A 51,841-nucleotide genomic window follows, 5' to 3' on the forward strand; every position below is an offset into this window, starting at 1 on the left:
GATGAATTAAACAATAAAATTAACTAAGTATAGAAATTTAGTAAAAATTTAGGTTTTTATAGTATGTACTTTTTGATCAATGTTTTTTAAATCAGTTTTTGTTATTTTCAAGAAATTCTTTTCTTAAAATATAAGAATATTCTGGTTCAATTAAGTCCATTATTTTTTCAAAAATAGAAACTGGTTTTTCAGCAACAATTTTATTTTGATTATTTGGATCTAAATTTATTTCTAAACTTTGTTCTAGTTTTAATTTATTATGCATTAAAATAATTAATTCCATAAATTTTCTTTTCTCTACGAAAGTAATGATTCTATGTAATTTTGCCATGTTTTTTTTCTCCTTTTTTGGGTAATTTTTTAATATTCTACCCATTATAATTTTTAAATATTTTTAAAAAAATCATAAAAAAAGGAAAAAATTAGGAAAAATAGGGCAATTTTCCTAATATTTTTGACACTTTTTGGTTTTTTGAACTAAATATTGAAATTAAATTTTTATATTTCTTATTGATAGTTGTCATATTAAAATGTTTTAATTTAAAACTATAAAAATTATGTTTATTTTTTATCCTGTTAGTTGTTTTAAAATTTGTTTTTTAATTTCAATTCCTTGAATAATTTCAATTATTTTTAGTGAAAATTCCAATGAATAAAAAGCACTTTTAGCGGTTATAATTTTATCAAAATGCACTATGTTTTTGTCTTGGAATTTTTCCCCTTTTTTAGATTCATTTGGAAAACCTACATATTCAGTTTTATCATCAAAAATTTTTGTTTCAAAAAGAGCATTTGGTGCATCACAAATAGCAAAAATTCATTTTTTATTTTCTAAAAAATGATTGACTATATTTAAATTTTTAAAATCTTTTCTTAAATAAGTTGCTCCCTTACCGCCTGGAATAAAAATAGCTGAAAATTCACTTAAATCAATTTCTTTTTTAGTTTGTATTTTTACAATTTTGTGTTTTCCTATATATTCTCTTGATTCGTTATTATTATAAAAAATTATTTCAGAAAAAGTTTTCGCTCTTTCTAAAGTTGTAGTTACAGCAGTTAATTCAAAATCTTGAAAATCATCTTGAACTAAAACAAGTAATTTATTATTCATTTTTCCTTTCTAATCATATGTAACATTTGTAAGTTTTCGTAAATATATTATAAATCATTGCATAGTTTTTTCTAAGTCTGGTTGATTATTTTTAGTTAGAAAAAGTTTAATTTTTCCTAGCTTGTATAAATTATTATAAATTTCTGTTTCATCGGTTGAAGGAGTTAAACCTAAGTCAATAATTTTATTTGGATAATATTCAGAAAGAAGTTTATAACCGAAATTAAAAAAATCTTTTTTTGGTATTATTTCAGGTTTAATTGAACCGATTATAGCTAACTTGATCCCTATTAATTCATCTTGAAATTTAGGTCATAAAATACCAGGAGTATCTAATAATTGTATATCACCTGCATTTATCCACTGTTGTCCTTTTGTTACTCCTGGCATATCTCCAACTTTAGTTTTTGCATTTGAAATTAAATTAATTAATGTAGATTTTCCACTATTAGGAACACCCATAATAAAAACTCTTAATCGTGGTTTTAGTAAACCTTTTGCAGAATCTTTTTTTCTCTTATCTTCCAATCGGTCATTAATAGCTTTTAAAATTATTTTTTTACTGCTATTTTCTTTTAAATTAACAAAAATTACTTTTGAATTTTCACTATTAAATCTTGATAAAATTTTATTTATTTTACTTCTATCTGACATATCACTTTTTGTAATTACAAACAACCTAGGCTTAGAAGGGGATATTTTATCAAATTCTTCATTGTAACTACTTATTGGAGCTCTACCATCTAAAACAATTAAAAACAAGTCTGCTAAAACTTGTTTTTCTTGTATTTGTTTCATCGCTTTTGCCATATGGCCTGGGAATCATTGAATCATATCAATTATTATAATGTATTTTTAAAAAAATAAGAAAGAAAAATTTCCTAATTTATAGGAAATTTCTGTATATTATTAATCAAACTTGATTTTAATTGAAGGTCCCATTGAAGCAGAAACTGTTAAGTTTAAAATATATGCACCTTTAACAACACTTGGTTTTAATTTTTTAATTAATGAAATTAATGTTTGTGCATTTTCTGCTAATGCTTGTGCACTCATTGAAGTTTTTCCAATTAATGAGTGAACAATACCAGATTTATCTGCTCTATAGTTTGCTTTACCCTTTTTAAGTTCTTCTACAGCTTTTGAAGGTGTAGGAGTAACTGTTCCAGTTTTTGGGTTAGGCATTAATCCTTTTGGTCCAAGTTTTTTACCATATTTACCTAAAACAGGCATCATTTTTGGATCAACTACCATTACATCAAAGTCAAATAAATCATTTTTTAAAGCTTCTTCTAATTCACCTGTTGTATAAACTAAATCGGCTCCTGCTTCTTTTGAAGATTTTTGCATATCGGGATTATCTGTTGCTACTAAAACTCTAATATTTTTTCCTGTTCCGTTAGGTAATACAACAGCCCCTCTTAATTGTTGATCTGTTTTTCTTGTATCTAAATTTAATCTAATTGCTAAATCTACTGATGCATCAAATTTTGCATATGAAGTTTTCTTTACTAACTCCATTGCATCTTCTAAAGAATAAACTTTATCTTTTTCTACAAGTTCTCTTGCAGATTGAAGTTTTTTACCAATTTTTCTCATATTAGTTTTCTTCACTTTCTTGTTTTTCTTTTATAACTTCTGCATCTACAAAACCTTTATTTTCTGCAGCAGCTTTTGCATCTTCTTCTAGTTTAGCAGCTGAAGCAGCAGCTTTTGCATTTGCTTTAGCTTGTTTTTCAGCTTCTTTTTTAGCAGCTACAACATCGTCTCAACCTTCAACTAAAACACCCATATTTTTAGCTGTTCCTGCGATTGTTTGCATAGCTTTATCTAATGAGTCTGTGTTTAAATCAACTAATTTGTATTGTGCTATTTCTTTTAATTGTTCTAAAGTAATTGTAGCAACAATTTTAGTTTTAGAATTTGAAGAACCTGATTGAATTTTTGCTGCTTGTTTAATTTTATATGAAGCAGGTGAAGTGAATAATTTAAAATCAAATGATTTATCTTTATATATTGTGATAGCTACAGGAACTGGTTCGCTCCCTCTATCTCTTGTTTGATCGTTAAATTGCTTTGTAAATTCAGGCATAACAATACCTAAACCAGCTAATGCAGGACCAGGTTTAGCTTGTCCAGCATTAAATTGCAATTTAGCAACACGAACTATTTCTTTTGCCATTGCGAGCTTCCTTTCTTTCTCTTGGTGGTAATAACGATTTCTCTTCCACTAAGGCAATATAAATATTGCAATTGAAATTTTACCATATTTTGCTTTTTTAAATTAAAATTTAGTCTAATTTATCTAACTCATCAATTCTTGCTTGATGTCTTCCGCCTTCGTATTTAGTTTCAAAATACTCATCGACCATTTTTTTTGCTTCTTCAAAAGTTGTAAATCTACCACTTAAAGCGATTGCATTTGCGTTATTGTGTAATTTTGCTAAATAAGCATCATTAACATTTGTAATTCTTGCTGCTCTAACTCCTTTGAATCTATTTAAAGCATATGAAATTCCTAGTCCTGTTCCACAAAAACCCATTCCAATATCTGCTTTTTTGCTTTGTAAATATTTTCCAAGTTTTTTACCATATGTAGCATAGGATACTGATTCTACTCCGTTAAAAGGACCTAAATCTTCCACTTCATATCCTTTGGATTTTACATATTCTAAAACTTTTACTTTTAAATCATAACCAGCATGATCGCTTGCGAATGCTACTCTAATTTTTTCCATACTATCTTAATCTTTCCAATGTTTCTACTTTTATAATTTGTGAAGGTTCGTTGCTTCCTTCTCCAAAATTATAAACTTGTTTTATTTTATTAAAAACTTTTTGTGCTTCTTTTAGGGTTAAATTTTTTTGACCAGAAATATTTGCACTTGTTACTCAGCAAGGACCAGTTTTTTCCAAAAACGCCTGTAATCCTTTTTGATTTGGCATTCTAAAACCTTGATTATTAACAATTAAAGTTATATTTCCAGGTCAAAATTTCTTAGCCAGTTCCTCTGCTTGTGAATTTCATTCTTGAAATTCTCTTGCTTGGTCTATAGAAGCAACTAAAATTATTATTTTTTTATTTATATCTCTTTGTTTAAGTTCATATAAAAGATCTATTTTTTTTGTTTTTACAGGAATTCCTATACCAACAACTGTATCGGTTGTAGTAATAAATACATCTTTATATTTGTCAATTTCATTCATTAATCAAAATCTTTCAATCATTTATTTTTTCGATCATCTTTTACACCTGAAAAAATTGATTCCATTGCTTTTTTCTCTGAATTTGATAATTTTGGAACATATAATTGTAAGTGAATTTTTAAGTTTCCATAAGAATTATTTTTTGGATTTTTAGAACCTTTATTTTTTACAGTTAATACATCACCTGATTTATAAGAATTATTCATTCTAATCTCTTCATTTCCATATGGTGTTGGAATTGTGATAAGATTTTCAGAAATAATATCAATTACAGAAACTGGCACAGTTAAATGAATATCATCACCAACTCTTGTGTAATGCGTATGATCTCTAACAGTTATTTCTATATATAAATCTCCATTTTGCCCACCATTTAATCCAGGACCACCATATCCATTTAAAACTACAGATTGCCCTTCTTTAATACCTGCAGGGATAGAAACTGTCAACTCTTTACTTTCTTTTATAATTCCTTTACCAGAACATAATTTACATAATTTTTGAATTCTTTTTCCTTTACCAGAACAATCAGAACAAGTTGCACTATTTTGAATTGCTCCAAAAGGTGTTTTAATAACTTTTGTAACGCTTCCTGTTCCACCACAAGTACTACATTGCTTAATATCTGCTGTAGAATTTGCTCCACTACCGTGACAATTATTACATGTGCTATATTTATCAAATTTTCTCTTTATGCTTGTTCCTAAAATTGATTCAAGAAAACTTATTGAATATTCAATTTTATAATCTGAACCGTCTTCTGGATAATTTTCTCTTGATTTTCTTCTGCCAAATCCACCAAAAATATCTCCAAAAAAGTCACTGAATCCACTGAATCCACCAAAATTTCCAAATCCACCAAAGCCTGCTTGTGCATTTGGATCAAAAGCATCATGGCCATATTGATCATATTGTGCTCTTTTTTCTGGATTTGATAAAACTTCATATGCTTCATTTACTTCTTTAAATTTCTCTTCTGCATCTGCTTCTTTATTTTTATCTGGGTGATATTTCATAGCTAATTTTCTATAAGCTATTTTTATTTCTTTATCTGTTGCGTTTTTATTTATTTCTAATACTTCATAATAATCTCTTTTTTTCATAAATAAAATTTTAGCACATTTTATATTAGAGTGCTAAAATTTTGTATATTATTATTCGTCTATGTCATCTTTTGATACATCTAAATCTGTATAAACTAAGGTGTGATCGCTAATTTTTAAAATTCAATTTTGTAAGCTATCCTTTGAAGGTTTTTTATCAACTTTTTTCTTTCATTCTTTTTCTTCAATAATATTTTTTTTAAAGACAGAAAATATATCAAATCTTTGAGCATTAGAAGTTTTTAAATCACCTTTATAAAGGATTTTATCATATGGTTCCGATCATTGTCGAGATCTGCCAAGACTTGTTTCTAAATTTCAATCAAGTAATGTTTTATAGCCTGCTTTAATTGTTAAATCAAATGCTTTTGCTCCGTTATTTTCCTTTATATTTGTATCTCCCATAAAGAAAATATCGTTATTTTTGCCATCTTGTAAATCAAATCAATTTAAAACATTTTTTAACTCTTTAGCTTCATTTATTTCAAATTGACCTTGACCGGAATAACCGCTCGCTGCTGGTTCAACACCTCTTTTTTGTCCTGGAGAATCAAAGTGAGAGAATACTACGGTAAAATCATTATGTTTTTCATTTTTAACTCTAAAATGTGCTCCATATGGTGGTCTTGCATAAACGGTTTTTTCTTTTTTATTAAAGTAAGAAGTAAATTCTGGGTTTGGATAAGGAATTCCTAAATAAGGGTTTTTATTGTTTTGATATCCAGCAAATGGAATTGGTTCTAAAAATTTATTTTTATAAACTATACCTATATATTCTTGCTGTGATTCTTTACCTTTACCAAATAATTTAGGACTTAATAAATATTTTCAATCTCCATCAGGATCATATTCTTTTAATTTTTCAATTATTTTAGAAACAGCAAGTTCATTATTTTCATTATCAATTGTAACTTCAGTTAAACCAACTAAGGAAAGATTTTCATGATTAATAATTTTTGCTATTGCTTCATTTTTTCAATCTTGTTTTCCAGTGTGATTTAAAATATTTCAATGACCAATTCTTATTTTATCAAATGATAATTCTTGATTATTATCTGTTTTTTTGTTTAAATCATTATTTTTTTTGTATTCTTTTTGTCCTTTTTCATTGTTACTTGGAACAAAAGAGTTAACATTCTCTTTTGACGGTTGTTCCTGTTGTGTCTGCTTTGTAATGGGTTCTTGATGTGCTGGTTTTGAACCACATGAAGTAAAAACTAAAGGTAAAGAAAGAAAAGAAAATCATTTAATTCATTTTTTCATTTTATCTATTTATAAATAATTCTATTTGAAAACTTGAAATGTATTCTTCTTTAGCAGAAAATAAATCGTAATAAAAGGAAATAAAATTTTCTTCTCTTTCTAATTTTGTCATTTTATAAATGAAATCTAACTCACCATATTCAGTTTTAAAAGGACATACTTTTTCTTTATTTAACTCTAAATTAACAGTTGCATGACTTTGAAAAATATTAACTTTGTTTTTTGAAACTTCAATTCTTATAGCAATATTTGTATTTGGATCTTTAAAAATAAATGCATCAAATTCTTCTCATTTATCTAATTCTAAAGGAGAAATAAATTCAATTACTTTTTTATCATCATCCTTGATAATTGTTGAAACAAATTTTATAGTCATTTTTTCAATCTCTCTTTAACAATGTTTTCTCCAAATAAATAAATACTTTTTGCTAATTCTGGTCCGTGTTGTTCAAGAGTGGAAGCAATTCTAATTGGTAAAAATAAATTCTTTCCAGATAATTTTGTTTGTTCTTTTGTTAAGTCTATTGCTTTTTGAATATTATCAATTGAAAAATCTAAATTATTTAAATGACTGTAAAAAACAGAAATAACTTCTAAATTTACAGGGTTTTCCTTTATAAATGTTTCTGTTAAATCTTTTGGAGATTTGTAAATCCTTAAATTATTTTTAATTTCATTTAAAGTAGCAGCACTTTGTTTATATGTTTCTACAAATAATTCATTTCAAGCAGAATCACTATTTAGTTGTAATTGTTCTTTTAAAATAGTGTTGCTTTGATTTTTCATATATTGTTTAGAAAATCATTCCATTTTCTTAATATCAAATTTTGAAGGAGATTTAGACAATCTATTTTCATCGAATTTTTCAATTAATTCTTTGTGGTTTAAGATTTCCTGTGCATCTTCACTTGTTCATCCAAGTAATGCTAAGAAGTTAAAAATAGCTTCAGAAATATAACCTTCATTTTTATAATCTTCAATAAACTGTTTTAAACTTAAATCTCTTTTAGAAAGTTTTTTTCCTTCCATATTAGTAATTATTGTTAAGTGTCCAAATTTTGGTGTTTCTCAACCAAAAGCATCATATACTGCAAGTTGTTTAGGTGTATTTGTAATATGTTCTTCACCTCTTAAAACATGGGTGATTTCCATATCATGATCATCAACTACAACTGCAAAATTATAAGTTGGAAATCCATCAGATTTTTTTATTACTCAATCACCAATATCGTTTGAATTTACAGAAATTTGTCCTCTTACAATATCATTTCAAGCGTAATCTTTATTAGGTTTAAGAGCTAATCTTACTGAATATTCTTTATTTTTTTCTCTTGTTTCTTTTTCTTCTTCAGAAATTTTTAGCCAATTTCTATCATATCTAAAGCTGAAAATTCCTTGTTTTTCTTGTTCTTGTCTTTGTTGATCTAACTCTTCTGAAGTATCATATGCTTTATAAGCAAGGTTTTTAGAAATTAATCAATCTACTAATTCATTGTATCTATCAAGTTTTTCACTTTGTCTGTATTTTCCGTATTTTGAATTAGGATTTATTGGTGATTCATCTGGAATAATACCTAATCATTTCAGATTATTTAATTGTGATTCTTCTCCTCCTTCAACATTTCTCGAAACATCAGTATCTTCAATTCTTAAAACAAATTCTCCACTATAATGCTTAGCAAATAAGTATGAAAATAAAGCTGTTCTTGCTCCACCAATATGGAGATATCCTGTTGGACTTGGTGCATATCTAGTTCTTATTTTTTTCATTGTTTCTCCTTAGTTATTAATTTATAAATAATTATATTTTATTTTTTTAAAAAAATTGAATAAATGCAATAAAACTCCTTTATTTATTTTCAAGATAAAAGCAAACTTCATTTTTGAAAGTTTGCTAATTTTGTTTAATTATTTCAATTCTTATTTAAATAAAAATTTATTGAATATCAAAGAATAAAAGGATAAAAATCTTTATCATTTTTATAAATTTTTGTATCATTAACTTTTATGTAAGATTTTCCAAAGTATAGTCTATTATAAAATCAAAAAGTACAAGTTATTATATTAATAAATTTTTCTTTTTCATGTTTTATTTTTTCATTAAAATCTATTTTGTTTTGATCTATATAATTTAAAAGTTTAAAAGAAATATTTTCCTCTTTTTTGTAAAATTCAACGACTTCATTTTCTTCAAAATAAAAATCTTTACTTAAATATTTTTCAAAATAAACTAAGTCATTTTGATTTACTTCAATTTGATCTCAGCTTGCTTTTTTCTTTTCTTTTTTTAATTTTATTTTATAAACTATAAATGAAATAAAAGTTAAAAACAAAATATAAGCAATAGAAACAATAAATAATATAACATTGATATTAAAAGTTTTAGAATTAAAAAAATCAATAATCAAAAAACCTATTCCAAATATTAAACAAATAATTTCAAAAAATAAGTAGATAATATCAAAATGAGAAATTTTTTTATTTGTAATAAGAAATTTTTTTCATAATTTTAAATCTACATTTTTTAAATTAATTATGTTCTTGTATCTAATAAAAGTGATTGAAATTGTTAAAATTGTTGCTACGAGAATTGCTAAGAAAGTTATTATATAAGCTATCATTTTTCTCCTTTTTTAATTATAACTATTCTGTTTTTTTGATTAATATCTTTTTTTATTTCTATATTTAAATTTTCAAGAGACTTAAAATAATCTAAATTTCAATCTGAAATTTCAAATATAAGAATTCCTTCCTTTTTTAAAAAAGATTTACCATCATTAATAATTTTTTTATAAAAGTAATTTCCATCTTCTTTAGCAAATAATGCATTGTGATTTTCTCATTCTAAAACAGAGTGATCCAGTTTTATATTTTCAGGTATATACGGGGGATTAGAAATAATTAAATCATATTTTTGATTGGAATCTAATTTTTTAAATAGATTAGATTTAATTACTTTAATTTTTGACGAAAATAAGTGATTTTCCTTTATATTAGTCAAAATTTTACTTATTGCTTTTTCATCATTATCAACTAAAGTTACTTCACAACCTATCTTATCAAAAATAGTTAATCCTATAAAACCAGAACCTGCACACATATCTAAAACTTTAGAATTTTTATTCAAAAATTTTAAAGATTCATTAATAACTTCTTCTGTTTCATATCTTGGGATTAAAACCTTATCTTCTGTAATTAAAAATTTTAGTCTGTCCATTTGAACAAAACCAATAATTTGTTGAATAGGCATTGAAGTTTTTAATTTATTTTCTTCTTCATTAGTAATTATTAATGGTAAATTATTTCTTATTTTTTCTCGTAATAAAGCTTCTCTTCTTTTATTCAAGTCCTGCATTTTGAATCTTTTCTGCTTGTTCTTCCGCTAATAAAGCTTCGATAATTGGATTTAATTGACCTGCTACAACATTTTTTAAAGATGTAGAAAAACCAATTCTATGATCTGTTATTCTATCTTGTGGATAATTATAAGTTCTTATTTTTTCACTTCTTGCACCAGAACCGGCTAATTTTCTAAAAGCACCTTCTACTTCTTGTTTTTTTCTAATTTCTAAGTCATAAAGTCTTGATTTTAAAATTTTCATTGCTAATTCTCTGTTGGCTATTTGGCTTCTTCCATCTTGAGAAGTAGCAATAACACCTGTAGGAATGTGTATTATTCTTACAGCAGAATCTGTTGTATTAACAGATTGACCACCTGCACCAGAAGATCTAAAAGTATCTACTCTAATATCACTTGGATTAATTTCAATTTCAACATCTTCATCTGCTTCAGGCATTACAGTAACTGTTGCAGTTGAAGTGTGAACTCTACCTTGAGTTTCAGTTTCTGGAATTCTTTGAACCCTATGAACTCCTGACTCAAACTTAAGTTTTGAATATGCTTTTTCACCACTAATTGAAAAAACTATTTGAGTAAAACCTCCAGCTACAGCAAATGTAGAATCAAGAACCTTTACTGTCATATCATTTGAATCAGCTCATTTATTGTACATTTTAAAAAGGTCACCAGCAAAAATGTTTGCTTCATCGCCGCCAGCTGCCCCTCTTATTTCCATAATAACGTTTCTTTCATCATTTTCATCTTTTGGCAATAATAAAATAATAAGTTCTTTTTCTAAAATAGGCATTTGCTCTTCAGAGTTTGTTATTTCAGATTTAGCAAAAGCAATAATTTCTGCATCTTTTTCTGCAAGAAGAAATTTAGCTTCTTTTATAGTGTTTTCAAATGCTAAATATTTGTCAAATGTTTCTACTATGTCTTTGATTGAAGAAATTTCTTTAACAATTTGAGTGTATTTTTTTATATCACTCATTGTTTTTTCATCTAATAAAATTTTATTTAATTCATTATATTTTTCTTTAATTGAAATTAGTGATTTATACATTGAAGTTTCCATATTAATTTTAATTATATAAGAAAACTGCTTTTTTAAAAACTTAAAAGGCGAAAATTTAATTATATTTGTAAAGTTAAAGATTTATTAAAAGTTTTAAAATTTTATTTTACTTTGTAAAAACATTTCCAGTTTTAAACATAAAAACCTTTCTATATAAACAAGGACTTAACTTTGGTTTCTTACCAAATTTATGTCCTTGTTTAAGCAAGAGTGAGTTGAAAATAGAGAACATTGAACTGAAATATTATGATCTTTATAAAACTTATTTAGAGAATAATAATAAGCAAAATGCAAAAAATCTGATAGTTACAATATATAGCAAGGTGAGTACTAAATTACAGTTATTACTATGAAAGTAGTGATAGCTTTTTTTATTTGAGTTTTATTTATTTTTTAGTTTATTTCTTTTATTAAAAATACAAAAAAATAAAAAAATTTTTATAAAAAATAATTTGAATTATAATAATAATTATATATAGGGAGAAGTATGAAAGAAAAAATTAAAGCAGAACTAATGGAAAAAATAAACAATATTGAAATTCAAGAAAAATCTGGTTTAAACTCTTTTTTAGATGAGTATATTGAAAACAAAATTGAAAAAAATAAAAATAAAATTACAAAAGCATTTAATTATGCTAACGATGATGAGTGATACACAACAAAAGAAGATATTCAATTTTTTATTGATAATGCAAAAATTCCTAAAGATAAAATAATTTGATGCCCTTTCGACTTACCAGATTCAAATTTTGTTACTATTTTTAAAAAAAATGGTTACAAAGTGATTTCATCTCATATCTTAGAAAACAAAGATTTTTACAGTTATCAACCAGAACATTTTGACATTGTTATCAGCAATCCACCTTTTAGAGGTAAATTTAAATTATTGCAAAGATTGTTAGAATTTAACAAACCTTGAGCACTAATTTTTGGAATTCAAGCATTAAATAGTGAAAAATTTTGTAATGAATTACAAAAATTTGAAAGAGTTCAATATGTCCATTTAAAAAGGAGAATGTGCTTTACAAAAGATTATTTAAATTATGATGTTTTTAATCTAGATAGACCTTCTTTTGCAAGTATGTGAATAGCAAATAAAATGTTTGAAAAAGATATTCAAGTATGAAAAGGAGTAGATTATAAAAAAGATGGAAAAGAATTTATGTAATAAAAGAAAATTCACTATACTTGTCTCAAAGTCTTTATTTTCAAATTTAACCAAAGAAGCGAATAAAGAAGAATCTGACAAACTATATAGTGATATAAAACTTATTTTAAGTCTAGATAAAAAAATTGATATAAATGATGAAGTAGAATGAAAAAATACAGAAGTAAAGTTTCAGGGTTTAGTTATTGAAGAATTAAATGAATTAATTTATTTTACTCAAAAATTAGGAGAAAATGGTAAACCAAAATCTAGAAACACTTATATTATGCAGAATTTTTTGCCAGTTTTGTTGTTTAGTTATGAAAATAATATAAAAAATATTTCTGTATCATTACATCCTTTAGATTTGTTTTTATATATTGAAGAATTTCCAAAAACAATTTTAAAAGATTTTAAAATTTTTAGTACTTTGGGCGTAAAAATTAATTATAGTTTAACATCAAGACAAAAGAATAATTTGAATACTAAATTTGAAAATATAAAACATTTTCAATTAGAAAAAGAAAATTTAAAAAGACAAAATAAAAGAAATTTATCAAGTTATATTGAGTATGATGAGTTAAAAAAAGAGATTAAACTATATGCTAAATTTGATGGAGCTAATGCATCAGATTCTTTAATCAGTGCAATAGTAATCAATAAAATATTTGAAAAAGATAAAGATATTAAGAGAAAACTTTTAATTTTAAAAACAAACGAAAAATTATTTGAAATTAAGCAAAATTTATTAAAAATTTTAAAACAAAATAATTTTGAAGTAAATAAACAACCAATCTTTTCTCAACCTATTTTTGATATAACCCACTCTGAAGAAGACTTAAAAAGAAATCAACCTCTTTTTAAAGAAAATATAAAAATTTGATATTGTGAAAATAATTTAAATCCAGATAAATGTTTAGTTTGTGGTTATCAATTTTCAGAACATTTAATTTCAGCACACATACATAGAGTTTCGGATGTAAAAAATGAATTTAAAAATAATAAAATTTCTTTCGATGATGCTAATAAATTGATTGTTGAAGGATGTAACGGTTTTTTGCTTTGCCCTACATGTGACAAAGAATTTGAATGAGGAAAAATTTTCTTTGATTTAAATTTATATAAGTTTTTTTCTAATCCAGAAAATAAATATATTACAGAAACTATCAATATAACAACAAACAAAGAAAAATTTGAAGAAAACATTAAAAAACATCTAGTGAGAATTAAAAATTTATCAAAATAAAAGTTGAGTTCCAACTTAATTTTTTTATAAATTTAAAAATTTGGCACTTTTTACTTGTGAGTGCTAAAAAATATGCTATAATGTTTTCATAAATAAAAAAAATCACTTATTAAAAAGGAGAATAAATATGGCAAAAGAAATAGTATTAGGAATAGATTTAGGGACAACTAACTCTGTTGTTTCTATAATTGAAGATAAAAAACCTATAGTTTTAGAAAATCCAAATGGAAAAAGAACAACTCCTTCTGTAGTTTCCTTTAAAAATGGAGATATTATTGTTGGAGAAATTGCAAAAAGACAATTAGAAACAAATCCAGATGCAATTGCTTCTATCAAAAGATTAATGGGGACAAGCAAAACTGTAAAAGCAAATGGAAAAGAATACAAACCAGAAGAAATTTCAGCAATGATTCTTTCTTATTTAAAAGAATATGCAGAGAAAAAAATTGGCAAAAAGGTTTCAAAAGCAGTTATTACTGTTCCTGCTTATTTTGATAACGCAGAACGTGAAGCTACCAAAACAGCTGGAAAAATAGCAGGATTAGATGTTTTAAGAATAATAAATGAACCTACAGCAGCTGCTCTTGCTTTTGGACTTGACAAAACAGATAAAGAATTAAAAGTTCTTGTTTATGACTTAGGAGGAGGAACATTTGACGTTTCTGTTCTTGATTTAGCAGCAGGAACATTCGAAGTACTTTCTACAAGTGGAGACAATAGACTTGGTGGAGATGATTGAGACCATGAAATTGTTAAATGACTTTTAGAAAAAATTAAAAGTGAATATAAATATGATGCCACAAACGACAAAATGGCAATGGCTAGATTAAAAGAAGAAGCAGAAAAAGCAAAAATTTCTCTTTCTGAACAATCAATCACTACAATTTCATTACCATTTTTAGCAGTTTCTGAAAACGGTCCAATAAATGTAGAATTAGAACTAAAAAGATCAGAATTTGAAGCAATGACTGCTTATCTTGTAGATAAAACAAGAAAACCAATTATGGATGCCTTAAAAGAAGCTAAACTGGAAGCTAAAGATTTAGATGAAATTTTATTAGTTGGTGGTTCTACAAGAATCCCTGCTGTTCAAACAATGATTGAACATACATTAGGTAAAAAACCAAATAGAAGCATTAACCCTGATGAAGTTGTAGCAATTGGTGCAGCTATTCAAGGTGGAGTGCTTGCAGGAGAAATTGATGATGTTTTATTATTAGATGTTACTCCTTTAACACTAGGTATTGAAACAATGGGTGGGATTGCAACCCCTTTAATCCCAAGAAACACAACAATTCCAGTAACTAAGTCACAAATTTTCTCAACTGCATCTGATAATCAACCAGAAGTTACAATTTCTGTAGTTCAAGGTGAAAGACAAATGGCTGCAGATAATAAAGTTCTTGGAACATTTAACTTATCAGGAATCGAACCAGCTCCAAGAGGAGTACCACAAATTGAGGTTTCTTTCTCAATCGATGTTAATGGTATTACAAAAGTTACAGCAAAAGACAAAAAAACAAACAAAGAACAAACAATAACAATTCAAAATACATCTACACTATCTGAAGAAGAAATTCAAAAAATGATAAAAGAAGCCGAAGAAAACAGAGAAGCAGATGCAAAGAAAAAAGAAAAAGTAGAAACAACAGTTAGAGCAGAAACTTTAATTTCCCAGTTAGAAAAATCACTAACTGAACAAGGAGATAAAATTGAAGCATCTCAAAAAGAAATGTTAACTAAACAAATTGAAGAATTAAAAACTTTATTAAAAGAAGAAAAAATTGATGAATTAAAAACAAAATTAGACCAAATAGAACAAGCTGCTCAAGCTTTTGCACAACAAAGTGCTAATTCACAAGCAAACGCTTCAAATGAAGATAATGACTCTTTTAAAGCAGATGTTAAGGAGGAATAATTTAAATAGAAAAAGGTAATTTAATACCTTTTTCTATTTTTAATACCTTTAATTAGGGACCGTAACACATTTTGTGTAAAAATTTCTCAATAGCAAATATTTAAACTAAAATATTTATAAGGAGAAATTTTTTTATGACTAAAAAATTAGAAACTGCTAAAAAACTTTATAAAAAAAACAAACCAAAAACATAAAATTAATTATTTTTCAATAATTCATTAATTGTTTTAAAAGATAAACTTTTTACAATGTTAATTTTATATTTTTTTGGAACAATAGAGAAATTGTATTGAATTTTACTGTTGGATAAATTATAGCTTTCATTTAAATTATAGTTAAAATCCGAATCATTAATTAGTGAAAAATCAATAACTTTATTTTCTTCATCAATTTTAGATTTAATTAATACTGATTGTTTTAAATAATTATAATTAGTTTTATATTCTAGTGTTCTATGAATAACAATGCTATTATTTTCAAAAATTTGATCAAATGTTTTATCTTTGAAAAAAATCTTTTCAAGTTCTGTTAAAATATCATTTTCACTTTTTTTAGTTTCGCTATTCTCTTCTGTGTAAAATTCCTTAATAGAAGGAATAATTTTATTTTTAAATTCTTCTTTGTTATTGATAATGTGTATGTCATCATTAAATAAAAGATTATTTGAATTAAGTGAATTATTTTTAAAAATTAAAACATCTGATGTAAAAATATTTTGCTCTTTTTGTTTTTGAAATATTAAAGGTCAATAATCTTTAAATAAATCATTTTTAATAAAAAAATTCTCTTTGTATTGAAACTCTTTATATAAATTAAGTAAATTTTTTTTGTTTTCTTCTTCATTTGTTTTAGAAAATACAATTTCTTTATTTTTTTCTGTTTTAATTAATGTAAACCTTTTCTTTTGTGAAACTAATGATGTTTTTCTCGTAGTTTCTCCACTATCAATTCCAGGCAAATTTAAAACTGATATTTCTAAGATATTAAACTTATCAACTGTATTTTCATCAATTATAAAATTTAAAAAATCATTAGTATATCATAAAGATTCATTTTCTAATAAAATTAAATTGTTTTGTGTTAATTCATTTTCTAATTTATTTCCATTAAGAAAATCTTGTTCAAACATTTTTGTAATTTGTTCTTTGGTTAATCTATTATTTATATTGAATTTATCATATAATTCATTAATTTTACTAACAATTTTTTCATCAAAATCATCAATAGTTTTTATTATTAATTTTTTTTCATTTAAAAAGTTAAAATTATTTTCTTTGCTTTCAAATAATTTTTCTCTAAATTGATCAAAAATAAAACTATTATTTGCTTTTATATTTTGTTGGTCTTGTTTAATCTTAATGAGATTTTCAAAATAAATTGATTTTACTTTAATTTGTTCAACATAATCTTTTACTTCTTTCTGAGCACAAGAAAATAATGAAAATGTCATTGGAAAACTTAAACTAATTAATATTTTTCTTTTATTTTTTAACCACATAAGTAAATGATAAATTATCCTCAATTGAATTTTCAAATAAAGAAGATTTGTACTTTTTAATAACTAACCTAAAATTAGAGGATTCTGTAACATTATATTCTATCAATTCATCATTTGAATCACTAGAAATAGAACTACTTACTTGTATTCAATTTCCTGAATTATCCATTTTTTCTAAAATTAAATCATAATCAGAAAACTTACTATTATTTTGTCTTGAAAAAGCAGTTTCTTTTTTAAGTTGTAACTCATTTATGTGTTCTTTTTCTCATTTTTCATTTTCAGAATTTATTCTATTTAGTTCTGCTACATTTGCAATAGCACCCCCCAAAGGGCCTAAAAATCATCATCAATTTACTTGTGGATTATATTCAGCTCTTTTTTCTTTGTTTTGCAATAAACCAGCATTAAATAATCAAGATAATGAAGATTTTATTTTAGAACCTTTTTCTACAAAGAAACTTTTTCCTATTTTAATTATACTATCACTGTTTTCTTTTTTTACAGTTACAGTTTCTAAATTATCAGCTGCTTTAAGCATAAGTTCAAAATCTGGTATACCTGCTCCGTATTTATTACTATAACCACTTCTTTTTTTAATTTGTTCTAAATCGTTAGTAGAGATAGAAGCAGAACTTAAAATACTCTTAACTGATGGAATTCTAAAATTATCATTGTTTAAAAACTCTTTTTCTCTTAATAAAGTCGAAATTACTCCCGCTATAATTGGAGATGAAAAACTTGTTCCTTCATTATTTAAAATTTTCATTTCAATGTGTCCTGGTGCTACTACTAAAGGTTTTGCAATAGAATTATAATCAGAATGAATTTTATAATTTGAATAATTTGCTATTCTATTTTCATAAACATTTGAATTTAGTTTTTTATCCAATGCACCCACTACAACAGAATTAAAAGATAAAGAATATCTATTTATTCATTCCATTTGACCATTATTAGCATTTCCGTTTCCAGAAGAAAAAACATTTACTACTCCATATTTTCTTGAAATGTAATCCACAAAATAACTATCTTCATCATACAATTTAAATTTATCTTCTCTAGAAGAACCATAACTGTGATTAATTATTTTTAATTTTTTTTCTGTAACCATTTTTTCGATTTGTTTTTGTCAATCGGAGTTTGTTCTGTATGCAGAAATTACAATTTTTGATTTGGAATCAAAACCTTCATCACCAGCCGCAACAGAAGATACTATTAATCCGTGAAAATCTCCTTCTGTTATATGTGAATCTAAAAATTCAATACCGTTTTCGTCAAAATTATCTGTTAGGTTTGATTGAAATACATCTTTGTATTCTAAAATTCCTATTTCAGAATTTTTTTTATAAAAATTTGAATTTTTATCTCTTTCAATTTGTTTATTAAAATTTAATGTTCTATACAATTCTTCTTTGTTTGTAATATCAAAATCCTTTTTTTTATGAGAAAAAATTGTATGACCATTTAAAGAATTATTATTTTCTTTTTTAAAATTATCTTTTAAATCATTTTTATATAAAATAAATTTTTGAATATCTTTTTCAGAAATTAAAAAATTTACCAATTTTTCTCTTTGCTCTTCGTTTTCAAAATATAATCAAACAATAGGTGTTTCAAAACTAATTTCACTTTTTTTAAAGTTTGCACCTTTTTTTCTTATAAACTCAATAAAGTTTTTATTTTTTTCTGTTATGAAATTGGAGTTAGTCATTTCAGTAGTATCTAAATAATTATGATTTAATAATAATTTTAACTCAAACTCATTATCATAATTTACTAAATTTTTATTGTTTGAATTTGTAAAAACAGAAAAAAAATCTCTAACTTCTATTTTAGAATTATTAATTTTATCATATCATTTTTTTTCTTCATTTTTTGCAATGCTTGTTTGTGTTAGTGTTATGGGTAGTAATATACCAGGTATTGCAGTTATAAATAAAATACTTTTTTTCATTTTCTTAATACTTTTGATCCTTTTTTAATTTTTGACTTAAATTTATTTAAGTCTATTTTAATTATATCATTTTGCAATGTTTTTTTAGTTATAATATAATAAAAACTAATAAAAATAATTATCATTTTTTGATGAATTTTTAATAATTTCAACCAACAAATCTATTAATTCAATAAAAATTCTAGTATCTGAAAATAATCTACTAGACTTTTTAGTTATTATCTTATGTATTAATTTAAAAAACTTACAAAATAATTTAAATTTCTTTTATAAATCAAAACTATTTTTATTTAATTTAATTATATTTTAATCAATTTACTTCTGAAGTAATAATAAAAAGTTCAAATTTTTTTATGTTTTTTTGAAAAAAATGATTTTTTTTTAACAAATTATTTATTTTAGGTATATAATTATTTATGGTTGTTATCAACCAAATATTTTCATTTATTAAATTTAAAATTATTGTATTTATTTTTTTATTATTGTTATATTCTTGTTATTAGATTATTTTGTGTATACCCCCTATTATATTTTAGTCTCCTTTCTAAGTTTTTAAATCTTTTAAAGTGTTATTATAATAACTAATCTTAATAATTAAAAATATAAAAAAATTGAAAATCCATTTTGAAAATTACATTACGTTTTCAATATCAAAATCAAGAACAAATTTTCACTGTTTATCTGTTCTTTATTTTTTCTTTTTTTTAGATAAATATAAATATTTTTATTTCTTTTTAATGTATAATTTTTATTAAATATAAAAAATTTTATTAAGGAGAAAAATGTCAAAAATTACAAGCATTCACGCTCGTGAAGTGTTAGATTCAAGAGGTAATCCTACTGTTCAAGTAGAAGTTAAAACAGAATTTGGTGGTTTTGGTTCAGCCATTGTTCCATCAGGTGCTTCAACAGGGACAAGAGAAGCTTTAGAATTAAGAGATCAAGATAACGCTTTTGCATCAAATTGATTTGGTGGAAAAGGAGTTATGCAAGCAGTTAAAAACGTTAATGAAAAAATTGCTCCTATTGTTTTGGGGATGGAAGTTACAGATCAAAGAAAAATAGACTTAGCAATGATTAAATTAGATGGTACTCCATTTAAGAAAAATTTAGGTGCTAATGCTATTCTTGGAGTATCTTTAGCTGTTCTTAGAGCCGCAGCAGATGAATTAGAAATTCCTTTATATAAATATATCGGAGGAACAAACGCAAGAAAATTGCCAGTTCCAATGTTAAACGTTATTAATGGTGGGGAACACGCATCAAATACCATCGATTTCCAAGAATTTATGGTTATGCCTTTAGGTGCAAAAACAATAAGAGAAGCTTTACAAATGGCTAATAAAGTTTTCCACAACTTAGCTAAATTATTAAAAAAAGCAGGACACGGAACACAAGTTGGTGATGAAGGTGGATTTGCTCCTAACTTAAAATCACACGAAGAAGCTTTAGACTTTTTAGTTGAAGCTATTAAAGTTGCAGGATTTACACCAGCAACCAAAGGTGAAAATGCTGTTGCTATTGCTTTAGATGCTGCATCATCAGAGTTATATGATTCAAAAACTAAAAAATATACTTTTGGAAAATTAAAAACAGCTATTGAAGCTAAAAAAGAAGGATTTGCAAGTTTAACTGACAAAGTTGAATTTACAACAGATGAATTAGTAGAATACTATGGAAAATTATTTGCAAAATATCCAATTATTTCTGTAGAAGATGGATTTGCAGAATCAGACTGAGAAGGATTTAAAAAATTTAATCAAAAATTTGGTTCAACTCACCAAATAATGGGAGATGATTTAACTGTTACAAATGCTTCTATTTTATCAGAAGCTATTGCACAAGGTTCAATTAACTCAATTTTAATTAAATTAAATCAAATTGGTTCAGTTTCTGAAACACTTGACACAATTGAATTAGCACATAAAGCAGGATTTACAGCTGTTGTATCACATCGTTCAGGTGAATCAGAAGATACAACAATTGCTGATTTAGCAGTTGCAGTAAATGCAGGTCAAATTAAAACTGGTTCTTTATCAAGAACAGATAGAGTTGCAAAATATAACAGATTATTAGCAATTGAAGAAGAATTAGCTGAAGCAGCTGAATATGATGGAGAAAAAACTTTCCACAACTTAAAAAGAAATGTTAAGTAATTAAATTATTTTAATATGCCACAAGATGTAATAAAAATTATTTTTATAGTAATTTGATTATTGATAATATTAAGTTTTATCATTTTAGAACTAGCTACTAATGGAATTTGAACAGCATTAACAAGTATAAGTGCTATTCCTTCATTAATTATCGCTTTAGCAACTAAAGGTGTTTATTGAAGCATAATAGCTCAAATTCTTACTTTTATTGTTGTTTGAATTATTATCTATTTTTCAACATATAAATTACTTAAAAATAGACTTTATTCTACCAAAATAGGTGTAGAAAGAATTCAAGGTTTAACTAAATCTAAGCCTAACATTTTAATTGAAGATAGTTATGAATATGGAGAAGATACTCAAAATTATGGAAAAATTAAAATTGATGGTAAATTTTATAGAACTATTTCAGTTGAAGGTCAAGGAAAAATAGAGAAAGGAAATTGAGTAAAAGTTAAATTTGTAAAAGGAAATATCCTTTACATAGAAAAAACAACTCAAAAGGAAAATTAGTATGATTTGAATTATTATTGTTTCTGTTCTTGCTATTGCGATAATTATATTATTAATAATAGCTTTAATAAGAAGCATTAGAATTATTCCACAATCTGAGTTTGCTGTAGTTGAAAGACTTGGTAAATATAACAAAACACTTAAAAATGGAATAAATTTCCTTTTACCTTTTGTAGACAGAATTGTTAAAAGAGAAAACTTTAAAGAAAAAGTTTTAGATTTCCCAGAACAAGATGTTATTACTAAAGATAATGCAGGAATAAGAGTTGATACAGTTGTCTTTTTAGAAATTACAGATCCTAAACTCTTTGTTTATGGAGCAGAAAACTCTATGAAAGCCATTGAAAACCTTTGTGCTACAACACTAAGAAATCTACTTGGTGAATTAGAATTAGATGAAGCATTAATTTCAAGAGATACTATCAACTCTCAATTAACATTAATTTTAGATGAAGCGTCTGATTCTTGAGGAATTAAAGTACATAGAGTAGAGATTAAGAATATTATCCCTCCTAAAGAAATTCAATCAGCAATGGAAAAACAAATGAAAGCAGAAAGAGAAAAAAGAGCAAATATTCTTGAAGCAGAAGGAAAAAAAGCTTCTCAAATCCTTCTTGCTGAAGGGCAAAAAGCTGCTAAAATTCTTGAAGCTGAAGCTGATAAACAATCAGAAATTCTAAAAGCTGAAGCTAAAAAAACAGCTGAAGTATTAAAAGCTGAAGCCGATCAAAAAGCAATTGAATTATTAAATCAAACAAATATTACAAAAAATATTCTTACTTTAAAATCTATTGAACAACTTGGAGTTCTAGCTAACGGCCAAGCAACTAAAATTATTTTACCACCTAACTTAGGTGACGTTGCTAAAACAATGAGTGTTGCTTCTGAAATATTTAAAGAAGGTGACAAAAAATAAAAACAAAAATATCAAACTAACAAGTTTGATATTTTTAATTTATTTTTTAAAACTAATTTGATTTGTCAAATGCATCAGAAGCAATACTTACTTTTTCTTTATCAATTTCATTAATATTATTTGTTTTTATATCATTTAATTTAAATGCTTCTTTACTTATTATTAATTTTGATAATGGTTCTACAAAGTGAACTGATGTTATTTTATTTCTTTCAAATGCTGCTTTTGAAATTAACTCCAATTTATTTGATTTAAAATCTAAAGAAGTAATTTCATTGTTAAAAAAGGCTGAAATGCCTATTGATTTTAAATTAGAATTTTCTGAAATAACAAATTTTGAAATTTGATTATTTGCAAATGCTTGTTTTCCAATATAAGTTACTGAATCTGGTAAAATAATTTCTTTTATTTTGTTTGTTTCAAATGCATAATTACCTATTGTTTTTAAAATAGTTGCTTTTGAAAAATCTAATTCTTGCAACTCATAATCTATTTTTGATGTTGGTAATGTTCTATTTGTGAAAGCTGAATCTTCAATTATTTCTAAAGTTTGAGGAAAAATAATTTTTTTAAGATGATAAGAAACGATAACTTGGTTATCAACACCATCTTTTTTTATTGTTTCACTTAATAAAATTTCTCTACTTTTTTCACCAGCAAAAGCTCCTGTGTATATAGTTGTAATGGATTCTTTACTCAAGTCTAATGTAAAGGTTTTATGTTCTTTGTCAAATATAACATTAACAAATTCTCCTTTATCATTTTTCTTATTTACAAGATTCTCTCCTTGTTTGGTATTTGCATTATTGTCACCACAAGAAACAGCGACGATAGGTAAAACTAATAATGGACTTATAGATAAAAATATTTTTTTCATAGTTTAAATTTTACACTATTATTTTATTTTCCAATTATAATTTAAATAATATGTATAATTTAATTTCAAAAAATAAGCCTCAAGGCGATCAACCAAAAGCAATTAAAGAACTTTCCGACGGAATAAAAAATAATAAAAAATATCAAGTCTTACTTGGTGTTACAGGTAGTGGAAAGACTTTTACTATGGCTAATGTTATCAAAGAAACAAATAGACCAGCTCTGATTTTATCACATAACAAAACTTTAGCTTCACAACTCTTTTCAGAGATGAAAAGTTTGTTTCCAGAAAACAAAGTAGAATATTTTGTTTCTCACTTTGACTACTATAGACCAGAATCTTACTTACCAGCTAAAGATGTTTATACGGAAAAATCCAGCAAAACAAACTGAGATTTAGAATCTATGAGAATGTCCACTATCAATGCATTAGTAACTAGAAGAGACACAATTGTTGTCTCTTCTGTTGCTGCAATTTACGGGGCACTTGATCCAAAAGAATATCAATCTAATCTATTTTATATTGAAGTAGGGATGAAATTAAATAGGAGTGATTTATTTAGAACTTTAGCAAAAATAGGTTATGAAAGAACTGATATTGATTTAGAACCGGGAAAATTTAGAACTAAAGGGGATGTTGTAGAACTTTTTCCTGTATGAACTGAAGAATTAACTATTAGAATTGATTTTTTTGATGATGAAATTGAAAATATAGTCTATCAAGAAAAATTAAGCAAAAAAACTACAAAAAAAGTTAAAAATTTTGTTATTTATCCAGCAAACTCTTATACAGTAACTAATGATACAATTGAAAGAGCTGTTAAAACTATTGAAACAGAATTAGAAGAAAGATTATCTTATTTTGAAAAAGAAAATAAATTAGTTGAAAAACAAAGATTAAATGACAGAGTTCGCAACGACATTGATTCATTAAAAGAATTTGGTTTTTGTTCTGGAATAGAAAACTATTCAAGACATATGGATGATAGAAGAGAAGGTGAAAAACCTTATACACTTTTTGATTATTTACCTAAAGACGCACTTATCTTTATTGATGAATCACATATGACAGTTCCACAACTACAAGCAATGTATAAAGGTGATTATCAAAGAAAAAGAAATCTTGTAGATTATGGTTTTCGTTTGCCTTCCGCTTTAGATAATAGACCTTTAAAATTTGAAGAATTTGAAGAAATAGATAATCAAATTATTTATATTTCAGCTACTCCTTCAGATTATGAAGTTGACAAAACGCACGGAGAAATTACAACACAAATCATAAGACCTACTGGTCTTGTTGATCCAATAATTGAAATTAAATCAACTAAAAATCAATTAGAAACTATGTATAAAGAAATTGATAATCAAATTAAAAATAATGAAAGAGTTATTATCATAACAGGAACCAAAAGAATGGCAGAAGAGTTATCATCTAATTTTAGAGAAAAACACTATAAATCAGCTTATATCCATTCTGAACACAAAACTTTTGAAAGAAATGACATATTAAGAAAATTACGTAAGGGAATTTACGATGTTGTTGTGGGAGTTAATCTATTAAGAGAAGGTATAGATTTACCGGAGGTTTCTTTAATTATGATTCTTGAAGCCGATACCAACTCATTCTCCAGAACAAAAGCTGCACTAATTCAAATGATTGGTAGAGTAGCTAGAAATGATCATGGTAGAGCAATTTTATTTGCTGATTCTATTACAAGTAATATTGCAGCTACTTTAAAAGATAATGAAGAAAAAAGAAAAATTCAAATGGAATATAATAAAAAGAACAACATCATTCCTAAAACTATCATTAAACCTATTTTTGACCCCATTCAATCAGTTGAAACAATTGATGCTTTAGAAAAATCTTCAAAAGTAAAAGATAAAAAAGAAAAAGAAGAAATAATAAAAGCACTAATAAAACAAAAAAATGAATATATTGCTAAAGATGATTTAGAAAAAGCAATTCAAATCCGAGACCTGATTTTAGAACTAGAATCTGATCTCTAAAATAAAGAAAATTCCTTTATAAAAGAACAAATCTTATATAAAGGAATTTTTATTTATAAAACTTTAGGATTAGCATTTATTATTATTTCTTCTATTTTTCCAGAAGCTAATTTAATAACTTTATTACATAACTCAGCAACTGTTGGATCGTGAGAAACCATTACAATTGTGGTCCCATAAGTTTTATTGATATATTGTAATATTTTTAAAACTGCTTTTGATGTTTTTTCATCTAAAGCGCCTGTAGGTTCATCAGCAAAAATAATTTCTGCATTTTTTGATAATGCTCTTAATATAGAAATTCTTTGTTGTTGCCCTCCAGACATTTGAGATGGATATTTATATTTAATGTCTTCTATTTCAAATTCTTTAAAAAGATTATTAATATTTAAAACTTTCTTTTTATCTTTTTGTAAATAGGCTCCTGTTTCAACATTATCATAACCATTTAAATTTTGCAGTAAATTATAACTTTGAAAAATAAAACTAACATTTTCTCTTCTGAATTTTGTTAATTTTGAATCATTGTAATATGTCAAATTATTATTTGCAACAATAACTTCACCTTCTGATGCTCTATCTAAACCAGAAATAATGTTTAATAATGTAGATTTTCCTGAACCTGATTTTCCAAATAAAACCGCAAAATCTCCTTTTTCTATTTTTAAAGTAACACCTTTTAAAACAGAAGTTATTATCGAACCAGAAAGATAAGATTTTTTAACATCGAAAATTTCAATGATATTATTTTCTGTATTTTGTGTGATCATATCTTTGTGTTTTTTCTTTGGTTTACTATTTGCTTTTTTGATTTTTTTTATTTCGTTTTTAGTAAGTAAAACTGCATTTTCTTCTTTTATTTTACCTTTTAGTTCTTTCTTATTTTGGTTTTCTGTCATTATTTTCCTTTCAATAAATAAATAGCTTTAATTTTATTTAAATTAATTCAAGCAATAAGAGATGTAAGTCCATAAACAAAGAATAAAATTCCTATTGCAGTTAAAGCATGTCATCATTTTAAAGTAAGTATTAGAGCAATAGAACTAGATGAAACTAAAAACGCATTAAATAAAGCAATAAATCCAATAACTAATGGAATAGCAATAATTGTAGCAACAATTATTAAAGGTAAATAAATTCCAAAAAATAGTTTTATTTTCTCTTTGTTATTGTATCCCAAGATTGAAAATATAGCAATGTTTTTTTCGTTCTCCGTAATTATGATATTTGAAATCATAATTAGAATAACAACAGAAACTAAAAAGAAAATAATAACTATAGATAGTGTTAATTTTGAAACTGTATTAGCAATATTATTAACAAAACCTATTTGAATATCTTTAGCATCTACATTTGTAGAAAGCGAATTATAAACATTTTTAGAATATAAGTCGATGAAATTATTTACACCTTGTTTAATTAAGGTTGCGTTTTCACTCTTAAATTTATCACTTGTAATATTCTTATAGCTTAAATCGATATTTTCAACATCAGTAATTGTTCTTTCTTTAAATGTTAATAATTTTTTGATTAATTCATTACTATAACCATTATTTTTTAATACACCAGGTTGATCATCGCTGTTTGAATATATTTGTGCAAAGGCTGTTTCATATTGTTCTTTTGTCTCAATATTAATTAGGTCTCCACCAAATCAATATCCAGAATTTGCATATAAACCAACAGAACCAATAGTTTGCTCTGGAGTAACATCGTTAGATAAAATACCATTGAATCCATCTTGATCTAGTTCACTTAATCCAGTTAAATGATTTGCTATTTTTCTTGTTGTAACTAACTCACTATTAATGAAAGTATTTATAATACCAACTATTTTAAATTTATATTTTCTAAAGGAATTTCCTTCTAAAATTCTTATATATCTATCAATAGGATTTTTAACTTCTAATTCAATTGTATCACCGAGTTTTAAGTTGTTTTTATTTAAAAATACATAATTAACAGAAATAGGATAAACATCATTAATTACCTGTGTTTTTTCCATTAATTCGATTAAATTAACACCTTTTTCATCTTGGATTGATACATATTTAGAATTGTTATTATAACCATAAATTTTTAAACTGTTTTCTTCATTATAAGAAGTATTAATATATGTGTATTTTTCGTTTGTTTGATTGTTAAATAAAATACCGTTAAACGCTATATAAAAATCATTAGAAGGAATTTTTTTATAAGCATCTACTAAGAATTTTCTATATAAATCTCTATGTTGAGAAGTAGTTATTGCTTCTCTATCATATTCTTGAGTTTGAACATTTCATACCATATATCAGAATTTACCACCAGTTGAAACATTTTCATTTTCAATGTATTTAAAATAGTTTTGTGGGTTTGCTTCTGTTCCTACAAATTCAAAGTTGTATTTTTTGCCTGTGATATCAACTTTTTCTACAAAATGAATATCTTGAGTTTTTTCTATTTCTGAAATTGCCATTTTAGAAATTTCTAAAGTTCTTGATCTTTGACTATCAGGCATTGAATTTAAAACTATATCTCAAGGTGAGATGGATAATGATGATTCTACTTGTAATTGAAGTGACGCTCTTGTTAAAATATGGGGATCATTTTCTTTTGGATTACCATTTTTGTCTGAATCACCATTTACAAGAGCTCTACCTGGTTTGAAGTAATTATTTGCTTCAACATTAGATTCAGAAGCAACCCCTAAAGGAACATATAAAAGATTTTCTAATTGATTTTTATCAAAAGTTTGATATTGTCCAGCTTCGATAGTAGGTGTTTCTAAATCTAACTTATACTTATAATTTCTCTTTTGGTATGTTTTATTTACAGTCTCATTAAATACTCCATTTGAAGAAATTGAGAAAATAGAAATAAAGGCTGTTAAGGTTGTTGAAATCATTAATGAAATTAATTTTCAAAAACTATTTACAGATAATGAAGCAACAAATTTAGTTTTTACATTAGCAAATCTAAATATTTTTAGAAATACCATAGCAAATTTTGAAACATTAATTTCAACTATACCAGACATTAAATCAATTGGTTTTTTTCTTAAAATTCATAAAGCAGATAATATAACTAAAGCTGAAAGTAAGAAAAATGGAAGAATAATAGTTAAAACAAAAGGAATTCATTCAAATGATATACTCTGAGTCGGTAAAGTTCAATAAGATGAAAAGGCGTTTTTTAACACTTGTTGTAACGATAACCCAACTATATATCCAACAGTTCCACCTATAAATGTTGTAATGAAAGGGAAAGAAATAAATGAGAAAGCTATCATTCAAGAGTTATAACCCTGAGCTCTTAAAATCCCTATTACCTTATTTCTTGTAGATATATATCTTTTTGTAATAAATACGGTAGAAATAATTATTAATATAGACATTAATGCAACCATATAAAAGTTAGCATTTGATATAAGTTGAATCAATGAAAAAGCTGTTGAAATTCTTAAACTTCTTTCTGGATTAATAATATCTAATTCATCTTTAGAAAAGACTTTTTTAGTTACTATATTTCCAAAATTATTAGCTATTTCTCTATTTGTTTTTTCATTAAATTCTTGAACATTTGTTCCTGGTTTTGTTTTAACAAGTAAATAATCTTTTAAAGCGCTACCTCTAAAGGATTCACGAGCTCTATCAAAACCTCATTTATTAACATAAACAAGTGCTTGGTTTTTAATATTAACTTGTAAATTTTCTTCATTTATTACAGGGAATAAATAATCGATAGTTTGCTCATCACCTACTATTAAAAATTTAGAACCACTTACATTTATTATGTATTTTTCATCTAAACTATTTATTAGTTTTTCTAACTCTATATAACTAGAAGGTAATTTTTCTTTATATATTTCTTTATTGTTTTCATTTAAAAAACTAGAATTTACTTTTGCAACCAAGGAACGAACATCTTTAAATACTAAAAATTTATTTTCTTCTCTTATTATTGTAGAAGCATTAATTAAATCTAAAAAGATTTTATTAATGTTAATATCAAATAAAATGGTGTCTTGATTGTCAATTGAAAATACTTTTTTATTTAAGTAATCTACATAGGAAAGATCTAATGATAAACCTTTAACACTATGATTTTCTAAATGATATTCAAAAAGAGAATCGCTATATAAATTATAAAATCTTCCTTTTATTATATCTCTATAATTATCAGGATTTTCATTAATAATTTTTGAAAAATCAGTTACTCTATTATTTAAAACAAAGGTTAAATTAGAGTTATTTTCTGTATTATCTGTTCCTGCTGGATTCGAGGTAAATCAAGCTGCTACTATTGGGAAAATAACACTAGAATATGTTGATGATACAGTGTCTGATAAACCTAAAGAAGTAAAAACAGCAGATTGAGTTGCAAAATTCTTTCTTAAATTATTTAAAATTTCTCTATTTAAGTCACCTTTAGAAGCAAAATCGTTTAATAAATCAAATGATTTTTGTAAATTAACAAAGTAATTTGTAGCGTCTTTATGATATCTCTCATTTGTTGCAATTTGTGCTAAATTAGAAACTAAAGAAACTTTATTTAAAATAAGTCAATCAGCTAAATCTAAACCTGTAATAGCATTTTTCTTTTTATAAATTTCAGAATCAAATAATTTATTTATTTTATTTTTTCATTCATTAGCATCAGCAGTATTTGGTATGTTTTTAAATAAAGTATCTGCAGAATCAAAAGGTTGTGCTATACCACGTCCTATTGGTTGAATGTCTAGTCCTTTAGAGAAAAATGATCTATTTTCAAAGTTTTTCTTAGAATCATACAATTGTGTTTCAATTAATTCTTTGTATAAATAAGAATTTTGATTTTGTGCTTCTCTAAAAAAGAAATTGAAAACTTCTTTTAATTCCGTTGAACTCAATTGACTATTTTCAGAAACAAATTTAATTCAAAAATCATAAAAAATCAAACTATTTACAGAACTAGAATATTCAGAAGAATAAACAACATTACTTACAATTTCTCTAGCTTTTGGTTTTGCTGTATTAAAGGCTGTGTTACCTTTTGTGTTCTCGATAAAAATCTCATATAAATTGTCTGCTAAAGTAGAGTTAGAATTTGTATTTTTTATAACAAACGAATTATTTGATTTAGTAAACTTACTAAAAGTGAAAAGTTTTAATGTTTCTTTAAAAATAGAGTTTCTTTGACTTATTTCATCAGCATCTTTTATGATGTCTTTTCCAAAAAATAAATATCTTTTTATAAAGGAAATTTCCGTATTATTGAATTCTTTATCGATTAAAATTTTATTATCAACTTTGTCAGAAAGTTTAATTAATTCCTCAAATTTAGCATATGATAATAACTCTAAATTTTGTAAATCGAACAAGTCAAGTTTTTCAGCATCTTTATCTGGTACTGAATAAGTTATACCTAATGCACCTTCTTTTTTGGTTTTACCAGATAAATTTAATGTTTCTTCTATTGCTCTAAAAAGAGTATGGGTAGTTGCAGAATCTTTAAAAAATGTTGAAATAAATGCAGTTATTAAATTAGATGTTTTAAGAGTTTTAGCAACAAATAAAACTTTTTGCGGATCTTTTGATTCATTTACAAATTTATAATCTTCAAAATAAGTGTTTTCTAAAGAATTTTCTACTATATTTAAAAGTCTATCTTTATCTAAAATAGAAATTATTTTAGTTAAACCTGAATTTATGTTTTTAAAATTTTCAGAAGAATTATTTTTATCTTTATTTGTGTTAATTTTGTCAAAAATATTAACTAAAGAAGTGGTGATTTTTTCTTTTAAAACACTTTCTTTATAAGAATTAATAAGTTTATTGAATAAAATTCCTTTATATTTTTGCTCTGATTTATTATAAGCGGTAGAAAGTAAAGAATCAAAATTAATATTTTTAACTAATATAGTTGCACCTTTTTTAAATACATCAAAATCAACGGATTTAATTAATGGAATAACTAAATCTGAAACACTAAAATAATAATAAGCATGAGTGGAATCGTTTCTCTCTTGTTTATTTCATTTGTTTTCGTATCAATTGTGAATATCAGTTAAAAAAGATTTAAAATCAATTGATAAAATTATTGTTTTTAAACCATCAATAAATTCAATTGGGTTATTTATTATAGTTTTTAACTCTTCTTTTGTATTATCTTTTAAAATATCACTTCAAACATTAATTCCTAAATTAGAAAGAATTTGACCTATTTTATCTATGTTATCAATAAAATAAGTTTTTTGTTCATCTAATGTAGTTCCATTATCTCTAATTTTGTTTTGAATGTTTTCAAGAAAATTATTAAATATTTTGTTTAAAAATTGATCATCATTTTGAATAGTTGCTAAATAAAGTGACTCAAAAATCATTCTTTGCATTAAAGATTGATTATTTTTACCTTTTGTAAAAATATCATAATATTCAGTAACGAAAAAAGCATCTTGAGTTGCAGTTAATAGTTTATCTAATTCATCTACTTTTATGAAGTTTTCTCTAACTAATTCACTATTAACTATTGTTTTTTTAAGACTATCAAAAAGTGTTTTTACTGTTTTTGATGTTTCTATTTCTTTTAGTAAGGCGCTGGAAGGTGCTCTATATATGAAAGGAACATTATAAGTATTTGAAAAGTTTTCATCTGTTTTGTATCAACCATTTTCTCCTACAGAAACTTTTAGACCTAAATGTTTAGATTCCATAAAATTATTTAATTCTGTAAGAGTTAAAAACTCTTTATTATCAACTAAAACTTTAATTCAGGAATCTTGTGTTTTTTCATAAAGAGTATAACCATTTTTTGAATTTCCAACAGCAAAATTCACTGTTTTTTCTTTATTTTCTAAAATTACTACTTTTTCTTTTGAAAAATTTGCAGGAAATAAAGCTAACTTTTGACTAGAAGGAATATCAATAAATTCAATGGTTGGATTTAAGTATTTAGAATCAGGAACAAAACCTTGAAAAATGGCATTTATAATTTCTGCACTATATACAGGATTGAATTCATTTTTATCAAAATTAGGATCAGCATTAATAAATAAGTTACTTTTATGAAAATATTCATTAAAAAGTTTTCCTACTTCTTGCTTGTGGTTTGGATCAAAATATTCTTCATTTATTCCTGCATCAATAAATTGAAAAATTTTGTTTTCTCCTTTTTTTTCATCTATTGCTGTTGTAGTAATAAATCTTCTTCTACCAACTGAATCAACTTCTTTTTCGTTTTTCACATAATCAAAGATTTTGTTTTTTATTGTTGTAGAAACTGCATTTCTAAGTTTTAAATAAGTTAAATCTACTATTTCTTCATTGGATAAAGATGCTAATTGCTGTGAAGTTAAATTTTGAATATTATAATTGTTTCCTAAATTTTCAATATCCTTAATTGATGTGGTTTTACCATCTGGTCCTTTTATTAATAAAGTTAAATCATCTTTTAAAAGATTTTGACTAATAACAATAGGTTCTTTATTTGAGATAGTTTTTACTATTTGCTTTTCTCAATAATGTAGCTTTTCAATTTTTTTAAATTCTTCAGGATCATTCTCTTTTAAATTTGCTAAATAATTAGAAAAATTTTTAGAAAAATTTCCTTTTTCTGGTTCAATATCTAACAAAGTAAAATTATGTAAAATAAATTTGGTTTGATAACTAACTCTTGAAACTCATTCATCTTTAAGTTTATAAACATTAGATTTAGAAAATTGGAAAAAATCTGGCAGTGATTTATGAATGTCGTTTTTTAAAAATAACTTTTTAATTACAGGAGCTGTATTTTCACTACCATTCATTAAACCATCAGGTTTTAAAACAATATTATAGTTTCAAACTTGTTGAGGAGCCGATCATTTTGCTATGTTATCTCAACTAAATAATTCACTTGTATAATCTTTTTTATAAAATAACTTTCAATTATTGTTATTATCTTTATGAACTCCGATTAATTTTGCTGTTTCATCTTCTGTTAATAAATATAAAATACCATTTCTTTCTCATGAGTTGATTTTAGAAACATCAAAAGTTGCTTCTTTGGTATTTAAATTAATTCCCATTCTATTTATGGAAGATATTATATGATCTTCACCTTGATTATGTAATAAGTAGCCTTCTGAACCGTTACTTGAAATGTTTATAACTTCAGAAATTTTGTATCTTTTGTCTAAAAAAACTGCAGTATTATCCTTGTTTAAGTAATAGGAAATTTCTTTTTCTTTAAATGTTCCATCAGCATTTTTTAAATAAGTTTTAAAAAATTTGCTATCGTTTTTTAAAACTTGAAATTGTTTATTTTTTAAATCAAAATTAAAATCTTTATTATCGATATTATTTATATTTTTATTAACTTCATACTGAAATAAAAAGTCTTGAGCACTTATATAATAATTTGCTTTTTCACCCTTAACTCCTAAATCAGAAAGCAAAATAAATTGTGATTTTATTTGAAAATCTAAAATTTCTGTTATAGTTTTTTGATCCAAAGTGTATTCAATTGGTGTTTCTTTTTTATATCCGTTATCTTTAGCGTTACCACTAAAGTTAACATCTAAATCTACTGTTGAATCATGTAATTTAGAAACTGCATTATATCTATTTATTTGTCTATTAAAAGATTCTTTTACACTAAAAAGTAAAGTAAAAACTCCTGTAGTTAAAAAAAGTAAAATAGATAAACTTATTGTTGTTATTTTATTTTTAGATAAAGATTTAAAAATTTCTTTTAATAATTTAAACATAGTAAATACCTCATTTTTTAATAAAATATAAAAAATTATACTATTTTTTTGCTAAAAATAAACTTTTTGAAAATTTTACTACTTTTTATAATATAATACCTTAGCAAATTAATTTAATAAAAAAGAAAGAAGGAAAAATGAAAGTTTTAGTTATAAAAGGTTCTATTTTGTCTAGAGAATCTTCAAATTCAAAATTAATGTCAGATAAATTTGTAGAATTTTATAAAGAAAAAAATCCAACACATAAAATTATTGAATTGGATTTAAATAAAGAAAAAGTAGCTTCTATCTCTTTAAATTCAGAAAATATGAAAACTTTTTGACAAGATGTAGAAGCAATGAAATTAGTTGATTTATTAAAAAGTGTGCAAAAAGTTGTTTTTTCAACTTCAATGATTAATTTTAACTATTCAGCAGTTGTCAAAAACTTTATTGATGCTATTTCAATGGCTAATGTAACTTTTAGTTACAAATACAGCAAAAAAGGAGAAGCAAAAGGTCTTTTAGATCATTTAAAAGTTCAAATTTTAACTTCTCAAGGAGCGCCTGCTGATTGATATCCTTTTGGAAATTTTACAGAAAATTTAAAAGGATTCTGACACTTTTTAGGAGCTCAAGTAGTTGAACCAGTTTGATTAACAGGTACAAAAGTTGAACCTTTTGCTTCTTTAAGTAAAGAAGAAAAAGTTAAAAGTATTGAAGATAAAATCAAAAAAGCTGCATTTGAATTTTAATTATTTTTATATAATATATACATATGAATAGAAAAAAAGTTAAAATAATTCAATTACCAAATAATGTTTTAAGAGAAAAATCAATTGATGTTCCTTGACCATTAACCGAAGAAGATGAACTTCTAGCACAACAAATGATTGATCATATTGACTATTCACAAGTTGAAGGTCAAAAAATGTATAGACCAGGTGTAGGTGTTGCTGCTGTTCAATATGGAATCTTAAAAAATATGTTCTATATTAATGTTAATAATGGACCTGATGATATAGTATTTAGAGATATTATTATAAATCCAAAAATACTTGGTTTTTCTGAAGACAAAATTGCTCTTCATCATGGTGAAGGTTGTTTAAGTGTTAATGAAAAATGACCACATCAAGAAGGTTTTGTTAGAAGAAGAAAAAGAATTAAAGTTGAAGGTTATTCATATTTTAGTAAAGAAAAAAAAATATGAACCGTTTCAGGATATGTTGCAATTGTTTTTCAACATGAACTCGATCACTTACAAGGAAAATTGTTTATTGATCATATTGATAAAAAACAACCTTGAAAAAAAGAAAAAGAACTTGAAACATTATAAGAAAGTTAGCATTTATTTGCTGACTTTTTTTATTTCCCAGTTTAGTTTCAAAATTTCCAAATAATACTGTTTTACAGTGGTTTTCGGGTTTGAATTTATTTTTTTACTTGTTAATTTTAATTTAACAAAAATTAAAATTATTTATTTTCTTTTTCAGAACATTTATATTTTACTCAAACTCATTGACAACTAAAAAACAACATATTCTCAAATAAAAATGAAATTGTAATTATCTGATTTTTTCAGTTGTCTCATCACAATTTAGCTAATCAAATATTTATCAAAATTAGCATAAATCAAAGAACTATAAAAATTAATTTTAGTTTTTTTCTATTTAAAAATTTACAAAGATCACTATGAAATCTTTGATCTTTAATAAAATGATTTTTAATTTTTGGATAAATTTGTTTAATAAAAATTAAAAAAATTATTATGATTACAAAAGGTAAAAAGAGTAAAGCAATGTTAACTATCAATCAAAAGTAGTTAATTAAATTGTTATAAATATAAAAAGTTAATTCAATTAATCCAACTATAAAAGATATAAAAAATAAGATTAACACTATTATATTAATCTTTTTTTTCATTGTTTTTTTCTTCTTCTAATAATCTTTGTTGACTTTCCAAAATAGCTGCGTTTTCTTCTATGATAATTCTTTTCAATTGTTCATCATCCATATCTTTAGGAACAGAAAGGATTTTTCCATCAATAAGTGTTATTTGTTTCATTTGTTGTTGGTATTCATTAGCTATTCTTATTTTTTCTTCTTCCATATCTATGATTGCTTGAATTTCTTCTGGAGATTTCCCTACTTCAATTGTTAAAATTTGTCCGTTAGATAGTTCTATATTCATATACTCTATTTTTCTAGCATATGAATTATTAAATAAATTTAATATTGCTTGATCTGAACTTTCATCAATAAATACTTCAAATTTTTTAGTTGCTTCTTCAGTAAAAATTTGGAATGGATTTTTTTGTGAATATTGAACAAGATTTGCAGATGATCTTAACTTATCAATAATATCAATGTGATTTTGTCATTTTTGATCTAGTGCACCTAGTAAAATTTGTCTTTCTAATTTTACATATTCTTCTTTTAAATTTTCGATCAAGTTAATTCTTAACACGTTAAAATAAATGTCTTTCATTTTTTCTTTTAAATATTCAATCAATTCATCGTAATGGTGTTCACTTATTTCTTTATAAGTAAATTCTACTTTAGAAATTCTGGAAAAATTCTCATTTAAAAATTTTGTTAAAATGTCATATTTTACTTCTTTGTTTGTTTTTAAAATGAAATCAAAATTCATAAAATTATCTACTGATCTTTCAATAATTCTAATGATATAATGATCTAATTCTTCACTTTCTAAAATGATATCTCTTTGTGTATAAACTAAGTCTCTTTGTTGTCTAATAACATCATCAAAACTTAAAACATTTTTTCTGTTATCGTAGTTTAAACCTTCAATTTTTTTCTGTGCTCTTTGGAAAAATTTATAAATAGCCTTTCCTGGAATAGGTTCATCACTATCACTTCCAAAATTTTCTTTAATTTGATCAAATTGAGAAAATCTTGTCATTAATTGATCTTCAATAGAAAGGAAAAAACGGGAATAACCTACATCTCCTTGTCTTCCTGATCTTCCTTTTAACTGATTATCTATTCTTCTTGATTCAGATTTATCTGTTCCAAGAACATATAATCCACCTTTTTCTAAAGCTTCTGGTGTAGGTTTAATATCGGTTCCACGACCTGCCATATTTGTTGCAATTGTAACTGATCCTACTCTTCCGGCATTAGCAATAATTTCTGCTTCATATTCGTTTTGTTTAGCGTTTAAAACAGTATGTAGAATACCTTCTCTAACTAAAAGAGAATGTAAATATTCTGATTCATCAACTTGTGAAGTTCCTACAAGAATAGGTTGACCCAATTTATATTTTTCTTTTATTTCTGCAACAATTGCTTTATATTTTGCTCTTGCAGAAGGGAAAATTAAATCAGTATCATCAAATCTTTTTATTGGTCTATTAGTTTCAATAACATTTACTCTTGTGTTATAAATATCAATAAATTCTTGTTCTTCAGTTTTGGCAGTACCTGTCATACCGCAAAGCTTTTTAAACATCCTGAAAAAATTTTGATAAGTTATGGTTGCTAAAGTTTTAGTTTCTGGTTCTATTTTAATCATTTCTTTGGCTTGAATAGCTTGCTGTAGTCCTTCAGAATAGCTTCTTCCTTCCATTATTCTTCCAGTAAATGTATCTACAAGTTCTATTTTTCCATCTCTAACAATATACTCAACATCTTTTTTCATTATTTTATGTGCTCTTAAGGCATTTTGAATGCTATGAACTAATTCTGAATGTTGAATATCATAAAGATTTTCAATATTAAAAAAATGATTTGCTTTATCTATTCCATTATCGTTTAACTTAACTGCTTTACTTTCTCAATCAATATCAAAATCTTCATCTTTAAGAATTCTTACAAATTGATCGGCAATAAAATAATTATTTCCGCCACTTTTTTCACCACCAGAAATGATCAAAGGAGTTTTAGCTTCATCAATTAAAATAGAATCTACCTCATCTATTAAAGCATAGTTGAGTCCTCTTTGTACTTTAGATTCTTTTTGTGTAACCATATTGTCTCTTAAGTAATCAAAACCTAATTCAGAGTGAATGGAATAAGTAATATCACAAGCATAAGCAGCTTTTTTTGTTAAAGAATCCATCTGTGATTTATTAATTCCAACTGTTAAACCCATTCAATTATGCACTTGACCCATTTCGGTAGCATCGCGTTCTGAAAGGTATTCATTAACTGTTGAAACAATTACCCCTTTACCTTCAAGTGCATTTAAATATACAGGAGCAATAGAAGTAATAGTTTTTCCTTCTCCTGTTTTCATTTCTGCAATTGAACCTTGATCCAAAATTAAACCACCCAAAATTTGTACATCATATGGGAATTTGTTTAACACTCTTTTTGTAGCTTCTCTAACTGCTGCAAAAGCTTCAACTCTGATATCTTCAAGAGTTTCACCATTTTTTAAACGTTCTTTAAATAATTGTGTTTGATTCTGTAAATCTTCATTACTCATTGAAGAATAAATGGATCTTTTTTCATTTATTTCTTTTAGCAATTTTCTTGCGATTTTCATCTCTGTGGATGTTGAAAAGAATTTTTTAATTTTATGTAACATATTATTTTAAATTTTACTATTTTTATGAAGAAAAAAAAGAAAAAAAGACCAATAGGTCTTATTTTGAAGAAGTTTTTTTAGTTTCTTTTTTAACTGTTTTAGAAACAGGTTTTTTTACTGATGTTTTTGGTTTAGAAGTTTTTGTTTCTTTATTTTCTTCTTTTTTAACTTTAGAAACTATTGTTTTCATTTTTTGTCCAATTTTTCCTGAATTGTATTCAATCAATCTATCGATAACTTTTCTGTTTATGATAGGAATTTGTAATTGGAATTTTGAAACCATTTGTTCAACAGCTTCTGGTGTTGTTTTGTAAAGTTTTGCAAACTTTTCATATTCTTTTTTATAATCTTCTTCTGTTGCTTCTAATTTTTCAATTCTTGAAATTTCAGCAAAAATTAATGATGTTTTTAAGTTGTGAATTGCTTCTTTTTCAAATGTGTCATTTAATGTTTTTGTGTCTAATTTAAGTAAATCAGCATATTCTTTAAGTGAAAAACCTTGTTCTTTTAATCTTTCTTCTGTTTTTCTTTGAACTGCCATTTTTTCTTTGTTAATTAAAACTGAAGCTAAAGGAATTGTTGTATTTTCAAAAATTTTGTGAAATACTTTGTGTTGAAAATCAATTTTTGATTTTTCTGTTTTTTCTTCAAGTAAAAGTTTTTTTAGATATTCTTTTAATTGAGAAACTGTATAAACATTTTCAATTTTTAAATCAGAAACAAAAGCATCATCTAATTTTACTTTTTCATATTTTTTAACATCTTTTACATGAATTTTAAATATTGCTGGTTTACCTGCAAAGTTTTTTGCATGGTAATCTTTTGGAAAGGTCACTTTAATTTCTTTTTTGTCACCTTTTACAAAACCAATCATTGATTCTTCAAATCCTTTAATAAAATTTCCTGAACCGATTTTTAATTCAAAATCTTCTGCTTCTCCACCTTCAAATGGTTCATTGTCAATAAATCCTTTAAAATCAAAAAGCACAACATCTCCATTTTCAATTGCTTTATCAGAGCTTATTAAAAGTGAATGAGATTTTACAATTTTATCTACTTCAGAATCAATTTCTTCTTTAGAAACAGTTGGTGCTTCATAAGAAATATCTAATCCTTTGTAGTTAGAAATTTTAAATTCTGGATAAACTGGATATTTAAATTCTATTACTAATTCTTCTTTTGAAACTTTAACTGGATTTAAAGCTGCTTCATCCAATACTTTATCACTTTCTATAATTTGTTCTTTTGCTAAAGAAGCTAATTTAGGAGCTATTGAATTTGCTGCTTCTTGAATTACTTGTCCTTCTGAAATTAAACTTTCAGCTTTTGCTAAAGGAACTTTTCCTTTTCTAAAACCAGGAATTTGTACTGATTTTAATAATTTGTTTTTTGCTTTTTTTTGTGCATCTAATCATTCTTGTTTATCTGCTTCAACTGTTATTACTAATTCTGCAGTTTCAGCTAGCATTTTTCTTTTTGCCATATAAAAAACTCCTCTGTTTTTATTAATAATATATTTAATTATAAAGTATTTTTTTGTATTTTATAATTTTTTATTCTTCTTTTCAAATTTCTATTTTAGGTTCTTCTTTTCTTTTGTTTTCAACAACTTTAAAATATAAGTTATTAATATTAAATTTGAATTTTAAAGTTAATTTTTTGTTTGTTGTTTTCTCTAAAAAAGAACCAATATTTTCATTTTCATTTTCGTCTAAATTTATTGAGAAAAAATCATTAATTTTAGAGATAGCTGTAGAATATTTAACCATGATTTTTGAACTTTCTTCCAACTCATAAAAATCTAATTCGTCTCTATAATCATGTTCATCATATATTTCTCCAACAAGTTCTTCCAAAATATCTTCTAAAGTTATTAAACCAATAACTTTTTTATCATCATTACTCTTAGTGATAAAACCTAATTGACTTTTATTTTCTTTCATTTTTTTTCAAGCAACTTTTAATAAAGAATTTGAAGAAATATAAGGAACTTCCACAATGTAATCATCTATATTAAAAGTTTCTTCATCAGATAAACCGAAAATGTCTTTTAAAAGGATTATACCTACAAATTTTTTATTTTTTTGAACAGGAATACGGGAAAATCCCGTATTTTGGAATATTTCTTTAATTTTTGCTAAACTATTTTCATAAGAAACATAAGTTATTTTTTTCAATCTAACATAGTGCTTAGTTACTTTTATGGAATCAAAATCTAGTGCATTTCTTGCAAGAATAGATTCTTCTTTTTCTAAAACACCTTCTTTGTAACCTAAATCTAAAATGTGTTTAAGTTCATTTTCTGTATTAGTAACTTGATCTGATTTAACGAATTTTGAAATTAAAAAAGTTAATGGTCAAAATAAGTAATGAAAAAATAAAATTAATAAATATGTACACTGTAAAAATTTTATTGGATATTTTCTTGCTAAAATTTTGGGCATCATTTCACCAAAAATAACAATAATAGGAGTCATAACTAAAGTAGAAACGATAATTTCAAAAGTTTCCTCTGTTATTCAACTCGAAAACAATGAGGATAAAATTACAGAAGAACCAATATTTACTATATTATTTCCTATTAAAATTGTAGATAATGTAGATGGGAACATCTCATATCTTTTAATTATCACTTTTTTTTGAAAGTGTTTTTTGCTATTTAAATTTTCTTCTAATTTTGCCCTAGAAACAGTTGAATAAGCTGTTTCAGAAGCTGAAAAAAACGCTGAAAGAACTAATAAGAAAATTAAAATTATTATAAATATAATTTTCGACCAACTCATTCTAGTTTGTTTCTCCTTCTTCAAAGAAAAGACCTATTTTTGGATTAAATTGTAATGATAAATCACCAATGGCACCGTTTCTATGCTTTGCAATAATTAATTTTGTTTCTTGAATGTCATAAGGGGAAATTTCCTTTTTATAGTAATTTTCCCTGTATAAAAACGCAACTATATCAGCATCTTGCTCAATTGCTCCAGATTCCCTTAAATCTGAAATTATAGGTCTTTTATCTTCTCTTTTTTCTACGTCCCTGGATAATTGAGATAAAGCAATAACGGGGCAATTAATTTCTCTTGCTAGTTGTTTTAAACTTCTAGAAATTTTAGAAACTTCTAATTGTCTATTATTAGAACCACCAAGATCTATTAATTGTAAATAATCCACCACTATTAAGTCTATTTTTTTCATTTTATTTAATAATTTTTTTGTTTTTCAAATCATTTCATGGAGTTTAACTCCTGCTGAATCATCAATAAATAAGTTATAATGGCTGATTTTTTCATTCAAAGTTGTGGAAATTTTAATTCAATCTACATTAGTTAAAAATTGTGGATTTTTTAAATAATCTCCAGGAACTCCTGACTCAGATGCTAATATTCTAGTTACTAATTGAGTACTTGGCATTTCTAAAGAAAAGAAAACAACAACATTATTGTTTTGCTCAACAATGTTTTTTGTTAAATTTAACGCAAATGCGGTTTTTCCCATCGCTGGTCTTGCTGCTAAAATAATTAAGTCACCTTTTTGAAAACCTGAAGTAATTTTATCTAAATTACTAAATCCTGTACTAATTCCTTTTAAACTAGTACTATCTTTTCTAGAAAGCAAGTCTTTTAAGATGTTTGCAGCAACATCTCTCATATTTTGAAAATCACTATTTTGAACATTTCTAGTGATTTGAACCATCTTGGATTCAAATTCATTTAAAATATCATCTGCAGTTTTATTTGCTTCTGATAATTGTTGAAAACTTTGTTTTAAAACAATAGATGCTTGTCTTAATGTTGCTTTTTCAACAAGATCATTCATTACTTCTTTAACTGTAGAAAAAACGGGAATTTCGCTTGTATATTCTGTTATTTCAGCTGCTCCACCAAATTCTTTCAGTTTTTTCATTTCATCCAGTTCTTTAATAACTGAAACATAATTTATTTTTTTAGAAGCAAAATATAAATTATTTAATGCTTCGAAAAGAATTTGATTTTTGAAATCGTAAAAATCTTCCTTTTGTAAAAAAGGAATAATTTTTGCTTGATCTTCCTCTGATGATAATGCATAAGAAAGGATCGACTTCTCTACTTCCTTAGGTAAAAATAAACTTTTACTCATCTTTTTCAACCTTAACTCTTAAATGAGCTATTACTTTTTTGTGTAGTTTAACATTCAATACAGTTAATCCCATACTTACAATATGAACATGTTCTTCTAAAGAATGTTTAGGTAATTTAATGTCCATATCTTCAAGAGCTTTAATAATTTTTTTAGCTGTTATTGAACCATGAACTACATTATTTGTTTCTTTTAATTTGAAGGTTAAAATTATAGCTTGAATTTGATCTCTTAATAATTCAGCTTCTTGAATTTTTTTCTCTTCTTCTTGTTCTAAAATTTCTATTTTTTTGTTTAAATATAAAGATGTTTTTTTGTTTACTGGAATAGCTAAACCATTTTTGATTAAAAAGTTTTTTGCATATCCATCAGATACATCTATTACTTCATTAACTTTTCCATCTTTACAATCTTTAATTATTATTACTTTCATTTTTCACACTCACTATCGCTTGTCTTATATTGTCTACAAATTCTTCTAATGTTTCTGTTGTGCTTTCTGCAGCAGCAGCAGAGAAGTGACCACCACCACCAACTGTTTCTGCAATAATTTGCACATTAGTATTATTTATACCTCTTGCAGACATTTTAAATCTATCTTTTCCTACTACTTTAGCAACAACAAAAGTTGCTTTTCTTCCTTGGATATTTAACATAAAATCAGCTGCCATAGACACAACATCTAAATCAATTTCTTCTGCTGTGTAAGCAAGTAAAAATCCTGGCTTGACTTCTTCTACATTTCTAGTTATCTTATTAATTATATTAAAAATTTCTTCACTTATCTTTAAAGTTTCAATAGATTTAGCACTTTGAGCCCCTCATCTAGTTAAAATTGAAGCTGCATTAAATGTTTTCATAGTTGTTGATTTTTTAAATTGATTAGTATCCATATAAATACCATTTAAAAGCATTTGGGCACTAAAAGGTGAAATTATTCTGTTTTCACCATCTGAATTAAGTGCTATAACCTCTGTTACTATCTCAGATGAAGAAGAAGCAGTGGTTTCAATATAATCATTTCCTTTAGAAAGAAATTCAGGTTTTCCTGAAACCACTCTATGATGGTCAAAAATAAATATTTTTTTTGGATCAGCAGTATTAAAAGCATTTGGATTTTCAATTCTTGTTGCTTCTGCTGTATCTACAATTATTATCATTGTGTTTTTGTTTGTATATTTAGATGCTGTTGAAGGTTTTATGAATATTTTTTTATCTATATATTGAGAATTGGTTTCTAAAAAATGTGTTGTTGTAGAATCAAAAGTTACATTTTGAATATACATTTTCTTTTCTAAATTAAACTTGGTTTTAGCATAATTAATTAAAAATTGACCAAGTCCAAAAGCAGAACCCACAGCGTCTAAATCTGCGTATTTATGCCCATATAAAATGATATTTTCTACTTCTGGATTTTCTAAAACTGCAAGCATTTTTTTGGATACAAAGTTTAGTTCGCTTCTACTTGAATTGGAGCTTATTTCACTATTTGAACCATAAACAACAGGTCTAGAACCATATTTAATAGTTGTAATTTGATTCCCACCTCTAGTTTTTGAATAAATTATTGCATCTTTTGCAATTTGATTTAATTTAGAAATTTCATTTGTTCCATGAACAAAACCAACCGATAAAGTTACTTCTTGTTTTGCTTCATAACTAGAATTATTTAAATTAACAACCATTTCATTAAACATAGAAAAGTTTTTTGCTTTTAATTTTGCGAATGTTTCATAACTAGTTACAACTCAAAATTTTCCTTCAATATATTGACGATAAGAGAAATTATAATTTTTAGATAACTCATCAAGTAAATTAATAACAGATGTTTTTACCTTGAAAAAATCTTCTTCTCCTAATGTAGAAAGTAATAATTGAAAATTATCTATTTCAATTTCTCCAATTACAACTTTATCTTTCTTGTAACTTTCAGAAAGGTTGTGATATAAAGTTATATCTCTAATAGAAATAGCATTTTTATCTCTATATTTTTTAATCGTATAAGCATAACCATCTTCAGAGAAAGTAGAACCATCTCCTACTAAATTTTCTTCATTTGCTTTAACTTTATTTTTCAGAACATCATCAATATTTTTTCCTATTCATTTTTTAGAAAACCTTTTTTCTATAAATGAAGAAACTCAAATAATTTTTCCATTTGTTGTATGTAAAACTAAACCTAAATTATTTTCTTCAACAACATCATTAATATATTCATATAAAGAAGATTGAATTTTGGAACTTTTATGCAGAAATACTCATAAAAGTCAACATAAACTTATAGTTGCAACAATTAATCAAAATACAAAAAAACCAAATAAAAGAAATTTGGAAATTAAATCTATTTGATATAAAACAATAAAAATAACTGCAAATAATATCAAATAAAAAACGTTGATTGAAAAGTATATTAAAATCTTTGCTTTTTTACTCATATTATTAAATTATAAAACAAACTATTATTTTAAAAAACATAATTTATATTTTCTTTTTGAAAAACTTTTTTATTTTACTTTATAATTAATAAAATATTTTTGAAAGGTTCTTTATTATGAATAAAAAAACTAAATTTTTGCTTTCTTTTTCTTCTGTTTTATTAGTAAGTACATCTCTTGTTTCTTGTTCTTTTCCTTTTGTTAAAAAAGAAGAAAAAGAAACAATTGAAAAGAAAAAGCAAGAAATTAATGTAGAAAATCCAAACTTCTCACTTGAAGTCAATTCTTCTGTTTTAGACAATGCAAAACTAGAAGAAATTAAACAAATATACAAGAAAAATACAGAAAATAGTGATTCTGTGACTGATTTTATTAAAAAAAGAAGTTTTCAAATTGAATATGTAAAAACCTTTGTAGAACTTTATTCTGATGATTCTAGAAGAAAATTTGTAATTTCAAATTTAGAAACAGAATTTGCTACCGGATGAGTTTTAGATAAAGATCCAACAGATGAAAGAGTTTATTATATTGCTACAAATATTCATGCAGCAGCTTTCATAAATAAACCAATAATAAAAACTAATTCTGTAAAGCTTTTAAATAATAAAAATGATAATTACTTTTATCAAAATATTTCAGAAGAAGAATTAGATAATTTCAATTCTCAAGGAATTTTCAAACCAAATTACAATGGAGAAATGCCAGAAAATTATTTTAGTTCACATGATATAAGAACTTTATCACTAATTGGTTTAGAAAATTATCCAGAATACAAAAATGATCCTTATGTTATAAATGACGCAGGTAAAAGAACAAAAGAAATCACTGAAAATAGACAAAATGATTTTTATAATTATAAAGATGCTACTTTCAATGAAAATTTTGACGTTTTTAAAGATAAAACCAATATATTTGAATCATTTGAAGTTATTAAACCGCTTAGTTATCAAAGTACTTTTTATAATTATTTTGATCTAAAAAATGGTAAACCTTCAGAAAAAGAATATCTTTCAGGATCAGATTTTGCAGTTATTAAAATAAAACTAAAAGATAATGTGGAAAAACCCGCTTTTTTAAAAGAATATGATAAGTCTCCAACACTAATAAATACTGTAAATACAACTTTAGAAAAAATTGAAGGTGAAAAAGTTTTTTCCTTTGGTTTTCCTGTAAAAATAGATGATTTAGAAAACAATAAGAGTACAAGAGTTACTGAAAAAGTTGATGGATTTAAATTAACCAAAAGCTTTTATAAAAATGGTATTAGCATAATCAATAATATGCCAGTAATCAACCAAGGATTTCAAGACAATGAAAAACTTACAAATAAACCTTTTGATATAGAGAATTCAATTGATAAGGATTCTCCATCTATTGAAACAATATATTTAGCTAATCAAGATTTAGATAACTATGTTAAAGTACCAAAGTCTAATTTGTTTTTTAAAGGAGCATCCGGAGCTGGTGTTTTTAATCAAAATAAACAAGCAGTGGGAATTTTCTTTTCATCTAATGCAGGTTTAAAACACGATGATGAAAATTTTAATACTTTAAATATTCACAGATTACTAGAAAAAGAACAAGATAAAAGCCCTTTGATTTTTTATTTAAAAAATGTAGATCAAAATCACTCTTGACTAAAACAACATTTCAATGAAATTGTTGCTTTTAATAATTCTTTGATAAAAAAATAAAGTAAGTTTTTTGAAATAAAAAATATTATTTTCCAAAAAATAAAAATAATGTAAAATATTATAGTTAAAAATACAAAAAATTATTGTATAATTAAGAAACAAAACATTAAGGAGATAGAATGGCAAATATTAAATCAAAAATAACAAGAATCAAAACAAATGAAAAATCTAGAATAAGAAATAATGCTATTAAATCAAGAGTTCGTGGAGCTATTAAAAAAGCTAAACTAGCTGCAGTGCAAAATGCTACTAATGTAAATGAATTAGTTGCTAAAGCACATAAAGAAATTAATACTGCTGTTTCTAAAGGTGTTTTACACAAAAACAATGGTTCTAGAAAAACTTCAAGACTTGATGCTTTTGTTTCCAAACATTTAAGTGCAAATGTTGCTTAATTAAGATAATTAAAAACTCCAAAAGGAGTTTTTTTATTTATCTATTTTGCTTTGAATATACTTTAAATATTTTTTATTAAAAATATAGGTTTCCTTATAATACAAATTAATTAAAAATTTTAATTCTTCAAAAACAACATCAATAGTTTTTTGAGAATATTTCATTTTCTTTGCGTTTGATAAAAACTCTATTTTATCTATTATGTTTAAATCTTTATTAGGATAAACCTTAATATCTAAATCAAAATCAATGAATTTTACAGTGTGTTCTTCTACAAAAAAAGGAGATGCTAAATTTATATAGATATAAAATTTTTTGTTAACAATAGTTACTAAAGCATTAAAAAAATGTTTTTTATGAAAAAATCACAGTGTGTCTTCTCTAATAGATCATTTTTGAAAGTTTTTTTCCATAACTTTTGTTTTATTATTCATATAAAGTACAACATGATTTTCAGTTTCTTGTAATATTTTTCCACCACTTCACTGTCTATATAATTTTCCATTATATTTATATGCTTGTATATTAACAAAATTTTTATATTGCATTTTACTCCTTGATAATTTTATTGTTTCTTATTGTTAAAGATTCACTATTAGTTAAAAAACTTCTACTTGAACTTGGACCATAATTAGAATTACTTGAAAAATTATTTAAATTATGTAGTTCTTTTTCTTCTATTTTACCATTATTATTTAAGTCTTTTCACAACATAGGTTTAAAATCCATATTCATCTCTTCCATATTTAAATAACTATTTGTATAGTAACTTAAATATTTTTCTTCTGGAAAAAGACTATAATCTTGATCATTTTTATTTAATTTAGCTTTTAAATTATTACTTTCATTATAAACTAAATTTAATTTTATAAAGGAATTTTCCTTATTTTTGAAAATTAAGCCATCATATTTTTCTTTTGTATAACCACTAAAAAATAATTTATTATTATCTATATTTCCTTCTAATTTATCATTAATATATGTTCTATTATTTAAATTATAAATCCCACTGATATTCAATTTATAATTCATTATTTCTAAAAAATGAATAAATAAATCTTTAATTTTATTGTCCAATTTAATTACTGAATCATTTTTTGTAATATAACCACCAAAAGCAGAATCATTAATAATAAAATTATCTTCTAAATGTGTTAAACCATCTTCTCTAGTTAAAGTTGTTGTTCATAAAGAGTCATTTAAATAAAAATTTTTATCATTATTTAAATTATTTCTTTTTTCTATATAAAAATGTTTATATGCTTCGTTTGCAAAAAACTCTTCAAAGGAAAAATAATAACTTAAAGGAATAAAATTATTTAAGTTTTTAAATTTTTCATTCATAATTTGCAAATTTTTATTTTCAAAATTTATTTCATTTAACTTATTTGTTAATGATTTTTCCAAAATTTCTTTTATTGTAACATCGTTAAAAATATTACTTGAATTTAATAAATTTTTATTTGGGAAATAATTTGAAAATCTGTCATCTGTTATTCTTAAATCACTTAAAAAGTTATCTATAAATTCTTTATTATAAGTTTTAGTTGATTTACTGTTTTTGATTGTATATCCTTGTTTATAATTGGAAAGATAAGTGGAATCGATATAATGAAAATATTCATGATATAAAATTTGAAACAAAACTTCTATTCTGTCATCTTCATTTTTTATGTTTTGTAAAGAATCAGAATTTAAATATATTTCTCTAGTGTTTGAAATAAAAAAACCCTGTCTTTCCTTTGTATTTGAAAATTCTTTTAAATTTTTATCAATTATTATTTTATTTAAAAAATTTATTTCTGATCCATAAAATAAATCTTTTTTAATTCTTTCATAAAACTTTTGAAGTCCATTTTTAGATAAAAAATAATCTTCTTTTTTATATTCAATCAAATCAAAATTAAAATATTTTTGCTCTATTTTTATAAATTCTTGTTCTTTATTTTTTGAATAATCACAAGAAGTAAAAACAATAGCAGGCAAACTAAAAGAAAAAAAATACAAAAATGATTTTATTTTTTTATTAAACATATTAAAGTTAATCTTTCTACTATTTTTATTAAATTATAAAACTTTCTATCTTTTTGTATTAAAAATATTTATATTTCTTTTTATTAAATAAAAATACCGGTGTAAAATCACTGGTAAATTTATACTTACTTGATATTGTTATTACTTTTCAATTAATAAGAATCATTACATAAGAAAACTTTTTAAATTTTATTTTTCTTTATTTAGTTCATGAAATTCAAAAGCAAGTGGAAATTTTTCATTATTTTCTTCTTCATTATATTTTTCTTGATCATTATAATTATTTAAATTAGATAAAATTAAGTCTTTAAGATTATTTGATTTAGGTATTTTTATTTCTACTTCTTTTATATCATCAGTAAATGGACTGCTTACATCTAAAAATAGAGAAAATAATATTATTTTATTTGAGAAATAATTTTTTAATTTTTCTTTAATTGTTTCTTCTGTATCTTTATCTGTTTTTTTGATAATAGTATTTATTAAATACTCTTTTATTAAACTAAAAGGATTATTAGTTAAAATTTTTTCACTTTTAATATTTTCACGAAAAAGTGGAATAACATGTGTATCATTCATATCTTTTTTATTAAAAGTTTTCAATGCAAAAGAAGTTCTTAAATCATTCATAATCAAGTTGAATTGATCTATATTACTAATAGCTATAAATTGTCCTAAATGATTTAAATCAAAGTTAAAAATGTGTTTTTTATCTTCTTCACCAAATGGTGATAAACTAAAATCATATTTTGAATTTTCTTTTTTAAAAGGATTTTCGAAGTAAAAAGTAGTTAAATGATTTTTATCTACTTCTCATTTTCCATCAACGCCTAAAAAATCTTTTTTATATTTTATTTCATTTCATTCTTTAAATAATTCATTAGGGTTATGATATTTATTGTGAGTTGGTTTTTCAAAAATAAATTTTGATTCATTATCTTTTTTCTGTATATTTTCTTTATTTTCATTACAAGAAATAAAAGAAAATAAAGATAAACCACCAGTTACAATAGGAATTAATAATTTAATTTTTTTCATTTTTATTTACCTTTACTATTTTCTTTATCTAATTCATGAAATTCGAAAGTTAATGGGAGATTGTTTTTTGGAATATATTGCCCATTGCTTTTATTCTTTAAGTTTAATTGAACTAAATCTTTTAAATTGTTTGTTTTAGGAAATTTTATATTTACCTGTTTAACATATTCCTTAACTCCATCTCTATCATCTATAAATAAAGAAAAGATAAGGATTTTAGTTTCAAAATATTTTTTTAATTTATTTTTTATGTTTTCTTCTGATTCGCCATCATTTATCTTGATTATTTTATTTAGCAATCTTTCTTTCATTAAATAAAAAGGATTGTTAGTTTTTATATTTTTATCCAAATTTTCATCATAAAAAATAAGAGCTATATTAGCTGGTGCTGTTGTTGTTTTAAGAAAAAAAGAAGTTCTTAAATCATTCATAAAGAAGTTGAATTGATCTATATTACTAATAGCTATAAATTGTCCTAAATGATTTAAATCAAAGTTAAAAATTTCTTTTTTATCTTCTTTAACAAAAGGAGATAAATTAAAATTTTGCTTTTCATTTTGTTGTGTATAAGGATTTGCAAAATAAAAAGTATCAATATGATTGTTATGTACTTCTCAAACATTATCTTTTTCTAAAAAATCTTTTTTGTATTTTACTTGATTTCATTCTTTAAATAATTCATCAGGATTATGATATTTATTGTGAGCAGGTTTTTCAAAAATAAATTTTGATTCATTATCTTTTTTCTGTATATTTTCTTTATTTTCGTGACAAGAAACGAGAAAAGATGATATTGAAATTGTTGTAAGTACTGGTAATAATAATTTAATTTTTTTCATCTTTATTTTTCCTTAACTATTATCTTTTTCTAATTCATAAAAATCAAAAACAAGTGGATCATCTCAATCGCGATCATATTTATCTTGATTTTTATTAGTAGTTAAATTTGCTTCAATTAAATCTTTAAGATTATTTGTTTTAGGAAATTTTATATCAACAGTTTTTAGTTCTTCAGTAAATCTGTTTCTTGTTTCTGTAAAACAAGAAAATAATACTATCTTTTTAGAGAAATAATTTTTTAATTTTTCTTCTATTACTTTTTTATTATTTAAATCAGTTGTTTTAATCATAGATTCAACTAATGATTTTTGTATTACATAAAACGGATTATTAGTTTTAAAATTATTTAAAAAATCATAATCAAAAAATAGAAGAGGAGTATCAACTTTGTTTAAATTTTTAAAATTAAAAGCAGTACGTAAATCATTCATAAAAAATTTAAATTGATTATAGTTACTTATTGCTATAAATTGACCCAAATGGTTTAAATCAAAGTCAAAAATGTGTTTTTTGTCTTCTTGATTAAATGGAGATAAACTAAAATCATATTTGGAATTTTCTTTTTTAAAAGGATTTTGAAAGTAAAAAGTGGTTAAATAATTTTTATTTAAATCTCAAACACGATTATCGTACAAAAAATCTTTTTTGTATTTTATTTCATTTCATTCTTTAAATAATTCATCAGGATTATGATATTTATTGTGAGTTGGTTTT

Annotated in this window: 42 protein-coding genes; 11 read left to right on the forward strand and 31 right to left on the reverse strand. The window is 24.4% G+C overall.

Features of this window, described 5'->3' with window-relative positions:
- Positions 1–37: 37 nt before the first annotated feature.
- From ACXX87_RS01375 to prfA, 14 genes are all read right to left on the reverse strand, one after another.
- Positions 38–331, reverse strand: a complete 294-nt coding sequence (locus ACXX87_RS01375; protein WP_458573124.1) for an MG284/MPN403 family protein — start codon at positions 329–331, stop codon at positions 38–40.
- A gap of 237 nt (positions 332–568) precedes the next feature.
- Positions 569–1,111 (reverse strand): DJ-1/PfpI family protein, encoded by a 543-nt coding sequence (locus tag ACXX87_RS01380; protein WP_458573125.1) that lies wholly within the window; start codon positions 1,109–1,111, stop codon positions 569–571.
- Between the two features lie 9 nt (positions 1,112–1,120).
- A complete protein-coding gene (ylqF, locus tag ACXX87_RS01385; RefSeq protein ID WP_458557341.1) occupies positions 1,121–1,945 on the reverse strand; it encodes a ribosome biogenesis GTPase YlqF in 825 nt (274 codons plus the stop codon).
- A 75-nt stretch (positions 1,946–2,020) separates the two neighbouring features.
- Positions 2,021–2,710 carry a 50S ribosomal protein L1 gene (gene rplA, locus ACXX87_RS01390; RefSeq protein WP_458573126.1) on the reverse strand — a complete coding sequence of 230 codons (690 nt, stop codon included), beginning with the start codon at positions 2,708–2,710 and terminating at the stop codon, positions 2,021–2,023.
- Between the two features lies 1 nt (position 2,711).
- Complete coding sequence (rplK, locus tag ACXX87_RS01395) at positions 2,712–3,293, reverse strand: 50S ribosomal protein L11 (protein ID WP_436358898.1); 582 nt, start codon at positions 3,291–3,293, stop codon at positions 2,712–2,714.
- A 109-nt stretch (positions 3,294–3,402) separates the two neighbouring features.
- A complete protein-coding gene (locus tag ACXX87_RS01400) occupies positions 3,403–3,849 on the reverse strand; it encodes an RpiB/LacA/LacB family sugar-phosphate isomerase (RefSeq protein WP_436358897.1) in 447 nt (148 codons plus the stop codon).
- 1 nt (position 3,850) lies between these two features.
- Positions 3,851–4,339 (reverse strand): Sua5/YciO/YrdC/YwlC family protein, encoded by a 489-nt coding sequence (locus ACXX87_RS01405; protein ID WP_458557343.1) that lies wholly within the window; start codon positions 4,337–4,339, stop codon positions 3,851–3,853.
- On the reverse strand, positions 4,318–5,421 hold the full coding sequence (gene dnaJ / locus ACXX87_RS01410) for a molecular chaperone DnaJ (protein WP_458573127.1): 1,104 nt from the start codon (positions 5,419–5,421) through the stop codon (positions 4,318–4,320). The genes ACXX87_RS01405 and dnaJ overlap by 22 nt, the downstream gene beginning before the upstream one ends.
- A 51-nt stretch (positions 5,422–5,472) precedes the next feature.
- Entirely contained in the window at positions 5,473–6,684 is a 1,212-nt protein-coding gene (locus ACXX87_RS01415; protein ID WP_458573128.1) for an endonuclease/exonuclease/phosphatase family protein, read from the reverse strand.
- A 1-nt stretch (position 6,685) separates the two neighbouring features.
- The gene (locus ACXX87_RS01420; protein WP_458557346.1) at positions 6,686–7,060 is read right to left on the reverse strand and encodes a hypothetical protein; all 375 of its coding nucleotides are present in this window, start codon (positions 7,058–7,060) and stop codon (positions 6,686–6,688) included.
- Positions 7,051–8,454, reverse strand: a complete 1,404-nt coding sequence (gene gltX / locus ACXX87_RS01425; protein ID WP_458573129.1) for a glutamate--tRNA ligase — start codon at positions 8,452–8,454, stop codon at positions 7,051–7,053. The genes ACXX87_RS01420 and gltX overlap by 10 nt, the downstream gene beginning before the upstream one ends.
- A 134-nt stretch (positions 8,455–8,588) precedes the next feature.
- Complete coding sequence (locus ACXX87_RS01430) at positions 8,589–9,305, reverse strand: hypothetical protein (protein WP_458573130.1); 717 nt, start codon at positions 9,303–9,305, stop codon at positions 8,589–8,591.
- Positions 9,299–10,030: a peptide chain release factor N(5)-glutamine methyltransferase gene (locus ACXX87_RS01435; RefSeq protein ID WP_458557349.1), complete on the reverse strand. Its 732-nt coding sequence runs from the start codon at positions 10,028–10,030 to the stop codon at positions 9,299–9,301. Before ACXX87_RS01435 ends, ACXX87_RS01430 begins: the two co-directional genes overlap by 7 nt.
- Entirely contained in the window at positions 10,023–11,102 is a 1,080-nt protein-coding gene (gene prfA / locus ACXX87_RS01440) for a peptide chain release factor 1 (RefSeq protein WP_458573131.1), read from the reverse strand. The genes ACXX87_RS01435 and prfA overlap by 8 nt, the downstream gene beginning before the upstream one ends.
- 487 nt (positions 11,103–11,589) lie before the next feature.
- On the opposite strand from prfA, the gene ACXX87_RS01445 reads away from it, so the two are divergent.
- From ACXX87_RS01445 to dnaK, 3 genes are all read left to right on the forward strand, one after another.
- Entirely contained in the window at positions 11,590–12,270 is a 681-nt protein-coding gene (locus ACXX87_RS01445; protein WP_458573132.1) for a hypothetical protein, read from the forward strand.
- Entirely contained in the window at positions 12,251–13,495 is a 1,245-nt protein-coding gene (locus tag ACXX87_RS01450; RefSeq protein WP_458573133.1) for an HNH endonuclease signature motif containing protein, read from the forward strand. Before ACXX87_RS01445 ends, ACXX87_RS01450 begins: the two co-directional genes overlap by 20 nt.
- Before the next feature lie 127 nt (positions 13,496–13,622).
- Entirely contained in the window at positions 13,623–15,413 is a 1,791-nt protein-coding gene (gene dnaK / locus ACXX87_RS01455) for a molecular chaperone DnaK (RefSeq protein WP_458559258.1), read from the forward strand.
- A gap of 196 nt (positions 15,414–15,609) precedes the next feature.
- Here dnaK and ACXX87_RS01460 read toward each other — a convergent pair whose 3' ends face one another.
- Both ACXX87_RS01460 and ACXX87_RS01465 read right to left on the reverse strand, forming a co-directional pair.
- Entirely contained in the window at positions 15,610–16,863 is a 1,254-nt protein-coding gene (locus tag ACXX87_RS01460; protein ID WP_458573134.1) for a hypothetical protein, read from the reverse strand.
- A gap of 31 nt (positions 16,864–16,894) precedes the next feature.
- Positions 16,895–18,868: a S8 family serine peptidase gene (locus ACXX87_RS01465; RefSeq protein WP_458573135.1), complete on the reverse strand. Its 1,974-nt coding sequence runs from the start codon at positions 18,866–18,868 to the stop codon at positions 16,895–16,897.
- Positions 18,869–19,650: 782 nt separating this feature from the next.
- On the opposite strand from ACXX87_RS01465, the gene eno reads away from it, so the two are divergent.
- From eno to ACXX87_RS01480, 3 genes are read left to right on the forward strand one after another with little or no spacing between them, the layout of a single operon-like run.
- Positions 19,651–21,024, forward strand: a complete 1,374-nt coding sequence (gene eno, locus ACXX87_RS01470) for a phosphopyruvate hydratase (protein WP_458557404.1) — start codon at positions 19,651–19,653, stop codon at positions 21,022–21,024.
- Between the two features lie 15 nt (positions 21,025–21,039).
- Positions 21,040–21,537, forward strand: a complete 498-nt coding sequence (locus tag ACXX87_RS01475; RefSeq protein ID WP_436358878.1) for an NfeD family protein — start codon at positions 21,040–21,042, stop codon at positions 21,535–21,537.
- Position 21,538: 1 nt separating this feature from the next.
- Complete coding sequence (locus ACXX87_RS01480; RefSeq protein WP_458557402.1) at positions 21,539–22,453, forward strand: SPFH domain-containing protein; 915 nt, start codon at positions 21,539–21,541, stop codon at positions 22,451–22,453.
- A gap of 52 nt (positions 22,454–22,505) precedes the next feature.
- On the opposite strand, the gene ACXX87_RS01485 is transcribed toward ACXX87_RS01480, so the two are convergent.
- Positions 22,506–23,330 carry a leucine-rich repeat domain-containing protein gene (locus ACXX87_RS01485; protein ID WP_458573136.1) on the reverse strand — a complete coding sequence of 275 codons (825 nt, stop codon included), beginning with the start codon at positions 23,328–23,330 and terminating at the stop codon, positions 22,506–22,508.
- A 50-nt stretch (positions 23,331–23,380) separates the two neighbouring features.
- Between ACXX87_RS01485 and uvrB the strand changes: the two genes are divergently transcribed.
- A complete protein-coding gene (uvrB, locus tag ACXX87_RS01490) occupies positions 23,381–25,339 on the forward strand; it encodes an excinuclease ABC subunit UvrB (protein ID WP_458573137.1) in 1,959 nt (652 codons plus the stop codon).
- 53 nt (positions 25,340–25,392) lie between these two features.
- Here uvrB and ACXX87_RS01495 read toward each other — a convergent pair whose 3' ends face one another.
- On the reverse strand, positions 25,393–26,238 hold the full coding sequence (locus ACXX87_RS01495; RefSeq protein WP_458573138.1) for an ABC transporter ATP-binding protein: 846 nt from the start codon (positions 26,236–26,238) through the stop codon (positions 25,393–25,395).
- Positions 26,238–34,046 carry an ABC transporter permease gene (locus tag ACXX87_RS01500; RefSeq protein WP_458573139.1) on the reverse strand — a complete coding sequence of 2,603 codons (7,809 nt, stop codon included), beginning with the start codon at positions 34,044–34,046 and terminating at the stop codon, positions 26,238–26,240. The genes ACXX87_RS01495 and ACXX87_RS01500 overlap by 1 nt, the downstream gene beginning before the upstream one ends.
- Before the next feature lie 137 nt (positions 34,047–34,183).
- Here ACXX87_RS01500 and ACXX87_RS01505 point away from each other — a divergent pair, with 137 nt between their 5' ends.
- A complete protein-coding gene (locus ACXX87_RS01505) occupies positions 34,184–34,780 on the forward strand; it encodes an FMN-dependent NADH-azoreductase (protein ID WP_458560547.1) in 597 nt (198 codons plus the stop codon).
- 23 nt (positions 34,781–34,803) lie between these two features.
- The gene (gene def / locus ACXX87_RS01510) at positions 34,804–35,361 is read left to right on the forward strand and encodes a peptide deformylase (RefSeq protein WP_458559249.1); all 558 of its coding nucleotides are present in this window, start codon (positions 34,804–34,806) and stop codon (positions 35,359–35,361) included.
- A gap of 137 nt (positions 35,362–35,498) precedes the next feature.
- On the opposite strand, the gene ACXX87_RS01515 is transcribed toward def, so the two are convergent.
- The 7 genes from ACXX87_RS01515 to ACXX87_RS01545 all read right to left on the reverse strand — a co-directional run bounded on the left by ACXX87_RS01515 (position 35,499) and on the right by ACXX87_RS01545 (position 45,125).
- Positions 35,499–35,948 carry a hypothetical protein gene (locus tag ACXX87_RS01515; RefSeq protein WP_458559248.1) on the reverse strand — a complete coding sequence of 150 codons (450 nt, stop codon included), beginning with the start codon at positions 35,946–35,948 and terminating at the stop codon, positions 35,499–35,501.
- Positions 35,932–38,577, reverse strand: a complete 2,646-nt coding sequence (gene secA / locus ACXX87_RS01520) for a preprotein translocase subunit SecA (RefSeq protein ID WP_458573140.1) — start codon at positions 38,575–38,577, stop codon at positions 35,932–35,934. Before secA ends, ACXX87_RS01515 begins: the two co-directional genes overlap by 17 nt.
- A gap of 58 nt (positions 38,578–38,635) precedes the next feature.
- Positions 38,636–40,060 carry a trigger factor gene (gene tig, locus ACXX87_RS01525; protein ID WP_458560545.1) on the reverse strand — a complete coding sequence of 475 codons (1,425 nt, stop codon included), beginning with the start codon at positions 40,058–40,060 and terminating at the stop codon, positions 38,636–38,638.
- A 70-nt stretch (positions 40,061–40,130) separates the two neighbouring features.
- Positions 40,131–41,360, reverse strand: a complete 1,230-nt coding sequence (locus ACXX87_RS01530) for a CNNM domain-containing protein (RefSeq protein WP_436358865.1) — start codon at positions 41,358–41,360, stop codon at positions 40,131–40,133.
- A 1-nt stretch (position 41,361) separates the two neighbouring features.
- The gene (gene dnaB, locus ACXX87_RS01535; protein WP_458560543.1) at positions 41,362–42,690 is read right to left on the reverse strand and encodes a replicative DNA helicase; all 1,329 of its coding nucleotides are present in this window, start codon (positions 42,688–42,690) and stop codon (positions 41,362–41,364) included.
- Complete coding sequence (gene rplI, locus ACXX87_RS01540; protein WP_436358863.1) at positions 42,683–43,123, reverse strand: 50S ribosomal protein L9; 441 nt, start codon at positions 43,121–43,123, stop codon at positions 42,683–42,685. Before rplI ends, dnaB begins: the two co-directional genes overlap by 8 nt.
- Positions 43,104–45,125, reverse strand: a complete 2,022-nt coding sequence (locus tag ACXX87_RS01545; protein WP_458560945.1) for a GGDEF domain-containing protein — start codon at positions 45,123–45,125, stop codon at positions 43,104–43,106. Before ACXX87_RS01545 ends, rplI begins: the two co-directional genes overlap by 20 nt.
- Before the next feature lie 116 nt (positions 45,126–45,241).
- Here ACXX87_RS01545 and ACXX87_RS01550 point away from each other — a divergent pair, with 116 nt between their 5' ends.
- Both ACXX87_RS01550 and rpsT read left to right on the forward strand, forming a co-directional pair.
- A complete protein-coding gene (locus tag ACXX87_RS01550) occupies positions 45,242–46,819 on the forward strand; it encodes a DUF31 family putative serine protease (protein WP_436358861.1) in 1,578 nt (525 codons plus the stop codon).
- Between the two features lie 119 nt (positions 46,820–46,938).
- On the forward strand, positions 46,939–47,214 hold the full coding sequence (gene rpsT / locus ACXX87_RS01555) for a 30S ribosomal protein S20 (protein WP_436358860.1): 276 nt from the start codon (positions 46,939–46,941) through the stop codon (positions 47,212–47,214).
- Positions 47,215–47,247: 33 nt separating this feature from the next.
- On the opposite strand, the gene ACXX87_RS01560 is transcribed toward rpsT, so the two are convergent.
- The 5 genes from ACXX87_RS01560 to ACXX87_RS01580 form a co-directional block, all read right to left on the reverse strand.
- Positions 47,248–47,763: a DUF402 domain-containing protein gene (locus ACXX87_RS01560; RefSeq protein WP_436358859.1), complete on the reverse strand. Its 516-nt coding sequence runs from the start codon at positions 47,761–47,763 to the stop codon at positions 47,248–47,250.
- 1 nt (position 47,764) lies between these two features.
- Complete coding sequence (locus ACXX87_RS01565) at positions 47,765–49,249, reverse strand: MYPU_1760 family metalloprotease (protein ID WP_436358858.1); 1,485 nt, start codon at positions 49,247–49,249, stop codon at positions 47,765–47,767.
- A gap of 189 nt (positions 49,250–49,438) precedes the next feature.
- The gene (locus tag ACXX87_RS01570; protein ID WP_458573141.1) at positions 49,439–50,287 is read right to left on the reverse strand and encodes a hypothetical protein; all 849 of its coding nucleotides are present in this window, start codon (positions 50,285–50,287) and stop codon (positions 49,439–49,441) included.
- 2 nt (positions 50,288–50,289) lie between these two features.
- On the reverse strand, positions 50,290–51,126 hold the full coding sequence (locus ACXX87_RS01575; RefSeq protein WP_436358856.1) for a hypothetical protein: 837 nt from the start codon (positions 51,124–51,126) through the stop codon (positions 50,290–50,292).
- Between the two features lie 12 nt (positions 51,127–51,138).
- A partial coding sequence (locus ACXX87_RS01580) for a hypothetical protein (RefSeq protein ID WP_458573142.1) occupies positions 51,139–51,841 on the reverse strand: 703 nt, incomplete at its 5' end.

The sequence above is a fragment of the Mycoplasma sp. 613B genome (genome assembly GCF_054343485.1).